Source organism: Nocardioides ferulae (assembly GCF_003660455.1).
Lineage (GTDB): Bacteria > Actinomycetota > Actinomycetes > Propionibacteriales > Nocardioidaceae > Nocardioides > Nocardioides ferulae.
Genome location: NZ_QZVR01000005.1, coordinates 1 through 57,671, shown reverse-complemented (window position 1 = coordinate 57,671; position 57,671 = coordinate 1). Strand labels below are relative to the sequence as shown.

The following is a 57,671-nucleotide window of genomic DNA, read 5'->3' as shown; positions in this document are numbered from 1 at the left end:
GCGGAGGGGTGTAGGGCTCGTGCCCGGCCTCAGGAGCCTCGCCGTCGACGAAGACCGGCTCGGGGAACTCCTCCTCGGGCAGGCCCTCGAGGGCCTTGGCCATCGCGGCGGTCCAGGTCTCCGCCGGGTAGGCCCCGCCGAAGTAGGAGGGCAGCCAGTCGTCGAGCTTGCCGACGCCGTCACCCCGCACGTAGACCACCGAGGTGCTCAACTGGGGGGTGAAGCCGGTGAACCACGCCGACACCACGTCACCGGGCCCGTTCGTGGAGGTGCCGGTCTTGCCGGCGGCCTCGCGACCCAGGGACAGCGCGGCGGTGCCGGAGCCGGTGTTGACCACCTGCTGCATCGCGTAGGTGACGTCGGCCGCGATGTCGGCGTCGACGGTCTGCTCGCTGGTGTCGCGGTGGACGTACTCGGTCTCGCCGCTCTGGGTGTCGACCACCTTCTCGATGATGTAGGCCTCGGCGGCCCGGCCCTCGGCGGCGAGCGTGCCGTAGGCGTTGGCCATGTTGATCGGGCTCACCGTCGCACTGCCCAGCGCGACCCCGAGCACCGGCTCGAGCCCCGGAGTGCGGTTCGGGAAACCGGGGGCCTTCTTGAACCGTGGCTCCTCCGGCGGCAGGCCCATGTCGGTCGCGGCCTGGATGATCTTCTCCGGGCCGTTCTCCATGCTCATGGTCATGTCGATGAAGGCGGTGTTCACCGAGTTCTCCGTGGCGGCGATCATGTCGATCGCCTCGCCGTAGGGCGTGTTGCCCTGGTTCTCGATGTCGGTACCGTCGGGCAGCTCGATCGGCGAGTTGCCGTAGAAGGTGTCCTTGAGCGAGAACCCGTCGCGGATCGCGGCGACCAGCGCGAACGGCTTCAGGATCGACCCACCCTGACCACCCGAGACGGCCCAGTTGATCTGCGAGTCGAGGTAGTCCTGGCCGGCGTAGAAGCCCCGGACCGCCCCGGTGCCGGGCTCCACGCTCGCGACCGCGGTGTGCAGCTCCTTGTCGCCGAATCCCTCGGGACGCTGCTCGATCGCGGCCTCCTGGGCCGCGGCCATCACCTTGGGGTCGAACGTCGTGGTGACCCGCAGGCCGCCGCCGTCGATCTCGTCCTCGCTGAAGCCGAGCCGCACCAGCTCCTTGCGGACCATGGTCAGCATGTGGCCCTTCTGGCCGCCGTAGCGGCTCTCGGCCGCGATCTCGGGGAACTTCGGCAGCCGCCGCTGGGCCTTCTCGGCCTGCTCGGGGCTGATCGTGTCCATCTCGGCCATGCCGCCGAGGATCCACTCGTAGCGGTCCCGGAGCTCGAGGCGAGCGTCCTTGCCGTTGTCGGGGTCGAACCGGGTCGGGTTGTTGAGCACCGCCGCGAGCACCGCCGACTCACGCAGGCTCAGCTTGGCAGCGGGCTTGTCGAAGTAGGCGTGGGCGGCCGCCTCCACGCCGTAGGCGCCCCGACCGAAGTAGATGGTGTTGAGGTAGCCCTCGAGGATCTGCGACTTGGTCTGCTGCCGGTGGATCTTCAGCGACAGGATCGCCTCTTTGGCCTTGCGCTCCCAGGTGCGCTCCTGGGTGAGGTAGAGGATCTTGACGTACTGCTGGGTGATCGTCGACGCGCCCTGGGTGGTGCCGCCCTGCGCGTTGTTGAACGCCGCGCGCAGGATGCCCCGGGGGTCGATGCCGCTGTCGGTCCAGAACGACCGGTTCTCGGCGGCGACCACCGCGTCCTGCAGGGTCTGCGGCATCTCGTCGAGGTCGATCGAGACCCGGTTCTGGGTGGCGAAGCTGCCCAGCTCGGTCTTGCCGTCGGCGTAGTAGACGAAGGTCGTCTGGGTCTGGAAGTCCTCGTTGGGGTCGGGCACCTCGATGGTCTGGTAGAGGTAGACGAAGCCGGCAGCGGCCAGCAGCGCCCCCACCAGCCCGACGATGCCGAACCACATCAGGACCCGCAGCGCCTTCTGCTTGCGGCTGCGGGGAGGCTTGCCGCCCCGCCCGGGCTTCGCCGGTCGGCCCTGGGGGGAGGAGGCCTTGACGGACGGGCCGTCGGCCCTGCGCTTGCCACTCACGTGATGGTTCTCCGGGTCGGGGGCTCTCGTGCTCTGCCTGGTGCTCGGTCCTGCTGCACAGGCGCACGGGATCGGCGCGCGGGGGGTCGCGCGCCTACCCAGGGTACGCACTCGCCGTAGGCCGCTTCGAGACGTCCGCTCGGCGCCACCGCATGCCGGCGATACCTCGTTGGTTCGCAACCGGCGGATATATCGCTACGATAGGTCGCGTGGCACGTCGTGGAGAGACCATCGAGCTCGCAGTCCTCGGACTGCTGCACGAGGGACCCATGCACGGCTACGAGCTGCGCAAGCGGTTGAACCTGATGCTCGGCTGGGGGCGGGTGCTGTCCTACGGCTCCCTCTACCCGACGTTGAAGAAGATGCTCCGGGCCTCGCTCATCGAGGAGACCATGACGACCAAGACGCCGGGCACACCGGTGTCCAAGCGCCCCCGGATCACCTACCAGGTCACCCCCGCGGGGACCCGGGAGTTCCAGCGACTGATGTCGGAGGTCGGTCCCACCGCGTGGGAGGACGACAACTTCGACATCCGGTTCGCCTTCTTCTCCTCCACCGACATGGAGATCCGGCTCCGGGTGCTCGAGGGACGGCGTACCCGTCTCCAGGAGCGCCTCGACCGGGTCCAGCAGCAGCTCTCGATGACCCAGAAGGAGGTCAACCGGTACGCCGCGGAGCTCCAGCGCCACGGCGTCGAATCGGTCGAGCGTGAGGTGCGGTGGCTCTCCGACCTCATCAACGCCGAACGCAGCGGAGGGGCCGTCAGCCCCGACGCCGCCAACGAGGGTCACCCGGTCCGCGAGACCGCCGCCGAGCCGAGCCGGCCGGCGACGATCCCGCCCACCGAGTGACCCACCCCCCACCGCCCACCGGCGGCCAGTCCAGACGCCTCACCGGCAGACCGCACAGAGGAAGGAAGACCCTGATGGGTTCGGTTCGAGTAGCAATCGTGGGGGTGGGCAACTGCGCCAGCTCCCTCGTCCAGGGAGTCACCTACTACAAGGATGCTGACCCCTCGGGTTCGGTCCCCGGCCTGATGCACGTCGCCTTCGGCGACTACCACGTCAAGGACGTCGAGTTCGTCGCCGCCTTCGACGTCGACGACATCAAGGTCGGCAAGGACCTCTCCGAGGCGATCAACTCCTCGCAGAACAACACGATCAAGATCGCCGACGTCCCGACCCTCGGCGTGGAGGTCCAGCGCGGCCCGACCCTCGACGGTCTCGGCAAGTACTACCGCCAGACGATCAACGAGTCCGCGGCCGAGCCGGTCGACGTCGTCCAGGTCCTCAAGGACCGTCAGGTCGACGTGATGGTGTCCTACCTGCCGGTGGGCTCCGAGGAGGCCGACAAGTTCTACGCCCAGTGCGCCATCGACGCCGGTGTGGCGTTCGTGAACGCGCTGCCGGTCTTCATCGCCTCCGACCCCGTGTGGGCCAAGAAGTTCACCGACGCCGGCGTCCCGATCGTCGGCGACGACATCAAGAGCCAGGTCGGCGCGACCATCACCCACCGGGTGATGGCCAAGCTGTTCGAGGACCGCGGCGTGGTGCTCGACCGCACCTACCAGCTCAACGTCGGCGGCAACATGGACTTCAAGAACATGCTCGAGCGGGAGCGCCTGGAGTCGAAGAAGGTCTCCAAGACCCAGGCCGTGACCTCGAACCTCAACGGTGAGCTGGCCGGCAAGGTGCACGACCGCAACGTGCACATCGGGCCCTCGGACTACGTCGAGTGGCTCGACGACCGCAAGTGGGCCTACGTGCGCCTCGAGGGCCGCGCGTTCGGAGACGCCCCGCTCAACCTGGAGTACAAGCTCGAGGTCTGGGACTCCCCGAACTCCGCCGGCATCATCATCGACGCGATCCGCGCCGCGAAGATCGCCAAGGACCGCGGCATCGGTGGCCCGATCATCTCCGCCTCGTCCTACCTGATGAAGTCCCCGCCGGTGCAGCTGCCCGACGAGGAGGGACGCCGCCGCGTGGAGGCGTTCATCAAGGGCGAAGAGTGAGGGTGAGGAACGAACCCTCACTCGTCTCGCCCGCAGGTTGAGCGAGCGCCGCGGCTGAGGAACGAAGCCGCGATGCGCGTGTCGAAACCAGGCGAAGAGTGACCTCTCCAGCTTCGAGCTGAACACGTACAACGGCCCGCCCGGGTGATCCGGGCGGGCCGTTGGCGTTCGACCGCCGGCGGCCAGCTCAGCGCTCGGCCTCGGCCTTCACCCGCGCCAGCGTCTGCTGCATCCCCTCGGCCAGCTCACCGGTGAAGGTCTCCTGGCCGCCGAAGGCGACCTTGGTGAGGCCCTTCGAGACGCCCGAGATGCCGCGCGGCGTCTCGCGGCGCTGCACGACCCGGGTGCCGCCCGAGGCGGTCGGCTCGAGCTGGAAGGACCACACGGTCCAGTTCTCGGCGACCCGGAAGGCGAAGTCCTGGTGCGGGGTGAACCGCACCACCTTGGCCCGGGTCGGCCAGAACAGCGGCCCCCGGCGGTTGAGGTTCACGAACGTCGTGCCCTGCCGGACCGGGCCGCCCAGCACGAACGAGCGCACGACCTGAGGGCTCCACTCCGACATCCGGCGGACGTCGGTGACCAGCGCCCATACCGCTGCAGGCGGGGCGTCGATCTCGATCTCGGCGGTCAGCTCGGTGGTCGTCGTCTCCGTCATGCGCGCCACCGTACCGGCGGTATGCCCCGAGGGGAACGCCCACGCGAGGACGTCTCAGGGTTATCGGCCGGCATCGTGGTTTGCGGGTGCGCCGATCGGGGTAGGCCGAGATCGCCGGGGCCGGCCCGGGCGACCGCAGGAGGGGAGCGGCCGGGTGAGCGATCCTGAGGCCATGTACGCGGCGATGACGTCGGGCAGTGCCGCGACCATCGCCGCCGTCGACGACGACGTCGTCCGCACCATGCGCCGGGTCTCCGACAGCATCGCGCTGATCCGGTATGCCGAGGACAAGCCGATCTGGGAGAGCCCCACCGCCCGCACCCGCTTCAACATGCGCGCCTGGGCGACCAAGGCCGCCGCCGAGGTCGGCTTCATCCGGCTCAACCGGGCCGCGCTGGCGCTACAGCGGGCCGAGGCCGACTACCGGGCCATGGTCGACGCCGCCGACACGATCATCGCGGCCTGGCGGCGACACCAGGCCACCGTCACCTCTCCGATGATGCTGCTGCTCTTCCGGGCCGCGGTCATCGTCGCGCTGCAGAGCGCCCGCGCCGACTACGGGGCCCGGCTCGCGGAGTCGCTCGACTTCGTGGTGTCGGACCCGCTCACCGACGAGCAGGAGGACTGGTACGAGCAGGGCCTGGCCAAGTCGATGGTCGACGACCTCGCCAACCCCGGCTCCCAGGGGCCGCTCATCCCAGAGACGCTGGCGACGGGCAACGACGACGACGGATGGAAGGCACAAGGACTGGCCTACGCCCCGTCCGACTCTCAACACAGCGGTCCGGGACGACCGGACGAGCGACCTCCGTTGTTGGTGCAGACCTCCTATGCGGGGGGCAGCTCGCAGCTCTCGCTCATCGACCCCGGCACCGGCCAGCTGATCCAGACCGTCGAGCTCGGCAACATCGCGGAGATGGACCATCCGCCCGACCACGCCGGCGGGGTCGTCGTCCACAACGGCACCGTGTGGGTGACGTCGTCCGACAAGGACGATCCCCGCATGGTCCCGTACTCCCTCGACGACATCCGCTCCGCCAGCCCCGGTGCCGCTGTCCCCACCGCGGGGCCGTCCGCCCCGGTCGCGGCCGGGTCCTATGCGACCGTGCACGGTGACACGATGTACGTCGGTGACTTCGGGTCCTCGCAGATGTACACCCACACCTGGAATCACCGCACCGAGTCCTGGGGGGCTCCTCAGGGCCCGTTCCCCACCCCTCCGCAGACCCAGGGCGTGGCCGTGCACGAGGGCGAGATCGTCTTCAGCACCTCGTACGGTCGCGGCAACGGCAGTCAGTTGCAGAGCTACCCGCTCGACCAGGTGACCGGCGGCGGGGCGCTGGGCGAACCCATCCGCTCGGTCGACCTGCCCAACATGTCCGAGGGCGTCGCGGCTCTCCCGTCCGGCCTGCTGACGACCTACGAGTCCGGTGCCGCCGAGTACTCCGAGCCCACGAAGGACGCCCCGCTCGAGTCCCTGTGGGCGGCGATGCACATGACAGTGACTCCCTACTCCGAGCTCGGGCTCGACGGCAACGTCGCGGTCGAGCCCACCACGCTCGCCGACGCCAGCAAGTACTTCGCCGAGGTGCAGGACGACCTCGACGAGGCCGAGGGCCGGATCGCCGGCATCACGCTGCCGGCCGGCGCTCTCGGCGACGTACCGACCGCAGCGCTCTTCGCCACCGGCGTCAACCAGCACCTGCGCACGACGGCCACGTGGCTCGACAAGGGCAAGCTGTCCGCGGGCGTCACGGTGTCGGGCCTGGTCACCAGCGCAGAGGAGTACCTCGAGAGTGACGACCAGTCCGGGGGGCTCTTCGACCGGCTCCTCTCCTGGCTGTGGTGAACATGTCCGAGGGTCCGCCACATCGGGGGAGCCGACGAACCCGGCAGGAGCCGACACGGATGCACCGCCTTCTCTCTCCGTCCAGACGTGGGGCACTGCTCATCGCGTGCGTAGCCCTGGCCCTGAGCGCCTGCGGCGACGACGACCCCGCCGGCGACGACTCCCGGTGGCCCACCAGCGACGACCCGGTCGACCGCACCGGCCTGGTCTGGGCCCAGGGCGACACCGTCCACCTCGGCGACGGCACCACCATCGCCACCGACGAACCGATCGCCGGCTACGTCGTCGCCGGCGACGGCATCGTCTACGTGCCCGAGGACTCCACGCAGGTCAAGATCGCCACCCCCGAGGGTGTCGAGGCCACCGGCGCCCACGCCGACCCCACGTCCCTGAGCGCCTCGCCCGACGGGAGCCACGTCGGCTTCATGGACCTCACCACCGGAGAGCGCGACGGCTACGACACCCCCCTGGCCACCGTCGTCGTGGTCGACCTCACCACCGGCGAGGAGATCGTGCGCAGCACCACCGGGATGGGCGACCCCGACACCGACGACCTCGCCGACCTGTACGAGGACGCCGATCCCGGCCTCATCGGCCTCACCGACAGCGCCGCCTACGTCAGCGCCACCACCGGCGAGTACCACGTCTACGACCTCGACACCGGTGAGCACAGCGTTGTCCCCAAGGTCGGCTCCATCCGCGACCTCGACTGGTACCGCGACCTGGACCTGCCCGACGCCGACACCAACCCCTCCGGCACCTGGACGGTCGTCAACCCCTCCGACGGCGGCCCGCCGCGGTTCGTGCCCACCACCGGTCGTCCCGTCGTGACCCACCCGCCCCTCGATGGGCTGTACCTCAACTCCTGGCTCGACGACGACACGGCGGTCGGCACCCGCACGACCCCCGAGGGAGTGTTCACGCTGCTGACCTGCTCCCTTCCCAGCGGCCGCTGTGAGACCGTGCCCGGCACCGAGAGCGGGGCCCTCCTGCCCGAGCGGGGTGCCGGGCCCATCGTCTTCCCGGAGGGATCGGCGCAGCCGTAGCCCCGAGCCACCGACGTGCGCCCTTCGCGAGCCTTGCCAGAAGGGTGGACTGGCCAGGCGACCCGCGCGCCCGGTGGCGGCAGGCTCAGCCTGACGCCCGGGACGTCCCGGAGCGAGCGGCCCACCACTCCAGGAGCGCCTCGCGGGCGGCGTCCTCACCGAGCGGTCCGCGGTCCATCCGCAGGTCGAGCAGGAACTTGTAGGCCTCGCCGACCTCACGGCCGGGGCCGATCTCGAGCGCCGCCATGATCTGGTTGCCGTCGAGGTCGGGCCGCATCGAGGCCAGCTCCTCCTCCTCCGACAGCTTCGCGATCCGCTCCTCGAGCTCGTCGTAGGTGCGCCGCAGCCGCTCGGCCTTGCGCCGGTTGCGGGTGGTGCAGTCGGCGCGGGTCAGCACGTGCAGGCGCTCCAACTGGTCGCCGGCGTCGCGGACGTAGCGGCGCACCGCGGAGTCGGTCCACTCCCCGGAGCCGTAGCCGTGGAAGCGCAGGTGCTGCTCGACCAGCTGGCACACGGCGTCGGTCTCGTCGTTGGAGAACCGCAGCGCCTTCATCCGCTTGCGGGTCATCTTGGCGCCGACGACGTCGTGGTGGTGGAAGGTCACCGTGCCGTCGCCGAGGAACTTGCGGGTGCGCGGCTTGCCGACGTCGTGCATCAGCGCCGCGAACCGCGAGACGAAGTCGGGACCGCCGCCGGGCAGCCGCCCCTCCAGCTCGATCGCCTGGTCGAGCACGATCAGGGTGTGCTCGTAGACGTCCTTGTGCCGGTGGTGCTCGTCGCGCTCCAGGGCCAGCGCGGGCAGCTCGGGGAGCACCCGGTCGGCGAGGCCGGTCTCGACCAGCAGGGTGAGCCCCAGCCGCGGGAAGGGCGCGCAGACGAGCTTGACCAGCTCGTCGCGGACCCGTTCGGCGGAGATGATCTCGATCCGGTCCGCCATCGCGGTCATCGCGGCCACCACCGCCGGATCCACGCTGAACCCGAGCTGGGCGGCGAACCGCGCGGCGCGCATCATCCGCAGCGGGTCGTCGGAGAAGGAGTCCTCGGGCCGGCCCGGCGTGCGCAGCAGCCGGTGCGCCAGGTCGACGACGCCGCCGTAGGGGTCCTCGAAGCGGCGGTCGGGCACCATCACCGCCATCGCGTTCACGGTGAAGTCCCGACGGCCCAGGTCGCCGGCCAGGCTGTCACCGAAGTCGACGTCGGGCTTGCGCGACGTCGGGTCGTAGGACTCCGAGCGGTACGTCGTGATCTCGACCTGCCACTCGCCCTTGCGGCAGCCGATGGTGCCGAACGCGCGGCCGACGTCCCACACCGCCTCCGCCCAGCCGGCGACCAGCCGCTCGGTCTGCTCCGGGCGCGCGGAGGTCGCGAAGTCGAGGTCGTTGTGTTGGCGACCGAGCATCGCGTCGCGCACCGGGCCGCCCACCAGCGCCAGCTCGTGCCCTGCGTCGCGGAACCGGCGGCCGAGCTCGTCGATCAGCGGCGCGATCCGGTCCAGCTCGTCGGCGACCGACCGCTGGACGTCGGTCATGCGGAGGGGCGGGAGAGGGGCGTCGGGCACGAGGAGCCAGTCTAGAAGAAGGCCACGCAAATGGCCCGTCGCCCGGCGCATGGGCCACGCCTCGTCCCGACCTCCCGGCGTCCCCGCGGCGGCGTCCGGGGGCGGGCCCGCCGACGGATAGAGTCGAGCACGTGGTCACCCCGACGGCGCTCCGGCCTGCCCTCCCGGCCGTGCGCGACTCGCCGCGGTGGCCGCCGACCGTACGCCGGGTGCTCGCCGCGGGCCTGACGCTCGCCGCCCTCCTGGTGCTCGGTGCGGCCCTCGCGCCGGCGCCGGCCGTGGCCGTCGGGTCGGCGTCGCCGGCCGCGTCGCGGGCGGTCGAGGGGGAGGAGACCCCGCTCACGGTGCGGATCTCGACCCTCACGCCCGCGTCGATGCCGCGTTCGGGACCGATCCGGGTCACCGGCACGGTCACCAACGACGACGACGAGGAGTGGACCGATGTCCAGGTCTTCGCGTTCGTGTCCTCGACGCCGATCACCTCGCCCGGCGAGCTCGAGCGGGCGGTCCGGACGCCGCCGGAGCAGTACGTCGGCGACCGGATCACCGTCAACGACACCTACGACACCATCGAGCAGATCGCGCCCGGGCAGACGGTCCGCTACGCCATCCGGGTGCCGCGCTCGGAGCTGCCGGACGCCGGCCCGGGCGTCTACTGGTTCGGCGTGCACGCGCTCGGCACGAGCTCGGTGGGCCGCGTCGACGGCGCCGACGGCCGGGCCCGCACCTTCCTGCCGCTCGTCCCGGACAAGGCGACCCCGGTCGAGACGGCGGTGGTGCTGCCGCTGCGCCACTCGGTGGTGCACGCCGTCGACGGTGCCCTGGCCGACGTCGAGGACTGGACCCGCGCGCTGCGGCGGAAGGGCCGGCTCGGTTCCCTGCTGGCGGTGGCCGAGGCCGCCGGTTCCCGGACCGTGAGCTGGCTGGTCGACCCGGCGGTGCTCGACGCGCTGGCGCAGCTGGCCGCCGGCAACCCGGCGCGGTCACTGGCGCCCACCGTTGAGGAGCCGGGGGGCGAGGACGACGCGGACAGCGAGACCGGCGGGCCCTCGGACTCCGACGAGCCCAGCCCCAGCGGGTCGGTACCCCCCGACGAGCTCGACGAGAGCGAGACGGGGGAGGAGAGCGAGGAGCTCGACCCGACGACCGCGGCGGCGGCCGACGCCGCCCGGTCCTGGCTCGACCGGTTCCGGGCCGTCGTCGAGGACGACGAGGTCCTGGCACTGCCCTACGGCGACATCGACGTCGCCGCCGCCGCCGAGCACGACCCCAGCCTCTACCGCGCGGCGAGGGAGCGCAGCGAGCGCGCGATGACCGGCTGGAAGCTGGACGCGACACCGGCCGCCTCCCCGGCGGAGGGCTACTTCGACCTCGACGCGCTGCTGCTGCTGGAGAGCGATGCCACGGTGCTGGTGAGCGACCAGATGGTGCCGGGGCTCTCGGCGGTCGTCACGATCGGCGGCCAGTCGTTGGTCACCACCTCCACCGGCGCGGCCGCCGGCGGCCCGGGACCCGACGACGGCCGCTCGGCGCTGGCGCTGCGCCAACGCATCCTCGCCGAGGCGGCCGTGCGCAGCGGGGGTCTCGGGGCCGCGCTCGTCGTCTCCTACCCCGCGGACGGCCCGCGGGGACGCCTCGCGTCGCTCTTCGCCGGCCTGGACGCCCCGTTCGTGGAGCTCACCGACGTCGTCGACGTGAACAGCGAGCCGCCGCGTCCGCTCACCAACCAGGACCTGCGCTACCCGGAGGCCCAGGAGGAGCGCGAGGTCGGCCCCGAGAACTTCGCGGCGGCCCGGGCGCTGACCCGCGTGGGTGACTCGCTGCAGAACCTGCTGCTGCGCAACGACCGGGTCGGTGGCGTGATCGCCGACCAGGCGCTCAGCGCCGTCTCCTACGCGGCCCGCGACGACCGCGACGCCGCGCGGCTGGCGCTGGACGGCTCCCGCGAGTGGGTCGAGGAGCGGCTCTCCTCCATCCAGATCACCGCCCCGCGCGGGGTGACCCTGTCCAGCTCCGACGGCCGCTTCTCCGTCACGCTCAGCAACGGGCTCGAGGAGCCGGTCGTCGTGCAGGTCGAAGCGCTGGCCGACGCCCCGCTGGAGATGGCGTCCCCCGACCCGGTGACGATCGCGCCCGGGGGGCGCACCTCGGTGCTGCTCAACGCGCACGTCTCCCGGGTCGGCGTCTACAACGTGACGCTGCTGGTCACCGACAGCGACGGCACGCCGTTGGGCTCGACCGACCGGCTGCCGGTGCGCTCGGCCCAGGTGAGCGGCGTCATCTGGGTGATCATCGCCGCCGGCGGCGGCCTGTTGCTCGGCACCGTGGCGATCCGGCTGGTACGCCGGGTGCGGGCGCACCGCCGCAGCTCGCGGGCTGCGGGGGCACCGGAGCGGGAGCCCGAGCCGGAGCAGGGGGCAGCCTCGTGACCGAGGGCCGTCGCGACGACCCCGCCCCCCGCCCCGGCCAGGAGCCCGGCCCCGACCCGGCCCAGGAGAGCGAGCAGGCCGGCGTCCTCGGCTCCAGCGCGGTGATGGCCGCCGGCACCATCGTCTCCCGGCTCAGCGGCTACGTGCGGTCGATCCTGCTGGCCCTGGCGCTGGGCAACCTGCTGCACGCGGACGTGTTCAACCTCGCGAACACCGTGCCGAACATGCTCTACATCCTGCTCGCCGGCGGGGTGTTCAACGCGGTGCTGGTGCCGCAGCTGGTCCGGGCGATGCGACACGACCCCGACGGCGGGGAGGCCTACACCAACCGGATCGTCACCGCGGCCGGCCTGTTCCTCGCCGCCGTCACGGTGCTGCTGGTGCTCGCGGCACCATGGGTGATGTCGCTCTACCTCGACGGCAAGTGGTCCGAGCCGTCGCGCGCGGCACAGCGCGAGTCGGTGATCGACTTCGCCCGCTACTGCCTGCCCCAGGTGTTCTTCTACGGCATGTTCGTGCTGGTCGGCCAGGTGCTCAACGCCCGCGGCCGGTTCGGCCCGATGATGTGGGCGCCGATCGCGAACAACGTGATCTCGGTGGCGGTGCTGCTGGTCTACCTGTTCTGGTTCGGCCCCGCGGAGGGCGCGGAGCGGTTCGGCGGCTACGACAGCTCCCAGGAGCTGGTGCTCGGCCTCGGTTCCACGCTCGGCATCGTCGCCCAGTTCCTGATCCTCGTGCCCTACCTGCGCGCGGCGGGCTTCCGCTATCGGCCGCGGTTCGACTTCCGCGGCACCGGCCTGGGCCACACGCTGCGCCTGGGCACCTGGACGGTGCTGTTCGTGATCGTCAACCAGATCGCCTACACCGTCGTGGTCCGGCTCGCCTCCAGCGGCACCGCCGGGGGCGGCGAGGACGGCACCGGCTACTCGGTCTACTCCGCGGCGTTCCTGATCGTGATGGTGCCGCACTCGGTGATCACGGTGTCGCTGACCACCGCGATCCTGCCGCGGCTCTCGGCGCGCGCCGCGGACGGCGACCTGTCGGGGCTGGGGCGCTCGCTGACGTCCACCCTGCGCACCGCGCTCGCGGTGGTCGTGCCGTTCGCGGCGCTGCTGCCACTGATCGCCTCCGACCTGGCCAAGGTGATCTGGGGCTACGGGGCGGCCGCCGCGACCTACGAGAACTACGTGCCTTCGCTGGCCCTGTTCGGTCCCGGACTCGTGCTGTTCACCGTCCACTACCTGATGCTGCGGGGCTTCTACGCCGTCGAGCGCACCCGCACGGTGTTCTGGATCCAGTGCGGCGTGGCCGCCACCAACATCGTCATGGCAATGGCGCTGGTGCTGCGCGCCGACGACGCGGGCACCTCGCCGGCGCTGGTGCTCGCCTACACCGCCTCGTACGCCGTGGGGGCGGTCGCCTCCTACCTGGTCCTGCAGCGGGCCCTCGGCTCGCTCGACACCGCCGTCCTGGTGCGCTTCGGGGTCCGGCTGGCGCTCGCCGTGCTCGTGTCGACCGCGGTTGCGTGGGCGGCGCTGCAGGCGCTCGACGGTCCGCTCGGCGGTCTGCTCGATGCCGAGGGCGGCGTCTGGCCGTGGGTGATGGCGGGCGTTCGGGCCGCACTGGTGGCGCTCGTCGACGTCGTCGTGTTCCTGGTCTGTGCCCGGCTGCTGCACCTGCGCGAGGTCACCAGGGTGCTCGACCTGGTCCTGCGGCGGCGTCCGCCCGCGCACCGGCGCTGACTCGGCCTACGATGACCAGCACACCCGCCAGCACACCAAACGTGTCCACCAGCCGGTCGACGAAAGGGAGCGCAGTGCCGCAGTCCATCCGGCCCGGCGACGTGCTCGCCGGTCGGTACCGACTGGTCGACCTCCTCGTCGAGAGCAGGGGCGGCCGGTTCTACCGGGCGCACGATCGCGTGCTCGAGCGGCAGGTGGCCGTGCACGTGCTCGCCGCCGACGACCCCAGGGCCACCCAGCTCGTGGAGGCCGCCCGGCGGTCGGCCACCGTGCCCGACCGGCGCCTGCTGCGCGTGCTCGACGCCGACCGGGTCGACGGGGTGTGCTTCGTGGTCAACGAGTGGGGCTCGGGCACCTCGCTGGACCGGTGGCTGGCCGCCGAGGGACCGCTCGCGCCACGCGAGGCGGCCTGGCTGGTCGGCGAGGTGGCCGACACCATTGCCACCGCCCACCTGCGCCGGGTCGGACACGGCCGGCTGGCGCCCGAGAACGTGCTGGTGGACCGCAACGGTGGCGTGCGGATCATCGGATTCTGCGTGGAGGCCGCGTTGCACGGCATCCACGAGGACCACGACTCCGTGGTCGAGACCGACGTCGCCGACCTCGCCGGCCTGCTGTACGCCGCGCTGACCGGCCGGTGGGCGGGTCGGTCGACGTCGTCGGTGCCGGCGGCGCCCCGCGAGCACGACCGGGTGCTGCGCCCGCGACAGGTGCGCGCCGGTGTGCCCCGGCCGCTCGACACCGTGTGCGACGAGGTGCTCAACCCGGTGACCCGCGGCCGGCTGCCCAGCGCGCCCTCGGCGCAGTCGATCGCCGACACCCTCCTCGAGTTCGTCGGCGACCCCACCGGGCTGAGCGACGGACTGGCCGCGCGCAACCCGTCGGGCCGATCCCCCGACCTGGTGACGCTGGCGGCGCTGCCGGACCCGCCGGTCCGGGAGCGGGACGCCGCGGCTCCGCCCGCCGACGGCTCCGCGGTCGAGCAGGTCGCAGGGTCCGGCGACGAGGGCACCCTGGCCTGGGAGCCGCAGGGCGACCTCCCCGCCGACCCCGAGCCCGAGTCCGACTCCGCACCCGACTCGGGTCCGGAGTCCGGGGACGGCGCGGACAGCGAGACCGGCCCGCTGCCACCGGTCCCACCGGTGCCGGCCGACGCCACAACCGCGCCCCCAGCCGGCCCGTCGTCGGGGGACCAGCCGACGGAGGCCGGCATGCCGGTCTTCGGCGACGGATCCGACGACGTGTCGTGGCTGCGGGCCCGCTCGACACCGCCGCCGCCCCCGCCGCCGCTGGAGGAGCCCCCGGCGAAACCGCTGTTCGCCCCCGAGCCGGAGGGCGGCTGGCCGTCGCGCCCCCCGCGGCCCGCGATGCCGACCCACACCGGCACCGGTGCGGGCTTCTGGCCGTGGGACACCGGCACCGGGCGCGGCACCGGCACCGGCCTGCGCGCGGTGGTCGGCGAGCCCGACGAGGTCCCGGGCCGGCGGTGGCTGCTGCTCGCGAGCGGCCTGGCCATCGGGCTGGTCGTGCTGCTGGCGGTCGTGATCGCCTACAACCTCGGTCGGGGGCGCACCCCGCTCGGCGCGGAGCCGCAGGACGAGGCATCGCCCACCCCCTCCCCGTCGCCGTCCGCCACGCCGACCCCGATCACCGGCCTGGTGGCCACCGACCTCGACCCGCAGGGTGAGGACGGCGGCGAGTACGCCGACCTGACCGCGCTGGCCGTCGACGGCGACCCGGGCACCGCCTGGCGCACCTCGACGTACCTGCAGAACTTCGGTCCCGCCGGGCTCAAGACCGGCGTGGGTCTGGTCGTCGACCTCGGCGCGGCGGTGCCGGTGTCCGAGGTCGACCTCACGCTGGTCGGCGAGGGCACCGGGGTCTCGCTCTACGTCACCGAGGAGGCCCCCAGCGGCGTGGCGGAGCTCGAGCCGGTCGCCGAGGTGGTCGCCGCGGCGAAGGAGCAGGTGACGCTGGAGGAGCCGGCGACCGGGCGCTACCTGACGCTCTGGCTGACCTCGCTGCCGGCCGTCCCCGACGGGTTCCGTGGCGAGGTGGCCGAGGTGGTGGTCCGCGGATGACCCGCGCGACGCGGGAGACCCCCCTCCCCGAGCTCACCGACGCCGAGCTGATGCGCGCGCACGTCGACGGCGACCCGGAGGCGTTCGGGGTCCTCTTCGCCCGGCACCGAGACCGCCTGTGGGCCGTCGCGATGCGCACGATGGGCAACGCCGAGGACGCTGCCGACGGTCTCCAGGACGGTCTGATCGCGGCGTTCCGGCGGGCCGGCTCGTTCCGCGGCGACGCCGCGGTGACCACCTGGCTGCACCGGGTCGTGGTCAACGCCTGCCTGGACCGGCTGCGGGCGGCGAAGGTCCGTCGGGCCGAGGCGCTGCCCGACGACCTCGACGACTACGGCGACCGCGGCTCCCTGGTCTCGGCCAGCGACGCCGGCGACCCGTCCGATCTGTCCGTCCGCGCCGAGCAGCGCCGCCTCGTGCTCGGTGCGCTGGCCCAGCTCGCCCCCGAGCAGCGCGCCGCGTTGGTGCTGGTCGACATCGAGGGCTACTCCGTGGCCGAGGCGGCCGACGTCCTCGACTGCGCCGTGGGCACGGTCAAGTCGCGCTGCTCGCGCGGGCGTGCCCGGCTCGCCGTGCTCCTCGGCGTGCTCGCGCCGTCCTCGGGTGATGCGCTCCACGCCGACCCGGGGAACCACGTCTCCACCCCGGTCGTCGGAACTACGCGGGCGCCTCGGGCACCGCCCGAGCAGCACCGGCCGTGACGGGGGGGCGTCGGCCGTGCCAGGCACGACCTACCACGACCCAGGAACCACCATGCGCGCACACGGAGGGAGGAGGATCCCGTGAACCGTCCCCACGACCCGTCGGATCCCACCCCCTCGACCCACCCTGCCCGGCCGCCCGGCCGGCCGGGCGACCTCCCCCTGGGGCCGGGGGAGGAGACCGAGGTACGCCGCCTGCTCGCCGCAGCCCGGCACACCGAGCCGATGCCGGAGACCGTCGTCGACCGGCTCGACGGGGTGCTCGCCCGGCTGACCGCGGGCGACGATCCGGATCTCGAGACGCCAGGGGGGATCGGCTCCTCCGGTCGGAGCGGCACCGTGGTCCAGCTCGCGTCACGCCGTCGGCGTGCCCGCCGGCTGCTGCTGGTGGCCGCCGCGGCCGTGGTCGCGGGCGTCGGCGCGGGCCAGCTGGTCTCGGAGGTGCCTTCCGCAGACAACGACGACTCCGCGGCGAGCGCGGAGGCCGAGCCCCTCAGCTCCGGCGACACCTTCCCCCTCGAGGACCAGGCCGGTGGGCGCAGCCGGGCCCAACGGGACGCGACCGCCTTCAAGGGGATGGCACCAGCCCCGATCGGCTCGGAGACCTTCGCCGACGACGTAGCAGCCCTGCAACTGCCCCCGGTCGAGACGTCGGCGGGCATGGCCGGCTCGTCGACCGACTCCGAAGGCGGTGGTCGCGGCCAGTACGACAGCCAGCGCAGCGACGGCGGTCCGGCCGCCGACCTGTCCACGGACGCCGCGTGGTTCGAGTGCACGCCCGCCGACTGGGGTGCCGGCCGCCTGGTGCCGGTGCTCTACGACGGGGATCCCGCGGTGCTCGCGTTCCGGCCGCGCACCGGAGACAGCCGGGTCGTCGAACTGCTCCAGTGCGGCAGCGGCGACGTACTGCGCTCGCTGACCGTGCCGACGAGGTAGTCCCCCGGACGCCGGGGTCCGCTGCGCGGAATGCCGCTCCCCTACGATCGGTTGTGCTTGTTGAGCCCGGCGCGGGCAGCTCGCCCGCCGACCAGGAACGACGCGCGCCCGTGCCCGTCGACCCCGAGGAGAGAGCGACTCCATGCCCGAGACCCGCAACGTCATCGTCATCGGCTCCGGCCCGTCCGGCTACACCGCGGCCGTCTACGCCGCCCGCGCCGCCCTCCAGCCGCTCGTCTTCGAGGGGTCGGTCACCGCGGGCGGCGCGCTGATGAACACCACCGAGGTGGAGAACTTCCCCGGCTTCCGCGACGGCATCATGGGCCCGGCACTGATGGACGAGATGCGCGCGCAGGCCGAGCGGTTCGGCGCCGAGCTGGTGGCCGACGACGTCGTCGAGGTCGACCTGACCGCCGAGCCGAAGGTGGTCAAGACCGCCACCGAGACCTACACCGCCCGGGCGGTGATCCTCGCGATGGGGTCCGGCTACCGCAAGCTCGGGCTCCCCCGCGAGGACGAGCTCTCCGGCCGCGGGGTGTCGTGGTGCGCCACGTGTGACGGCTTCTTCTTCCGCGACCAGCACATCGCGGTCGTGGGCGGCGGCGACTCGGCGATCGAGGAGGCCACGTTCCTCACCCGGTTCGGCTCCAAGGTCTCGCTGATCGTGCGCCGCGACGAGCTCCGCGCCTCCAAGATCATGCAGGAGCGCGCCTTCGCCGACCCCAAGCTCGAGATCCTGTGGAACTCCGCGGTCGCGGAGATCAACGGCGCCGACCGCGTCGAGTCGCTGACCCTGCGCGACACGGTCTCCGGTGAGACCCGAGAGCTGCCCGCCACCGGGCTGTTCATCGCGATCGGTCACGACCCGCGGTCCGAGCTGCTGACCGGCCAGGTCGACCTGGACGACAACGGCTACGTCGTGGCCAGTCACCCCTCGACCGGCACCAACCTGCCCGGGGTCTTCGCCGCCGGTGACCTGGTCGACCACATCTACCGGCAGGCGATCACCGCCGCCGGCACCGGCTGCGCCGCCGCCCTCGACGCCGAGCGCTACCTCGCCGAGCTCGACCACGCTGCGTCCGGCCCGGCCGACGCGCAGGCCCGCGCCGACGCCGAGGCGCTCAGCCCGACGCTCTGATCCCCTGCCCGGCGCGCGGAACAACCGACGCCCGGGCGGTGTTGACCCCCACGGCGGAGCCCTCCGCCCTGGCGTTTCCAGCCCCCGCACGTTCACAGAAGGGAAAGTCCGTGGCGAACATCAGCTCCGTGACCGACGCCGACTTCGAGGCCCAGGTTCTGAAGTCCGACAAGCCGGTCCTGGTGGACTTCTGGGCCGAGTGGTGCGGGCCGTGCCGCCAGGTGGCCCCGATCCTCGACGAGATCGCCAACGCCCACGGCGACAAGATCACGTTCTTGAAGATGAACGTCGACGAGAACCCGGTCACCCCCTCGTCCTACCGCGTCACCGGCATCCCGACGATCAACGTCTACCAGGGCGGCGAGGTCGTGAAGAGCATCGTCGGCGCCCGCCCCAAGGCGACGCTGCTCGGCGAGCTCTCCGAGTTCATCAGCTGATCGGCCCCGACTCCCAGGCCCCCGGCGCTCACCGCGTCGGGGGCCTCGTCGTCCTCCGGGTGGGGCGCGGGGTCGGCCGCTGGGCCGCCCTCGCGTCCGGCACGGGTGCGGGGGCGGCCTTGGATGCCGGTCGGACCGCCCCCACCAGCCGCTCCAGGGCGGCCTCGACCTCGTCGCGCCAGGTCAGCGCCGAGCGCAGGTCCATCCGCATGCGGGGGGTGAGGGCGTGCGGCCGGTGGGTCTTGAAACCCACCCCTCCGAGGAAGTCGACCGGCAGCAGGCAGCCCATCGCGCCGCCGGGTCTCGGCAGCCGCTGGGGGCGGGCGTCGCCGAAGGCCTCGACCGCGCGGATGCCGCCGCGTGAGATGAGGTCGCGGGCCATGCCCTGCACCAGCATCCGGCCCAGACCGCCGGCCGCGTGCGCGGGATCGACGTACGCCGAGGCGAGCAGCACGGCGTCCGGCGAGACCGGGGCCGTGGCGATGCCGGCCGATCCCGGCAGGAACGCCTGCGGCGCATAGATCAGGTGACCCACCGGGCGGTCGTCGACCAGCACCACCCGGCCGCAGGAGCCCCATTCGCGCAGCAGGTGGGAGAGCCAGGCCTCCTTCTCGGCGCGGGGATCCTCCACCCGCTGCCGGCGCACCGGGTCCAGCTGCCAGAACAGGCAGCTGGCGCACGGGTCGGGGAGAGCGTCGAGGTGGTCCAGGGTGAGCCGGACGACCTTGCGTGAGGCTGAGAGCACAGCCCCTCCCCGGGCGGTTGGTGGCGATCGGACGTGTGCGGCGCCACCGACCGGGGCCCGGTGGGCGGTCCCCCTGTGCGCCGAGGCGCGTCATCGTCCATGCTAGACGGGTCATGGAGAGCACTCCCGCGTCCGAATCGTCCCCCCGGGGCAGCACCCGCCTCGACTCCTACGTCGACCGGTACGCCGCGCGCACCGCCGGCATGACCGCCTCCGAGATCCGAGCTCTGTTCTCGGTGGCCTCCCGCCCCGAGGTGGTCTCGTTGGCCGGCGGCATGCCGAACATCTCGGGCCTGCCGCTCGACGTGGTCGGCGGGGCCATCGGCGAGCTGGTGGCCGAGCACGGTGCCGTCGCGATGCAGTACGGCTCGGGGCAGGGGGTTCCCCGGCTGCGCGAGCAGATCTGCGAGGTGATGCGGCTCGAGGGCATCGATGCGCACCCCGACGACGTCGTGGTGACGGTCGGCTCACAGCAGGCGGTCGACCTGGTCACCCGCATCTTCTGCGACCCCGGCGACGTGGTCATCTGCGAGGCGCCGTCCTACGTCGGTGCCCTCGGCGTCTTCAAGGCCTACCAGTGCGACGTGGTGCACGCCGAGATGGACGCCGACGGGCTCCGTCCCGACGCGTTGGAGCAGGCGATCAGGGCGGTCAAGGCGTCCGGTCGCCGGATCAAGTTCCTCTACACGATCCCGAACTACCACAACCCCGCCGGCATCTCGCTCTCCGCCGAGCGCCGGCCCGAGATCCTGCGCGTCTGCCGCGAACACGACATCCTGGTGCTCGAGGACAATCCCTACGGGCTGCTCGGCTTCGACCGCGAGCCACACCGGGCGCTGCGCGCCGACGAGGCCGAGGGCGTGATCTACCTCGGGTCGTTCTCCAAGACCTTCGCTCCCGGGTTCCGGGTGGGCTGGGCGCTGGCTCCGCACGCGGTCCGGGAGAAGCTGGTGCTCGCCCAGGAGTCGGCGACGCTGTGCCCGCCCCAGTTCTCGCAGATGGCCGTCTCCGCCTACCTCGACAATCACGACTGGCAGGGGCAGATCAAGCAGTTCCGTGAGATGTATCGCGAGCGGCGGGACGCGATGGTCGAGTCGCTGCGCGACCTGATGCCGGCGGCGTGCCGCTGGAACGTGCCCGACGGCGGCTTCTACGTCTGGCTCACCCTGCCCCCCGGCATCGACGCCAAGGCGATGCTCCCGCGCGCGGTGACGGCGCGGGTGGCCTATGTGCCCGGCACGGCGTTCTTCGCCGACGGCTTCGGGTCCGGGTCGATGCGCCTGTCCTACTGCTACCCGACCCCCGAACGCATCCGCGAGGGGGTCCGCCGGCTCGCCGGCGTGCTCGAGGACGAGCTCGAGCTGCGCGAGACCTTCGGCGCCGTGCCCCCGACGCCGCACCTGCCGTCGTCCTCGCCCCGCAGCGGCTACGACGGCCCGGCCAGCGACCTCACCTGACCCCAGACCACTCCCGACCGTCTGGCCCCCACCAGACGCCCCAGCCCCGGAGGAGACTCGTGGCAGCCAGCAGCCAGCAGAACACAGGCGGAGCCCGGCCGGCCCCGGTCTTGGTCCTCGCCGGAGGCCTCTCCCACGAGCGAGACGTCTCGCTGCGTTCGGGGCGCCGCGTCGCCGAGGCGATGCGCGGCGCCGGGCTCGAGGTGGTCGAGCGCGACGCCGACACCGCCCTGCTCGCCCTGTTGCGCGAGGAGCGCCCCTCCTGCGTCGTGCCGATGCTGCACGGCGAGACCGGAGAGGACGGCGCCATCCGCGAAGTGCTCGAGCTCTTCGACGTGCCCTACGTCGGCGCCCGGCCGGCTGCGTGCCGGGTGGCCTTCGACAAGCCGGTGGCGAAGACCGTCGCCACGCGGGCGGGGCTGCTCACGCCCGAGTCGGTCTGTCTGCCGGCGCAGACCTTCCGCGAGCTCGGCGCCTCGGAGGTGATGGCCGCTCTGGTCGCTCGCCTGGGGCTGCCGCTGATGGTCAAGCCCACGCAGAGCGGGTCGGCGCTGGGTGCCGCCGTCGTCCGCACCGCCGAGGAGCTGCCTGCGGCCATGGTCGGCGCCTTCGCCTACGGGGATGTCGCGCTGATCGAGCAGTTCGTGGTGGGCCGCGAGGTGGCGGTCCCGGTGATCGACGACGGGTCCGGCCCGCGCGCCCTGCCCGCGGTGCTGATCTCCCCCGACGGGGGTGTCTACGACTACACCGCCCGCTACACCGCAGGTGCCACCGAGTTCACCGTGCCGGCGCCGTTGTCCCCGGAGCTGACCGAGGAGGTCGCCCGGGTGGCCCTCACCGCGCACACCGCCCTGGGGCTGCGCGACGTCTCCCGTTCGGACCTCATCATCGACGGGGACGGCCGGGTCTGGTTCCTCGAGGTCAACTCCGCTCCCGGGTTCACCGAGACCTCCACCGTGCCGCTCGCGATCTCGGCTGCCGGTCTCGACCTCGGCAAGGTGTGTGCCTCGCTGGTGCAGGCGGCGCTCGCCCGGCCGACCTCGCCGGAGGCCGCGCCCGGCCCCGTGGCAGGCTGAGCCAATGCGCGACATCACCTATCCGCCGATCATCGGCACCTGCAAGCTGACCTTCCGGATGCTGGGCCAGCGCTTCAAGATGACCGGCACCGAGAACGTGCCGCGGCACGGCGGCGTGCTGATCGCGTGCAACCACATCGGCTACGCCGACTTCGTCTACGGCGGCCTGGGCGCCAACCCCTCCGGGCGCCTGGTGCGGTTCATGGCCAAGCGTGAGATCTTCGACCACCCGGTCGGCGGACCGGTGATGCGCTCCATGCACCACATCGAGGTCGATCGCGGCGAGGGGCTCGCGTCGTACCGCAAGGCGGTCGACTATCTGCGTGCCGGTGAGGCCGTGGGCATCTTCCCCGAGGCCACGATCTCGCGCGCGATGGAGCTCAAGGAGTTCAAGACCGGCGCGGTGCGGATCGCGGCCGAGGCCGGGGTCCCGATCGTGCCGATCGTGCTCTGGGGCACGCAGCGGATGCTCACCAAGGACCACCCCAAGGACTTCAGCCGCGGCCGCACGATCTCGATCACCGTCGGCACCCCGATGCGGCCCTCCGGCGAGGACCCCGTCGCCGAGACCGCCGAGCTGCACCGGGTGATGTCGTCGATGCTCGACGAGACGATCCGCAGCCACCCGCCCGAGGAGCAGCCGCCGGGCTCGTGGTGGCTCCCGGCCCGCTACGGCGGCTCCGCCCCCACGCTGGAGGAGGCGGCCCGGCTCGACGCCGAGGAGCGCGAGGAGCGCGCCCGGCGCCGGGCTGCCAAGCAGCGCGGCTGAGTCGGGGTTCACGCGAGGGTTTCACCGCCTGGGCGGGGTAACCCTCGCTCGCTCGTGCCATGCTTCAGCGCCGAGCGAGGGTTCGGCCCTCCGGTGTGACTGGTGTGGCAGGCATGACGTCGATACGTCGCTTCCTCGCCATAGCAATAAGTCGACAAAGCGCCCTATCGCTACCCGCGGCTCCCTCAGATGGGTCGATCGGACCGGTTGCGCGGATCCATGATCTCGATGATTCGCTGCAGGTCGTCCAGCGTGGCGAACTCGACGGTGATCTTGCCTTTGCTGCGGCCCAGGTCGACCTTGACCCGCGTCTCGAACCTGTCCGAGAGCCGGTCGGCGATCTCGACCAGACCCGGCGCGCTCGGCCGTCGCCGAGGCGGCTTCGGTCTGCCCTCCGGCTCCTCGCCGACCGCGACGATCTCCTCGAGACCACGCACGCTGATGCCCTCCGACACGACCCGCTGCGCCAACCGGTCCTGCTGCTGCGGGTCGGCGACCGCCAACAGGGCGCGCGCATGACCGGCCGACAGCACGCCGGCCGCGACCCTGCGCTGCACCGCCGGTCCGAGCTTGAGTAGCCGCAGGGTGTTGCTGATCTGGGGCCGGGAGCGGCCGATGCGGGATGCCAGCTCGTCGTGGGTGCAGCCGAAGTCCTCCAGCAGCTGCGCGTAGGCGGATGCCTCCTCCAACGGGTTCAGCTGCGAGCGGTGCAGGTTCTCCAGCAGTGCGTCACGGAGCATGTCCGTGTCGTCGGTCTCCCGGACGATGGCCGGGATCCGCGTCAGCTCCGCCTGTCGGGAGGCGCGCCACCGGCGCTCTCCCATCACCAGCTCGTAGGCGTCCGGCCCGGTACGGCGCACCACCACGGGCTGCAACAGGCCCACCTCGCGGATCGAGTGCACCAGCTCGGCCATCGCCTCCTCGTCGAAGACCTGCCGGGGCTGCACCCGGTTCGGCGTGATCTGCTCGACGGGGATCTCGGCGAAGTAGGCGCCTTCGACGACAGCGAGCTCCGGGCCGGCCGTCGGCGCCGAGGGTGGGTCACCGGCCGTTCCCTCCGCCCGGCCCACCGACGCGACGTCACGGTCGCTCTCGAGCTCGGGACCAGAAGCCGGCCCGTCGATCGGCGCCGCGGCCGGTGGCGCCGTCGGGATCAGCGAGCCGAGGCCGCGGCCGAGGCCGCGGCGCTGCTGCGGGCGGGGGCTGCTCACGCGCGTACTCCCTTCAGGGCGATCTCGCGGGCGGCCTCCAGATAGCTCAGCGCCCCCGGGGAGCCCGGATCGTAGGTCATCACGGTCTGCCCGTAGGAAGGGGCCTCCGAGACCCGGACCGAGCGCGGGATCGACGTCTTCAACACGCGCTCCCCGAAGTGCTCACGCACCTCCTCGGCGACTCCGGCGGCCAGCCGGGTGCGTGCGTCGTACATCGTGACCAGGATGGTGGAGACCTCCAGATCCGGGTTGAGGTGGGCGCGAACCATCTCGACGGTCTCGAGCAGCTGCCCGAGCCCCTCGAGCGCGTAGTACTCGGCCTGGATCGGGATCAGCATCTCGTCTCCGGCCACCAGGGCGTTCAGCGTCAGCAGCCCCAGAGACGGCGGACAGTCGACGAGCACGTAGTCGTAGCGCTCCTCGCCGGCTCGCTCCGCGCTGCCGACCAGGGGATGACCGGCGATCGCCTTCTGGAGGCGGCTCTCGCGTGCCACCACGCTCACCAACTCGATCTCCGCTCCCGCCAGGTCGATGGTGGCCGGCACCACGAACAGGCCGTCGATCTCCGGCGAGGGGGCAACCACCTCGGCCAGCGGGACGCCCTCGACCAGGGCGTCGTAGGTCGACGGGGTCCCCCGGTGGTGCTCGACGCTCAGCGCCGTCGAGGCGTTGCCCTGGGGGTCGAGGTCGATGACCAGCACCCGCTGTCCCAGCTGGGCCAGAGCAGCGGCGACGTTGACCGTCGAGGTGGTCTTGCCGACGCCGCCCTTCTGGTTGGCCACGACGAAGACCCTGGTGGCGTCGGGCCGGGGAAGACCGGATCGCCGGGCACCCTGGGTTCGGGCGAGGATGCTGTGCTCGGCCGCTCGAGCCAGTGGGGTCGTCTCGTCATCGAGCGGGGTGGCGAACTCTGCGACGTCTGCCGCCGTCCGGACCCGGAATCCGGCGGAGGCCACCGGCCCCCCGGTCGCCTGCGACGGATCCCCGGTTTCACGTGAAACATCGAGGTCAGCCTTCGTCGTTTCACGTGAAACGTCAGGCTCTGGCACGTCGCCTCCTGTGGAGAACTTGATCGGATCTGTGGACGAGCACGCTCACGGGGCCGCCGACTATCGGTGGATAACTCTGGGGATGGTCCGGGGCGAGACGACCCTGACTCCTTCGGACCGACTCATCGCCGACGCCGCGAACGCTCACGCCCCGGCCGGCCGGAGCGGCCTCGCTGACCGCCGTCATCACCGCGCCCTGCGGCAGCCTGCCAAGATACTCGCTCGGGGTCGGCCCAGGAAACCACCACCGCCAGCGTCGGTGGGTCGAGCACCTCCGCGCCGCAGCGACGCACGATCGGGGTGTGGCACCCGAGCGCCGTCAGCGTCGCCGCAGCGTCCTGGATCTCGCCCTCCACCGAGGAGCCCTTCATCGCAACCAGCGAGCCACCCGCGGAGACCAGGGGCATCGACCATTCGAGCAGTCGACCCAACGGGGCCACCGCCCGGGAGGTGACGACGTCGAAGGAGCGCTCGCCGTGCAGGGCCTCGGCGCGCGCACGCACCAACTCGACGTTGGGAAGCGTGAGCTCGTCCACGACCTCTTCCAGGAAGGTCGTGCGCCGCAGCAGTGGCTCGACCAGGGTGATCCGCAGATCCGGCCGGGCGATGGCGAGCACGAGGCCGGGCAGACCAGCCCCCGATCCCACGTCGGCGACCGTCGCGTTCTCGGGTAGCAGTTCCCCCAAAGCTGCGCAGTTGAGCAGGTGTCGCTCCCACAGCCGACCGACCTCGCGGGGACCGATCAGGCCCCGAACCACCCCTGGGCCGGCCAATGCCTCGGCGTACCGCTGCGCCAGCTGCAGCCGCTCCTCCCGGAAGAGCGAGGTTGCCGCAGCCGGCGGCGACGGTAATGCGGTTTCACGTGAAACATCGCAGCCGCCGTCGGCGTCAGCGCCGGACATCGTCAGTCCGGCAGGATCACGACGTGGCGGCGCGGCTCGACGCCCTCGGACTCCGAGGTGAGACCGGCCTCGGCCACGGCATCGTGCACCACCTTGCGCTCGAAGGGCGTCATCGCGTCGAGCGCCAGCGGAGCCCCGGCCTCCTTGACCTTCGCCACGCATTCGGCGGCCAGAGCCTCCAGGCGACGCCGCCGCTCGGCCCGGTGGCCGGAGACGTCGAGCATCAGCCGGGAGCGCACGCCGGTCTCGCGGTAGACCGCCAGTCGGGTCAGCTCTTGCAGCGCGTCGAGGACCTCCCCACGCTCGCCGACCAACTGGCTGAGGTCCGCGCCCACGATCGAGACTGCGGCCCGGTCGCCCTCGACGTCCATGTCCAGGTCACCGTCGAGGTCGGCGATGTCCAGCAGCTCCTCGAGGTAGTCCGCCGCGATGTCGCCCTCCCGCTCGAGCTCCCGCACCCGGTCCGCTCGCGAGCCTGCGGTGCTGGGCTCGTCCTCGGCCGGTGCCGATGACGTGGTCTCGAGATCAGCGGACGTGTCGGACTGCACGTTGTCGTCGCTCACTTCTTCTTCCCCTTGTTGCCGGGCTTGCTGCTGGGCGGCTTCGGTGTACGCGGCGCGGCGGCGGTCGGCCGACCGCCGCCCTGCTTGCGTTGGGATCGGGTCTGCTTCTTGGGCTGCTGGCGCGGCGCCGGCCGGGCGGGACCCTCCGGCTCCGAGGCAGGCGCGGGCTGGTCCGTGACGACGGCGATCCCCTTGCGCTCCGCGCGGTGCCGGTCGCGCTCCTCCTTGGCCTTCGCCGCCGGGGTCCCGGGCGCCGGGTTGTTCCGGATGACGTAGAACTGCTGGCCCATGGTCCACAGGTTCGACGTGGTCCAGTAGAGGAGCACACCAATCGGGAACGCGATGCCGCCGACCGCGAAGACCACGGGGAGCACGTAGAGCAGCAGCTTCTGCTGCTGGGCGTAGGGACCACTCAGCGCATCGGCCGGCATGTTCTTGGCCATCAACTGGCGCTGGGTGGTGAACGTCGTGATCGTCATCGCGACCACCAGCAGCGCGGCGAAGGACATCACCGTGCCGGAGCCGTCCGCCTTGAGGAAGGTCGCCGCCAGCGGGATCGCGCCGCCCAGCTCCGAGGAGCCGAAGCTCTTGGCCAGCGAGGTGGTGAGCACACCGTGGCCCTTGCCGTCGGCCGCCTGATCGAGCAGCCGGAACAGGGCCAGGAAGATGGGCATCTGCAGCAGGATCGGCAGGCACGAGGCGAACGGGTTGGTGCCCGTCTCCTTGTAGAGCTTCATCGTCTCCTGAGCGAGACGCTCCCGGTCGTGCCCGTACTTCTTCTGCAGCTCCTTAACCTTGGGCTGGATCAGCTGCATGTTGCGACTGGACTTGATCTGCTTGACGAACAGCGGGATCAGCGCGGCCCGGATGACCAAGGTCAGGCCGACGATCGACAGCGCCCAGGCAAGACCGCCGTCCTTGTCGAGGAAGAGGCTGAACAGCTTGTGCCACCCGACCAGGACCGCCGAGATCGCGTAGTACAGCGGCGTCATGATCAGGTTGCCGATGTCGCCGAAGATGCCCACGGATCAGGCTCCTTGCCGGGTGTTGGGGGAGGAATGGCCCGCGCTCACACGCGGGGGGACAGGGTCGTAGCCGCCCTCGGCCCAGGGGTGGCACCGCGCGACCCGCCGCGCCGCGAGCCAGCTGCCCCGCGCGCTGCCGTGCTCCCGTACGGCGTCCAGCGCGTAGGCGGAGCACGACGGGTGGTAGCGGCACACCTGGCCGTAAAGCGGGCTGATCAGCGTCCGGTAGGCACGCAGGAAGCCGATCAGGAGGTACTTCATCGAGCGCACCGCGAGCGAGGGGCCGCCGAGTCTGCCGAGGGGGAGAGGACCCGGTCCAGGCAGTGCCCGAGGTCGGCCCCGAGGCGTTCGTAGCTGGCCGTCGCCGACGCAGGCAACGCCCGGACCACGAGCACAGCAGAGCCCGGGAGCGACGAGACGTGCTCCCGGGCCAGGTGGCGGAGGCGGCGCTTCACACGATTCCGGACGACTGCGTTGCCGACGGCACGGCTGACCACGAACCCGACCTGCGGCGGAGCGGCCCCGGGCGTGGGAGCGACCAGGTGCACCACCAGGGTCCGTGACCCGGAGCGGCGACCCTGCCGAACCGCCTCCCGAAACGACGCGGAGTCGACCAGACGGGAGGACGCGGGCAGCACGCCGGCTCCGGTCAGCGAGCCGTGGCTCAGACCGTCAGGCTCTTGCGGCCCTTGCGGCGGCGCGAGTTCAAGATCGCGCGACCGGCACGGGTGCGCATGCGCAGACGGAAACCGTGCACCTTGTGGCGACGACGGTTGTTCGGCTGGTACGTACGCTTGCTCACAGCTCTGTTTCCTTCGGTGGTGGGTCGGGTCCGGTGGATCGGCGGCGCCAGCCCCGTGGCGCTGGCTGCGCTGGGGCGAAAAACAGGCAGTTCAACTGGCACCGCCCACCCGCGGGCTTCCCGTGGGCATGCGGCACCGGTCGACACCGGGGACCGGCCAACGGTACGCGGTGGTATTCCACAGGGTCAAACCGGACGAGAGCACCGGATGCACTCCGATGACCCGCTGCATGCGACGATACCTGCGACCTGTGGAGAACTGCTTGCAGGAGGGTCCGGACCGGACTACGTTCAGGTCTCCGAGGTTCCCCGCCACCGCCCGGCAGAACCTGGTCTGTCGCTCCCTCGGCAGTCGACGCACACCGGCCAACACGTGCTGCCTGACCTGCGAGGACGGCACGCCGAGGCGCCAGGCGGATGGACTCGGCAACGAGTTCTCCACAAGATCCGACACGTGTTCACACCCTGTGGACAAACCTGTGGAGACAACCACTCACCGGTTCGGCCGGTGCGCCGGACGACGAAGGGAATCGGAACCCGTGGAGCACACCATCGACCTGCACGAGGCCTGGCGAGGGGTGGTGGCCGACCTCCAGGCCCACCAGCGTGCCTGGCTCCGAGCCAGCGATCCGGTCACCCTCCACGAGTCGACGGCGATCATCGCGGTCCCCAACGACTTCACCCGGGGTCAGCTCGAAGGGCGGCTGCGCGGCCAACTCGAAGACGCGCTCACCGTGGCCTTCGGTCGAGAGATCCGGATCGCGGTGACGGTCAACCCCGCGCTCGAGCACAGCGCCGACACCGACGGCGTGTCGACAAATCCACACGACGACATGTCGACACATCAACCAGTCGACATCGATCTGGTCCGCGACGACCGGCCGGAACCGGGCACCCACCCCACCGAGCACCACGGCGACGGCCTCCGGACCGCCGGTGACAGCGGGTCGCCGAACGCGCCGGTGCTGCCCATGGCCGGGCGCGCCGAGAGCCGGCCCACCGCCCTCGAGGCGCGGCTGAACCCGAAGTACACCTTCGAGACCTTCGTCATCGGGTCCTCCAACCGCTTCCCGCACGCGGCAGCGGTCGCGGTCGCCGAGGCCCCGGGCAAGGCCTACAACCCGCTCCTCGTCTACGGCGACTCCGGCTTGGGCAAGACCCACCTGCTGCACGCCATCGGCCACTACGTCCGCAGCCTCTACACCGGCGCGAAGGTGCGCTACGTGTCGAGCGAGGAGTTCACCAACGAGTTCATCAACGCGATCCGCGACGACCGCCAGGACCGCTTCAAGCGCCGCTACCGCGACGTCGACGTGCTGTTGATCGACGACATCCAGTTCCTGGAGGGCAAGACCCAGACCCAGGAGGAGTTCTTCCACACCTTCAACACGCTGCACAACGCCAACAAGCAGATCGTGCTGACCTCCGACCGGGCCCCCAAACGTCTCGAGGCCCTCGAGGACCGCTTGCGCAACCGCTTCGAGTGGGGACTCATCACCGACGTCCAGCCCCCCGACCTCGAGACCCGGATCGCCATCCTGCGCAAGAAGGCCGCGATGGACCGGCTCACCGCACCCCCGGACGTGCTGGAGTTCATCGCCTCCAAGATCCAGACCAACATCCGTGAGCTCGAGGGAGCACTGATCCGGGTCACCGCGTTCGCGAACCTCAACCGCCAGGAGGTCGACATGACCCTGGCGGAGATCGTGCTCAAGGACCTGATTCCCGAGGGCGGCGAGCCCGAGATCACCGCCGCGCTCATCATCGCCCAGACCGCCGCCTACTTCGGGCTCTCCATCGAGGAGCTCACCGGGCCCAGCCGCGGCCGGCACCTGGTCATGGCCCGCCAGATCGCGATGTACCTCTGCCGGGAGCTCACCGATCTGTCGCTGCCCAAGATCGGCGCGCAGTTCGGCAACCGCGACCACACGACCGTGATGTACGCCGACCGGAAGATCAACCAGCTCCTCGCCGAGAGGCGCGCGGTGTTCAACCAGGTGAGCGAGCTGACCAACCGGGTCAAGATGCAGGCCCGCCAGGGCTGAGGGTCTCGGCAGGTCGACCACCGAGCCCACCCGGCTCGACCGCCGGGAGGGCTCGCAAGCCCCTTCGGCCAGCGTGCTCAGCCCAGCGCGGTCCGGAGCCGGTCCAGCAACTGGCGGAGCTGGACCAGCTCCGCCACGTCCAGCCCCATCCCCTCGACCAGTCGCTGCGGCACGTCGGCCACTCGCTCGCGCAGCGCCCAGCCCTCAGCAGTGGGCTCCACCAGGACCCGACGCTCGTCCTCGGGGTCGCGCCTCCTGCTCACCCAGCCCGCCCCCTCGAGCCGCTTCAGGACCGGCGTCAGGGTCCCCGAGTCCAGCGACAGCCGGGCCCCCAGCTCGCCGACGGTCAGCGGCGCGGACGCCGACCAGAGCCCCAGCAGCGCGAGGTACTGGGGATAGGTGAGCCCCACCTCGCCGAGCAGGTCGGCGTAGCGCCGGGTGACCGCGCGAGAGGCCGCATAGAGCGGGAAGCACAGCTGCGAGTCGAGCTCGAGTTGGGGGTATCGCTCCGGCGCCACGGCTCCAGCCTACGCACTCATCTGTTGCCTCTTTTAATTGTGCACAATATGATTGCGTGCATGACACCTCTCTACACCGCCTCCGCCGTCGCCACCGGCGACGGACGCAACGGCCACGTCCGCAGCACCGACGGCTTCGTCGACACCGAGGTCCGCACCCCGCCCGAGCTGGGCGGCCCCGGCGGCGCGACCAACCCCGAGCAGCTCTTCGCCGCCGGCTACGCGGCCTGCTTCCACTCCGCGCTGCGGCTCGTCGCCGGCAAGGCCGGCGCCGACGTCACCGACTCCGAGGTGGTCGCCGACGTGTCCATCGGCTCGGTCGACGGGGGCGGCTTCGGTCTCGCCGTGCAGCTCGAGGTCGCCCTGCCCGCGCTCGACCACGCCACCGCCCTCGACCTGGTCCACCAGGCACACCAGGTGTGCCCCTACTCCAACGCCACGCGCGGCAACATCGAGGTCACGCTGACGGTCGCCTGACCCCCCTCGACGGCGCGCTCGCGCCCGCTGCACCAGACCACTTCGGGGCCAGGGACCACACGGTCCCGGGCCCCGTCGTCGGCTGCTCGGCGTACCCGACCCCCTGTGGAACCGGTGGGGAGCACCTCGCCCCCGACGTGGAGCACCTGTGGACAGACCGCGCCGCCCGCCCACCGGCCGACCCCGCCTCCACAACCACCGGCGATTCCTCGGATCGACCGTCCACAGCCCCTGTGCGACCCGACACGCGGCGCGAGCAGGCCAGATCCAGGTTCTCCACAGTTTCCACCGACGCTATGACTACCTCGGACCTACCCACTGGACGATCCTCGGTGGACTTCCTCCCGACCCTCGACCTGGGGATAACCCTGCGAGCCCTGGGTGCCACCCGAGCCCCGCCGGCCGGCGAACACGGACCCGGATCCACCCCGAAACCACACTCCTGATGCCCCGGAGCCCGAGGCGTGGCAGGATTCCGATCCCGGAGACGTGTGCAGCACCTGCCCGACACGTCCCTGCCCCCGAATCGCAGAAGGACCCCATCGTGAAGTTCCGCGTCGACCGCGACGTGCTCGCGGATGCCGTCGCCTGGGCTGCTCGCAGCCTTCCGGTCCGCCCGAGCGCTCCCGTCCTGGCAGGTCTGCTCATCGACGCCTCCGACGAGGGCCTGGTCCTCTCGAGCTTCGACTACGAGACCTCGGCCCGAGCCACGCTGAACGCCGAGGTCAGCGACGAAGGCCGGGCGCTGGTCAGCGGCCGGCTCCTCGCCGACATCTGCCGCAGCCTGCCGGCCAAGCCCGTCGAGATGGTCCTCGACGGCGCCCGGGTCTCGCTCACCTGCGGCTCCGCCAGATTCAGCCTGCAGACCATGCCGGTCGAGGACTACCCCACGCTGCCCCAGATGCCCGCGGCCACCGGCACCGTGCGCAGCGACGACTTCGCCCACGCGGTGGCCCAGGCGGTCACGGCCGCCGGGCGTGACGACATGCTGCCGGTGCTCACCGGCGTCCGCATCGAGATCGACGGCTCCACGATCTCGCTGCTCGCGACGGACCGGTTCCGGCTCTCCCACCGCGAGCTGCAGTGGGACCCGCGCACCCCCGACGAGAGCATCGCCGCCCTCGTCCCGGCGAAGGTGCTCGCCGACACGGCCAAGTCGCTCACCGCCGGCGAGCAGGTCACCATCGCCCTGTCCGCCAGCGGATCGGGCGAAGGGATCATCGGCTTCGAGGGCACCGCTCCCGGCGGCCTGCGGCGCACCACCACCCGGCTCCTCGACGGCGAGTTCCCCAAGGTCCGGAGCCTGTTCCCCGCCGAGCACCTGACGCGCGCGCTCGTCGACAAGGCCGCCCTCGTCGAGTCGGTCAAGCGCGTCTCCCTCGTGGCCGAGCGCAACACCGCGGTCCAGCTCGCGTTCAGCCAGGGCGTGCTCACCCTCGACGCGGGCTCCGGCGACGAGGCCCAGGCCTCGGAGTCCATCGAGGCCTCGGTCGACGGCGACGACATCACCACCGGGTTCAACCCCCAGTTCCTCCTCGACGGCCTCACCGCCATCGACCAGCCCGTGGTCGAGCTCGCGTTCACCCAAGCCTCCAAGCCGGTCGTGATCAGTGGATCGGTCGACGACACCTCGGTCGACCCCGGATTCCGCTACCTGCTGATGCCGCGCCGGCTCCTGGGCTGACCGGCACCGGGCGGCCTCTCGCCCTCCGATCGCCAGGAGACGCGGGCCCATCCGGCGGCTGACTACGGTGGAGGTCCACGACGCGGACGAGGTTGGGAGCAGGCATGCAGATCGGGCTGGTCGGACTCGGCAAGATGGGCGGGAACATGCGCACCCGCCTGCGCGAGGCGGGGCACACCGTCGTCGGCTACGACCGCAACCAGGACGTCGCCGACGTCTCCTCGCTCGCCGAGCTGGTCGAGCGACTGCCGAGTCCGCGCGCGGTCTGGGTGATGGTCCCGTCCGGCGAACCGACGCGAGCGGTGATCCGCGAGCTCTGCGACCTGCTGGCCGAGGGTGACGTCGTGGTCGACGGAGGCAACTCCCGGTGGACCGACGACGAGGTGCACGCCGAGCTGCTCGGAGCCCGCGGGATCGGATTCGTCGACTGCGGCGTCTCCGGCGGCGTCTGGGGCCTGAAGAACGGCTACGCGTTGATGTGCGGCGGCCCCGCGGATGCCGTCGCCGTGGTGCAGCCGGCGCTCGACGCCCTCAAGCCCGCCGGCGAGTCCGGCTTCGTGCACGCCGGCACCCGCCCCGGAGCCGGCCACTTCGCCAAGATGGTCCACAACGGCATCGAGTACGCGATCATGCAGGCCTACGCCGAGGGGTTCGAGCTGCTCGAGAAGGTCGACCTGGTCGACAACGTCGTCGACGTCTTCGACTCCTGGCGCGAGGGCACCGTGATCCGCTCCTGGCTGCTCGACCTGCTGGTGGCGGCCCTGCGCGACGACCAGCACCTCGACCAGGTCGCCGGCTACGCCGAGGACTCCGGTGAGGGCCGCTGGACCGTCGAGGCCGCCATCGACAACGCCGTCCCCCTCAACGTGATCGCGTCCTCGCTGTTCGCCCGATTCGCCTCCCGCCAGGACGAGAGCCCCGCGATGAAGGCCATCGCCGCGATGCGCAACCAGTTCGGCGGCCACGCCGTGCGGACGGCACCACCCGTCGGCGGTGACGTCAACCCCGTGGAGGGCGCCGGCGAGCGGCCCGCCGAGCCGGCGGAGCAGCCGGCCCGTCCACCGCAGGAGTAGCGGTCGTGCCATGTACGTCGCTCACCTGACCCTGCACGACTTCCGCTCCTACGCGGGTGTCGACGTCGCCCTCGAGCCCGGTGTGACCGCGTTCGTCGGCCGCAACGGCCAGGGCAAGACCAACCTGGTGGAGGCGGTCGACTACCTCTCGCGCCTGGCGTCGCACCGGGTGGCGGGTGACGCGGCGCTGGTGCGTGCCGGCGCCGAGCAGGCGGTGGTCCGGGCGGCCGTCGTGCGGGACGGGCGGACCGCGGTCCTCGAGGTCGAGGTCAACCCCGGGCGCTCGAACCGCGCCCGCGTCAACAAGTCACCCCTGCCGCGCGCCCGCGAGCTGGTCGGGCTGGTGCGCACCGTGCTCTTCTCCCCCGAGGACCTCGCACTGGTCAAGGGCGACCCCTCGGACCGTCGCCGGTTCCTCGACGACCTGCTCGTGCTCCGCGCGCCCCGGATCGCCGGCGTACGCGCCGACTACGACCGGGTGCTGCGGCAGCGCAACTCGCTGCTGAAGACCGCGGGGGCCGCCCGTCGAGGCAGCTCCTCCCGGGAGGGGGCGCTGGCCACCCTGGAGGTCTGGGACGACCACCTGGCGCGCACCGGCGGCGAGCTGCTGGCGCAGCGGCTCGCGCTGGTGGACGCACTGGCCCCCTACGTCGGCAAGGCCTACGAGACCGTGGCGCGCGGCGCGACCCGCGAGGACGCCGAGATCGTCTACCGCCCCTCCTTCGACCTGCCCGGTGAGCTGATGGCCGAGGCCGACGCCGAGGAGCTGCGTCGGGCCCTGCTCGCCGAGGTCGAGCGCAGGCGCGGTGACGAGCTCGACCGGGGGGTCTCGCTCGTCGGGCCGCACCGCGACGAGTTGGTGCTGACCCTCGGCGGTGGGCCCGACTCCCCGCGGCTGCCGGTGAAGGGGTACGCCTCGCACGGCGAGTCGTGGTCCTTCGCCCTGGCGCTGCGCCTCGCGTCCTACGACCTCCTCCGTGCCGACGGCGACGACCCGATCCTGATCCTCGACGACGTCTTCGCCGAGCTGGACGGCGAGCGCCGCGACCAGCTGGCCGCCCTCGTGGCCGACGCCGAGCAGGTGCTGGTCACCGCGGCCGTGCCCGAGGACGTCCCGGCGGTCCTGGCCGGCTCCAGGTTCCGGGTCGGGGGCGGCGAGGTGGTCCGTGAACCCTGACGGCGAGCCCCCGCTCCCCCTCCCTGCTTCCGGTGCCGAGCCGGCACCGGACCCGGGAGATGCCGAGCCCCCCCACGCCGACGACGGCTTGGATCTGGCCCGGGCGCTGACCAGGGCCACCGCGCGCATCGGTGGCCGTCCGGCCCGGCGCCGGCGCCGGACCGAGAGTCGCGAGCAGAGCGGCAGGGTCACCGGATCGCACCCCGACGACCGGGATCCGCAGCTGGTCGACGCCACGCTCGGACGGCTCGTGGCCGAGCGTGGCTGGGCGCTGGACCTCAAGGTGCACGGCGTCTTCGCCCGCTGGGACGCGTTAGTCGGTCCGGAGGTGGCCGAGCACTCGACGCCCGAGTCGTTCGCCGACGGTCGGCTGGTCGTGCGCACCGACTCCACCGCCTGGGCGACCCAGCTGCGCCTGCTGGCGCCGACCGTCGTACGCCGTCTCAACGACGAGCTGGGCGCGGGCGCGGTCACCGCACTCGACGTCGTCGGCCCGCACCTGCCCACGTGGAAGAAGGGCCCTCGATCGGTGCGCGACGGGCGCGGACCTCGCGACACCTACGGCTGACGGGCTTCGGCGGGCGAGGTCGGCATCCGGTCGCCGGATCTGCCGTGGTGGCGGACCGGCCGTCGTATGGGGACCCATCCGACCCCCTGGTCGTCGCTCTGAACCGGCTGCGAAGGGCGCTCCCGGCGACTTCTCCTCCACAGACACCCCCCTCCACGGCCGGCAGAACGTGTCTGCGGCCCGTGCGGCCGGTATGCTGGCCCTCGGGTCGCCGGCTCCTCGTCGCGGCGGCCCGTGTCGTGTCTGCCGGTCCGGGCTCCCTCCGGTCCGGGCTGTCCGCGCCGCCCAGGGCGGCCCGTCGCGAAGAGGTGTGTGTGACCGAGCCCCAGGACGCCCAGGCGGTCGACCGGCCAGACGACGAGGCGGCAGTGCCCCCGGAGTCGGCGGCGGAGGTCTCCGTCGAGTACGACGCCTCCGCCATCCAGGTGCTCGAGGGCCTCGAGGCGGTCCGCAAGCGACCCGGCATGTACATCGGCTCGACCGGCGAGCGCGGTCTGCACCACCTGATCTGGGAGATCGTCGACAACGCCGTCGACGAGGCCCTCGCCGGACACTGCGATCGCATCGTGGTGCGGCTCACCGAGGACGGCGCGATCAGCGTCGAGGACAACGGTCGCGGCATCCCGACCGACACCGCGCCCGGTCAGGACATGCCGGCGGTGACCATGGCGCTGACCATGCTGCACGCCGGCGGCAAGTTCGGCGGCGGCGGCTACAAGGTCTCCGGCGGTCTGCACGGCGTGGGCGTCTCGGTGGTCAACGCGCTGTCGACCCACCTGATCGTCGAGGTGCGCAACCGCGGTCACCTGTGGCGGCAGAGCTTCAGCCTCGGCGTGCCCGACGGCGACCTCGAGCAGGTGCGGCCGATGGAGCCCGGCGAGCGCACCGGCACCACCGTGACCTACTGGGCCTCGCCCGAGATCTTCGAGACCACCACCTACTCGCTCGAGACGATCACGAGCCGGATCCGCGAGATGGCCTTCCTCAACAAGGGTCTCGAGATCGTGGTCCGCGACGAGCGGCCGCAGGCCGACGACATCGCCGACGCGGTCGAGGACGACACGGTCGCGGCCGAGGTCGACAGCACCGGCGAGGACGCCATCCGGCGGGCGCAGGGCGGCGGCCTGGAGCAGGTGTTCAAGTACGACCGCGGCCTGGTCGACTACGTCGAGCACCTCAACCGCCGCAAGCAGGCGGCGAACCCGACCGTGATCTCGTTCGAGGCCGAGACGCCGGCCGGCGTCGAGAACCACATGAGCCTCGAGGTCGCGATGCAGTGGAACACGACCTTCTCCGAGTCGGTGCACACCTTCGCCAACACGATCAACACCCACGAGGGCGGCACCCACGAGGAGGGCTTCCGCGCGGCGCTCACCTCCCTGGTCAACAACTGGGGCGAGGAGTGGGGCCTGATCAAGAAGCCCGAGGACCGGGTCAAGGGCGACGACATCCGCGAGGGCCTGACCGCGATCATCTCGATCAAGATGGGCGAGCCGCAGTTCGAGGGTCAGACCAAGACCAAGCTCGGCAACACCGAGGCCAAGGGCTTCGTGCAGCGGGTGGTCAACGACCAGCTCGGCGCCTGGTTCGAGCAGAACCCCGCCGAGGGGCGCGACATCGTGCGCAAGGCGCAGGCGGCGGCGTCGGCACGCATCGCGGCTCGCAAGGCGCGCGACCTGGCCCGCAACCGCAAGGGCCTGCTGGGCGGCGGCGGGCTGCCCGGCAAGCTGTCGGACTGCCAGTCGACCAACCCTGCCGAGTGCGAGGTCTTCATCGTCGAGGGCGACTCGGCGGGCGGCTCGGCGCGGCAGGGCCGCGACCCGCGCATCCAGGCGATCCTGCCGATCCGCGGCAAGATCCTCAACGTCGAGAAGGCGCGCATCGACAAGGTCCTCGGCAACGCCGAGGTGCAGGCCATCATCTCGGCGCTCGGCACCGGCATCCAGGACGAGTTCACCCTCGACAAGCTGCGCTACCACAAGGTGGTGCTGATGGCCGACGCCGACGTCGACGGCCACCACATCAACACGCTGCTGCTGACCCTGCTGTTCCGGTTCATGCGGCCGCTGATCGAGCACGGTCACGTCTACATGGCCCAGCCGCCGCTGTACCGGCTGCGCTGGAACAAGCCGCACGAGCACGAGTTCGTCTACTCCGACGCCGAGCGCGACGCGCTGATGGCCGACGGGCTCGCGGCCGGCAAGAAGCTGCCCAAGGAGAACCCGGTCCAACGCTACAAGGGTCTGGGCGAGATGAACGCCAAGGAGCTGTGGGAGACCACGATGGACCCCGACCAGCGGCTGATGCTGCAGGTCACGCTCGACGACGCCGCCCACGCCGACGAGATCTTCTCGATCCTGATGGGCGAGGACGTCGAGCAGCGGCGCTCGTTCATCCAGCGCAACGCCAAGGACGTCCGGTTCCTGGACATCTAGCCGGCTGAGGCGGTCCTCAGCACGCGGTCGCCCCATCCAGGCAGAACGCTAGACACCGGCAGAACAGACGAGAGAGAGCAATCGTGACCGAGACGCCCACCGACGGCGGCGCTCCCACCTCCGGCCCCGGCGGCCGGATCGAGCCGGTCGAGCTGCAGACCTCCATGCAGCGGGCCTACATCGACTACGCGATGGCGGTCATCGTCGGCCGTGCGCTGCCCGACGTCCGCGACGGCTTGAAGCCGGTGCACCGGCGGGTGCTCTACGCGATGTTCGACGGCGGCTACCGCCCCGACCGCGGCTTCTCCAAGTGCTCGCGCGTGGTCGGCGACGTGATGGGTCAGTACCACCCCCACGGCGACACCGCCATCTACGACACCTTGGTGCGGCTCGCCCAGCCCTGGGTGATGCGGGCGCCGATGATCCAGGGGCAGGGCAACTTCGGCTCGCCGGGCAACGACTCCGCCGCGGCCATGCGTTACACCGAGTGCCGGATGGCGCCGCTGGCCATGGAGATGGTCCGCGACATCGACAAGGACACCGTCGACTTCCAGCCGAACTACGACGGTCGGTCCCAGGAGCCGATCGTCCTCCCCTCGCGCATCCCGAACCTGCTCGTGAACGGCTCGGCCGGCATCGCGGTCGGCATGGCCACCAACATTCCGCCGCACAACCTGCGCGAGGTCGCCGACGGCGCGATCTGGTCGCTCGAGCACCCCGACGCCACGCGCGAGGAGCTCCAGGACGCCCTCATCGAGCGGATCAAGGGCCCCGACTTCCCCAACGGGGCCCTGATCGTCGGCCACCAGGGCATCGAGCAGGCCTACCGCACCGGTCGCGGGTCGATCACCCAGCGGGCGGTGATCGAGGTCGACGAGGACGCGCGCGGCCGCACCTGCCTGGTGATCACCGAGCTGCCCTACATGGTCAACCCCGACAACCTCGCGCTGAAGATCGCCGAGCTGGCCGACTCCGGCAAGGTGCAGGGCATCTCGGACGTCCGCGACGACACCTCCGACCGCACCGGCCAGCGGCTGGTGATCGTGCTCAAGCGCGACGCGGTGGCGCGGGTGGTGCTGAACAACCTGCTCAAGCACACCGAGCTGCAGACCAACTTCAGCGCGAACATGCTGGCGCTGGTCGACGGGGTCCCCCGCACGCTGAGCATCGACCAGTTCATCAGCAACTGGGTCACCCACCAGGTCGACGTGATCCGCCGGCGCACCGAGTACCTCCTGCGCGAGGCCCAGGAGCGGGCCCACATCCTGCGCGGCCTGGTGAAGGCGCTGGACCTCCTCGACGAGGTGATCGCGCTGATCCGCCGCTCCCCGGAGGTCGACGACGCCCGGGACGGGCTGATCGCGCTGCTGGCGATCGACGAGATCCAGGCGATGGCGATCCTGAACCTCCAGCTGCGCCGCCTGGCCGCGCTGGAGCGTCAGAAGATCATCGACGAGCTGGCCGAGATCGAGCGCACGATCGCCGACCTCGAGGACATCCTGGCCAACGTCACCCGGCAGCGGCGGATCGTGGCCGAGGAGCTGCGCGAGATCGTCGAGAAGTACGGCAACGAGCGGCGTACTCAGATCATCGCCGCCGACGGCGACCTGTCGATGGAGGACCTGATCCCCGACGAGGACCTCGTCGTGTCGATCACCCGCGGCGGCTACGCCAAGCGCACCCGCGCCGACCAGTACCGCACCCAGAAGCGCGGCGGCAAGGGCGTGCGTGGCGCGACGTTGCGCGGCGACGACGTCGTCGAGCACTTCATCGCGACCACCAACCACCACTGGCTGCTGTTCTTCACCAGCGCCGGACGCGTCTACCGCACCAAGGCCTACAACCTCCCCGAGGCCCAGCGGGACGCGAAGGGCGGGCACGTCGCCGGGCTGCTCAGCTTCCAGCCCGACGAGCAGATCGCCCAGGTGCTCGCGATCCGCGACTACGACCAGGCGCCCTACCTGGTGCTCGCCACCCGCAGCGGTCTGGTGAAGAAGACCCGGCTCGCCGACTACAACAGCCCGCGGCAGGCCGGCGTGATCGCGATCAACTTCCGCGAGGACGACGACGAGCTGATCGGCGCCGAGCTGGTCTCCGCCGAGGACGACATCCTGCTGGTCTCGCGCAAGGGCCAGGCGATCCGGTTCCGCGCCGACGACGCCCAGCTGCGGCCGATGGGTCGGGCCACCTCGGGCGTCACCGGCATGAAGTTCAAGAGCAGCGACGACTCGGTGCTGTCGATGTCGGTCATCCGCGCCACGCAGGTCGCCGCGGAGGCGGCGGCCGGACTGGCCGAGGAGAGCGCCGACTCCGCCGACGTCGAGGCGACCAGCGAGCAGGTCGCGGAGGTGAAGCCGAAGTACGTCTTCTCGATCACCGACGGCGGCTTCGCCAAGCGCACGCGCATCAGCGAGTACCGCATCACCGGCCGCGGCGGTCTCGGGGTGAAGGCGATGACGCTGGCCAACGAGGAGCGCGGCCACCTGGTCGGCGCGTTCATCGTCGAGGACGGTGACGAGATCCTGTCCATCACGCAGGGCGGACAGGTCGTACGCAGCCCGATCAACGACGACTTCCGGCCGACCGGTCGCTCCACCCAGGGCGTGAAGTTCGTGACCCCGAAGGCGGGCGACGCGGTGGCCGTCGTGGCCCGCTCGGTCGAGGCACAGGTGGAGCAGGAGGTCGAGGAGGCCAGCGCCGAGGCGGCGTCCGAGGTCGCCGAGGCGGTCGCCACCGACCCGGTGGTCCAGGCCGCCGACGAGGTGGACGCTGACGCTTCCGGATCGTCTGATGTGGAGGCGGATGCAACAATCGACCCGACCGCGCCCGACACGACAGGCGAGAGTGAGGGCTGATGACGGATCGCTCCGCCCCTCCCACCTCCACCCCAGCCCCACGTTCAGCGGGCTCCCGAGGCCCCGGACGCACCGAGCCGGCCAGTGACGAGACCGCGGTCCGGCCGCCGCTCACCGAGCGGATCGCCGCTCGGATGAGTCGGGCCAGCGAAGAGCATCGGGCCAATGCGGCGGCACCGTCGCCGACGAAGACCCAGGCCACGAAGGCGGTGGCGGGCGACAAGCGGCCTCCGCGCCGGGCTCGGCTGCGGCTGACCCGGGTGGACCCGTGGTCGGTGATGAAGACCGCGTTCCTGCTCTCGATCGCGCTGGGCATCGTCACCGTCGTCTCGGTGCTGATGGTGTGGTCGGTGCTCGACGCCGCGGGCGTGTGGGAGTCGATCAACAAGACGGTCACCGACATCGTCGGCGACGACGCCTCCAGCTTCGACGTCGAGGACTACATCGGCACCTCCCGGGTGCTGGGCTTCACCGTGCTGGTCTCGGTGATCGACGTGGTGCTGTTGACCGCGATCGCGACGCTCGGTGCCTTCCTCTACAACATGGCCGCGGCCCTGCTGGGTGGCATCGAGGTCACCCTCGCCGAGGACAACTGAGGTCCCGACGCGCACCTCGGCGTCGAGGCGTGGCGGGGTCGCCCCCGTTTTGTCCGGCTCCGAGCCCGTGCGGTAACGTTCCCCCTCGGTCGCTGGTCGACCCTGGCAGCAGCCAGTTCGGGCCTATAGCTCAGACGGTTAGAGCGCTTCCCTGATAAGGAAGAGGTCACAGGTTCAAGTCCTGTTAGGCCCACGCACCCACGAGGGCGCCGCCCCCGTGATCCCCGATGGGGCCCCGCCCCGCCGAGCCCCAGGGAGCCCGACGTGAAGAAGATCCTGCTCCTCCTCCTGGCCGCTGCCGGTGCCGTCGTCGCGAAGAAGAAGCTCGACGAGAGCAAGGCCGAGCAGGCCCTCTGGGCCGAGGCCACCGACCCGGTGCGGCCCGCCTGAGCCCACCCTCTCGGGGCCTTGGCGCAATTGGTAGCGCACCTGCTTTGCAAGCAGGGGGTTAGGGGTTCGAGTCCCCTAGGCTCCACCCGGAGAAACCGCAGGTCAGCCTGCGGTTTCTGTCATTTCGAGGCCTATGGAACGTTCCCCTGATCGGCTCCTGTGGGGGACTGGCGGGGGAAAGACTCAACGGGGATTCCCGGGTCCCGTGATTTCCGCCGGAGCCATGGCCGAAGATGGGGATCATGCCCATCCCGGACGACGTGTGGAACGAACTGATCGAGATGCAACCGGGGGAGCTGAAGAACCGAGGGCCACTGGCCTCGAGGCTGGGCGAGGAGAACCTCGAGCTCTTGGTCGAGAGCGGTCATCTAGTGGTCGAGGGCGGGCGGGTCAGCCGGACCAAGGTCTCCCTCGATGCCGAGGCGCTGTGGGAAGTCCTCCCGGACGACGGCTCGACCATGGGCAACCAACGCGCCCGCACCGAGCTCGGATGGAGCAGCGAGAAACGGTACGACGCCGCGAAGGCGCTCCTGCTCGCGACGGATGAGATCGCAGTCGGGCGCGGGCGGGGTGGCTCGCTGCGTCGGAAGATCGGCGCGGACGAGGCGGTGGCTCTGTCCCAGCCGAAGGCAGCACCCGCCGGAGCCGCTCCCTCGGCCGCCAAGCCGAAGCCGGCGGCGAAGGCCAAACCGGCAAAGCCGACCAAGTCCCTGGAGCAACGGCTCTGGGATGCGGCCGACGCGCTGCGTGGCAACCAGGAGCCCAGTGAGTACAAGCACGTCGTCCTTGGCCTGGTCTTCCTGAAGTACATCTCTGACCGGTTCGAGGCCCGCCGCCGTGAGCTCGAAGCAGAGCTCGTCGCAGACGGAATGCCGGAGAACCGCATCTCGGACTTCCTTGAGGTGCGCGACGAGTACAAGTCCAAGAACGTCTTCTGGGTGCCCGAAGAGGCCCGCTGGAAAGCGATCCAGGACCGGGCGAAGCTGCCGACGATAGGCACCGATATCGACGCGGCCATGGACCTGATCGAGAAGGAGAACCCCGTCATCCGCGGCGTCCTCCCGCGCAACTACGGACGCGAGGGCCTCGACAAGCGACGCCTCGGCCAGCTCGTCGACCTGATCGGATCCATCGGGTTCACCGAGACCGACGACCACGGCTCCGACGACGTCCTGGGCCGGGTCTACGAGTACTTCCTCGGCCAGTTCGCCGGGAAGGAGTCGGGCAAGGACGCCGGCGCGTTCTACACCCCCCGCAGCGTGGTCAAGACGCTCGTGGAGATGCTCGAGCCGTTCGAGGGCCGCGTCTACGACCCCGCCTGCGGGTCAGGAGGCATGTTCGTCCAGTCGGCCGAGTTCGTGAAGGCCCACGGCGGCAGCACCGACAAGATCTCGGTCTACGGCCAGGAGTACACCGACGCCACCTGGCGGCTGGCCAAGATGAACCTCGCCCTGCGCGGCATCGAGGCCGACCTCGGCGAACGCTCCGCCGACACCTTCACCGCCGACCTCCACCCCGACCTGCGCGCCGACTTCATCCTCGCCAACCCACCGTTCAACGTCTCCAACTGGTGGGACGCCAAGCTCGCCGACGACCCCCGCTGGAAGTACGGCACGCCGCCGGCCGGTAACGCGAACTTCGCCTGGGTCCAGCACTTCGTCCACCACCTCTCCCCCAAGGGCACCGCCGGGTTCGTCCTCGCCAACGGGTCCCTGTCGTCGAAGTCGGGGGGTGAGGGGGAGATCCGCCGCAAGCTGGTCGAGGCCGACCTGGTCGACTGCATCGTCGCCATGCCCGACCGGCTCTTCTTCAACACCGGCATCCCGGTCAGCCTGTGGTTCGTCTCCAAGGAGCGCCACGGCAACGGCCACCGCGACCGCCACGGCGAGGTCCTCTTCATCGACGCCCGCAAGCTCGGCCGCATGGAAACCCGACGGCTGCGCGTCCTCGACGACACCGACATCGCACGGATCGCCGACACTTACCACCGCTGGCGCAACAAGCCCTCCTCCCCGGTGGTCGAGCCCGTCGAGACCTACGAGGACGTCCCGGGTTTCGCAAAGGCCGCCAGCCTGGAGGAGATCAAGGCCCACGACTTCGTCCTCACCCCCGGGCGGTATGTCGGCGCCGAGGACACCGCCGCCGACGACGAGCCGATCGCCGACAAGATCGCCCGGCTCACCAAGGAGCTGTACGCGGAGTTCGACCGCGGGCGGGACCTGGAGGAAGAGATCCGCCGTGGCATGTCGAACCTTGGAGTTGAGTGACGTGGCCGTTCTCGGCGACTACGTCGATCTGATCCGCGGCAAGACCTACAAGGGTGCGCTCGTCGGTCAACCCGGACCCGCTCTGCTCGGGTTGGGCTCCATCGTTCCAGGCGGCGGGTTTCGCAATGACTTCAAGACCTATGGCGGCGAGTGCCCGCCGGATCTGATGCTCGCGCCGGGAGATCTGTTCGTCTCGCTGAAAGGGGCAACGAAGGACGGGGAGATGATCGGCTCGATCGCTCGCCTGCCCGAGTCCGTGCCAGCGGGACGGCTAACCCAGGACACCGTGCGCCTAGTGTTTCGCGAGCGCGACCTTCCCTTTGAGCGGTACATCTACTGGTTGCTCAGGACGCCTGCGTATCGCGCCTACTGCGCCGGCCGCGCGACGGGCAGCGCGGTCGTAGCGCTGAGTCGCGCGGACTTCCTCTCCTATCCAGTGCCGACGCTGACCCCCGAGCGAAACATGATCGTCAACGTTCTCGAAGCGATCGACGACAAGATCGATTCCAACCGCCGCGCAATCAAGCTGTCCGAGGAAGTGGTCCGAGCTCACTTTGAGCGATCCTTCGACATTGCCGACGTGTCGGACGGCGTTCCGATCTCCGAGCTCGTTGAGATCAACCCGCGCCGGCACCTCTCGGCTGGTGCGGACGCGACGTATGTAGGTATGAGCTCTCTCCCCGAGTTCTCAGCTGAGATCTACGACTGGGCATCGCGGCCAGCAGGATCCGGCCAGCGGTTTAAGAACGGGGACGTGCTGATGGCTCGAATCACCCCGTGCCTAGAGAACGGGAAGACCGCGGTGGTTGACATGCTTGAGGAGGGCACCGTCGGCTGGGGCTCAACTGAGTATGTGGTCTTGTCCCCGAAAGACAACTTCTCCACCCCTTGGATTTATTGCTTGGTGCGTAGCGAAGAGATCCGATCGTTCACGATCCGAAGCATGACCGGTACATCTGGCCGCCAGAGGTTCCAGGCTGACCGCTTCAATCAGTACAGAATCGCGAGGCCGAGCTCCGGATCGGTAACGAGTTTCAACTCGTTCGCCATCCCCCTCTTTCGCCGAATGACGCAGTTGCGAGATGAGAGCAGGCGACTTGCCGCGGTTCGCGGCGTCCTTTGCCCCGAGCTGCTCTCTGGCCGCATTCGTGTGCCGGAGGCCGCTGCTGTCGTACAGGATGGGACCGAGTAGAGGGAGGCAGCGTGGGCAAGTCGGACTACCCGGTCAGGGAACTGGTCGCCAAGATCGAACGCGGCGAGCTGCAGCTGCCAGAGATGCAGCGCAAGTACGTCTGGACGTCCACCAAGGTGCGCGACCTGCTCGACTCGCTCTACCGCGAGTACCCGTCCGGCGTGATCCTGACCTGGCAGCCGGCGGCGACGGTGGAGACCCGCGCCTTCGCCGTCGCGACGAACAGCGAGCCGGTGACGGCACCGCTGTTGCTGCTCGACGGTCAGCAGCGCCTCACCTCGCTGTCTGCGGTCCTGCGTGGTGAGCCTGTCACGGTCAAGAACCGCAAGCGTCCCGTCGAGATCCTCTTCAACCTCGACCACCCCGACGAGCTGACCTTCATCACCGAGGTGGCCGAGGACAACGACAGCCATGAGGACGCCGACGACGCCGACGACGTCGACTCCGACCTGATCACGCGCGTCAACCGCCGGGCGTTCGTCGTCGCCAGCAACCAGGTCGCCGCCCTGCCCAACTGGGTCAAGGTCACCGACGTGTTCAAGAAGTCCGACTCCGAGCTGCTCAAGGCGGCCGGCGTCACCGGCTTCGACGACCCCAACTACGAGCGCTACTCGGCCCGGCTCAAGCAGCTCCGCTCGATCGCCGACTACTCCTACCGCGTCGACATCCTCGAACCGTCGAAGTCCTATGAGGAAGTGACCGAGATCTTCGTACGGGTCAACTCCCTCGGTGCCAAGCTCCGCAGCTCCGACCTGGCCCTCGCCCAGATCACCGCGAAGTGGAACGGCTCTCTGGCGCTCTTCAACGCCTACCAGGCAGAGGTCGCGCAGAGGGGCTTCGACCTGGACCTCGGTGTCCACCTCAAGACCCTCATCGCGATCATCACCGGACAGTCTCGATTCCTCACCGTCGCCTCCATGACCCAACCGACTCTGGAGGACGGCTGGAAGCGCACCAAGCGCGCGATGGACTTCGCCGTCAACTTCGCCCAGCAGAACATCGGTGTCGACAGCCCGACCCTCCTCTCGTCGCCGTTCCTGATGATCGCCACGGCCTACTGGGGCGCCCAGATGGACTACAAGATCACCGACAGCGACGCGGCTGCCTTCCGGAAGTGGTTCCTGCTGGCCAACGCGAAGGGCCGCTACTCACGCGGGTCGACCGAGACCCTGCTCGACCAGGACCTCGCCGCCCTGCGCTCGGACGACAAGATCGGAGGGCTCAACCAGCGTCTGGTCCAGCAGGTCGGGCGCCTCGACTTCACCGCCGCAGACCTGGTCGGTCGCACCGCACGCAGCGGAGCCTTCAAGACCATGTTCCTCGCATTCCGCGCCGACGGCGCGAAGGACTGGGCGACCAACCTGCTCATCAGCCCCAAGCTCGCCGGGCACGCTGACAAGATCGAGTTCCACCACGTCTTCCCCAAGGCGTACATGAAGAAGGCCCGGCCCGACGTCGACGGCCGCGACGTCGACGACATCGCCAACCTCGCATTCATCAGCTCCAAGACCAATAAGGACATCAGCGCCAAGGCTCCGGCCGACTACGCCCCGAAGTACTCCAAGGAGCAGCTGGCAAAGCAGCTCGTGGTCTTCGATGACACGAACGCCGTGCCCGAGGGCTTCGAGAAGTTCGTCACCCAACGCCGTGAGCTGATCGCCGCCCGACTCAACGAGTTCCTCGGCGCCGCGGAGAGCCAGTGAATGGCTTCGACGCGTCGGTGTCGCTGCCGCCTCTTCGGACTTGTTTCGAATAGCTTGGCAGCGAAATCGCGTCCTGAGCGCTTTCAACGCCCAAGTTCGAGTAATCTTGGCACATGAAGGTGGTGCCCAGACTCTCCGACCTCCCGCAGCCGACCACGCTCGCCGAGCTGCTCGACCTGGTCGGAGACCTCGAGGGGACGCGCCTCGACTTCAAACGTGAGCCTGCCAAGCTCACTGACCTCATCCCAGCCATGGCCATGACCGACGGCGGTCTCATCATTCTCGGCATCGCCAATGACCGAAGCCTGTACGGCTGCGAGCTCACCCAGAAGGTGCACGACCACATCGCTCGGGCAGGCCACAGCGTCGGGGTGGAGGTCCAACTGAAAGAGCTGGCCGTCGGGGACGACAAGGTCGTCGTGATCGCCGTCCCGGAGGTGCGGGGACGCATCGTCACCACACCCGATGGTCGACTTCTCCGCCGCATCGGCTCGGACAACCAGCCGCTTATCGGGGACCAACTCGCCAGATTCGTGCGGGAACGCTCGGAGACCTCGGCGGAGGAGGAGCCGATCCTTGGGCCCGCCGAATTCGACCTCGACGCCGTCAACAGAGCCCTAGCGGCTGACGGCAAGGGCCCATGCGTCTCCGAGGACCTCGTCTCCGCACTCGTTGACCTCGGGGTAGCCGTCCCCCAAGCGCCGCCGCTCGATCCTCGCATCACCGTCGCGGCGGCGGTGCTCTTCGCCCGTGACCCCCGCGCACTGACCTCCGGCGCATCGGTGCAGTTGGTGCGCCGGACCGGAGTAGGTCCCGGGCCCGGACCCACCGAGGAGCGCGTCGAGCTGTCAGCACCGATCGATCAACTGGTCGACCAGGTCCTGGATTTCGTCGCGCGGCACACGAAGCGCTATCAGGTCGTCATCGGCGCGCGGCGCGAAGTGTGGCCCGAGTACCCGACAAGGGTCGTGCGTGAGGCGGTGCTGAACGCTCTCGCGCACCGCGACTACGGACGGTCCGGGTCCACCGTCGACATCACGATCTGGGACGACCGAATCGAGATCCGAAGCCCTGGCGGGCTGCCAGGCCCGATCACGCTCGACAACATCCGCGACGAGCACTACTCCCGCAACCGACGCATCATGAGGGTCCTCAAGCAGCTCAACCTCGTGGAGGAGTACGGCGAGGGCATCGACCTCATGTTCAGCGAGATGGAGGCCCGCCTCATGGATCCCCCGCTGATCGTGCCCACCCCTGACTCGGTGACGGTCACGCTGCGGAACCGCTTCCTCGTCTCGATCGAGGATCAGGCCTGGCTGGCACTGCTGGGCAGTCTCCGGCTGACCACAGCCGAGCGGCGCATCCTGGTCGTCGCACGTCGGGAGGGCACCATCACCCGCCGGCGCGCCGTACAGCTGCTGCCCGATCTCGATGTCGATGCAGTACTGCGCGCAGCGGTCGCGAAGGGCCTTCTATTGCGCCAAGGGGAGAGAGGTGGCGCGCATTACGAGTTGTCCGACGAGGTCGTCATGCGTGCCGGCGCAGGTGGGGTGGAAGCCAGATCCCGAGCGCGACAGCTGCTCATCGACGAGATTCAGCGAAGAGGGAGCCTCTCGACTGCTGAGGCTGCAGACTTGGTCGGAGAAGAGCCGGCAATCGTCCGTCACTTGCTCAACGATCTCGCCCTCGCGGGAGTGGTCGAAGCCCGAGGAAACACGAGGGCTCGCCGGTACTTCGCCACCGGATCCCAGGACGAGTGAGGTCAGCGGGTGTCGCAGTTCGACGAGGCGGTGATCGAGGCCGCCGCCCTCGATTACCTCCGCGAGGTCGGATACGCCACCGAGTTCGGCCCCAACATCGGGCCTGGCGGCATGGCCGAGGAGCGGGCCTCGTGGGACGAGGTCTACCTGCTCGACCGGCTCCGTGCCGCGGGGCGACGGCTCAACCCCAACCACGCGGACCTGGTCGACGAGGCCATCAAGCGCCTGCGCCGGGCCGAGTCGCAGTCCGAGCTTGCCGAGAACCTCCGCGTCCACCGGCTGCTCGTCGACGGTGTGCCGGTCGAGCACCGCGGCGCAGACGGTCAGGTGCGCACGGCGCACGTGCGTCTCATCGACTTCGACCAGCCTGACCAGAATGACTGGCTCGCGGTCAACCAGGTGACCATCGTCGGCAACAGGAACCGCCGACCCGACGTCCTCGTCTACGTCAACGGGATCCCGCTGGGCTTGCTCGAGCTGAAGAGCTCCGTCGCCGAGCACGCGACGCTCCGCACCGCGTGGAACCAGGTGCAGACCTACCGCACCGACATTCCGGCCCTGTTCACGCCCAACGCGGTTACGGTCATCTCCGACGGGACCTCGGCCGCGATGAGCTCCTTCACCGGTGCCTTCGAGCACTACGCACCGTGGAAGACCATCGACGGCCGCGACGTCGTCACCGACAAGCCCGCCTTGGAGGTCTTGCTCAAGGGTGTGTTCGAGCCGGCCAGGTTCCTCGACCTGCTGAAGAGCTTCGTCGTGTTCTCCGACGAGGCCGGCGGACTGGTGAAGCGGGTCGCGAAGTATCACCAGTACTGGGCCGTCAATGCTGCCGTCGAGTCCACCGTCGAGGCCGCCGGGCCGACCGGCGATCGGCGCGGCGGCGTCGTCTGGCACACGCAGGGCTCCGGCAAGAGCATCGAGATGCTCCTCTATGCCGCGAAGGTGATGCGAGACCCGCGGATGGGCAACCCGACCCTGGTGTTCCTCACCGACCGGAACGACCTGGACGACCAGCTGTTCGGCGAGGTCTTCGCGCCCGCAGCGATCCTGCCTGAGAAGCCGGTCCAGGCCGCGTCGCGAGCAGACCTGCGCTCGCTGCTGCAACGCGCCTCGGGCGGCATCGTCTTCACGACGCTGCAGAAGTTCGCGCCACTGGTCGGCGGTGACGTCAACCCCGTGCTCACCGACCGGCGCAACGTCGTGGTTGTCGCCGACGAGGCCCACCGCTCGCAGTACGGCTTCGGCGAGACCCTGGCGGCCGACGGCACCCTCAAGGCCGGGCTCGCCAAGCACATGCGCGACGCGCTCCCGGGAGCGACCTTCCTCGGGTTCACCGGCACGCCCATCGAGTCCGGGGACAAGTCCACACGCTCGGTCTTCGGCGACTACATCGACGTCTACGACCTCACGCGCGCCGTCGAGGACGGCGCCACGGTCAAGATCTACTACGAGTCCAGGCTCGCGAAGGTCGGCCTGTCAGAGGCCGACATGGGCGCACTCGACGAGCTCGCCGACGAGATCACCAGCGAGGTCGAGGAGGACGAGGCCCGGAAGGCAAAGTCCAGATGGGCCCGGCTCGAGGCCATCGTCGGCGCCGAGGACCGGCTCGACCTCATCGCCGCCGACATCGTGCAGCACTGGGAGAAGCGCCGCGAGGCGATGCTCGGCAAGGCGATGATCGTGACCATGTCGCGTCGCATCGCCGTACGCCTCTACGAGAAGATCGTGGCCCTGCGTCCCGACTGGCACTCCGAGGACCCGATGGCCGGCCGGATCAAGGTCGTCATGACCGGGTCGGCCGCCGACCCGCCGGCATTCCAGCCGCACCTGCACTCCAAGGACGTTCGCCGCGACATCAAGGCACGCGCGAAGGACCCGGACGATCCACTCGAGATCGTCATCGTCCGCGACATGTGGCTCACCGGCTTCGACGCCCCGTCGATGCACACCATGTACGTCGACAAGACCATGCAGGGCGCCGGACTGATGCAGGCGATCGCCCGCGTCAACCGCACCTTCCGCGACAAGCCCGGCGGTCTGATCGTCGACTACATCGGCGTGTTCGCCAACCTCCAGAAGGCGCTCGTCGAGTACTCGCCCTCCGACCGCGACCAGGCCGGCGTACCGATCGACGAGCTCGTGGACGCGATGCTTGAGAAGCACGACATCGTGCGCGAGCTGCTGCATGGGTGCGACTACGACTCCTCACCCGACCTCTCCGCAGGCCAGCGGCTCGCCGAGCACGCTAAAGTGCTCGACTTTGTCATGGCCGACCAGGACCGACAGAGCCGCTTCCTCGATCAGGTGCTTGCTCTGGCGAAGGCGTACGCCTTGGCCGGCGCGAGGGAGGAAGCAGCGGGGATCCGGAACGACGTACGACTCTTCACCGACGTGCGGGCCGCGATCCTGAAGATCCTCAACCCCGACTCGGGTCGCGGCGGCTCCGGCGCCGTCGAGGTGGACACCGCCATCGGCCAGCTCGTGAACGAGGCAGTCGCCGCCGACGAGGTCGTCGACATCTACAAGCTCGCCGGAGTAGAGACACCCGAGATCTCGATCCTCTCCGACGAGTTCCTCGACTCCCTGGCTCACAAGGACAAGCCCAACCTCCAGCTCGGACTGCTGCGGAGAATCCTCAACGACCGGATCAAGACCGTCGCCCGGTCCAACCTCGTCCAGTCGCGCAAGTTCTCCGAGCAGTTGGAGGAGGCGATCAACAAGTACACCAACCGCTCGCTCACGACGGCCGAGATCATCGCGGAGCTGGTCAAGCTCGCCAAGGAGATGCGCGATCAGTCCAACCGACACGAGCAGCTCGGCCTGAGCGAGGCCGAAGCCGCGTTCTACGACGCCATCGTCCAGAACGAGGCGGCTGTCCTCGAGCTCGGCGACGAGAAGCTCAAGAAGATCTCGGTCGACCTCGTCTGGTCGGTGCGCAACTCGGTCACGATCGACTGGAACTACAAGGAGTCGGTCAAGGCTGGGATGCGGTCGAAGGTCCGCCGTCTGCTCGCGATCAACGGCTATCCGCCCGACCTGGAGGAGAAGGCGATCGAGCTCGTCCTCGAGCAGGCAGAGCTCTTCGCTGGAGTCGGGTCTGGCAGCGGCTGATGGACGTGGTCTGGGACCAGTTCGAGCCAGAGGAGCCGCTCACAGCTGGTGAGTACGCGGTGCGACGAACGCTTGGCCGGTTCATCACGAGCAGAGCCTTCCCGTTGAAGTACGGCCGCGCGAGCGAAGTTGGGCAGCCGACCAAGACGGCATGGCAGGTGGTTGCCGATGATCTGGGTGAAGGTGATCTTGATGGGCCGACGAGCATGACAGAGGATCTCTACCGGTCCCCCAAGGGGCGCGTCCAAGTCCAGGCGCGGGTCGTGGGCGATGTCGGCGGCGTCTCCGAGATCCGCATCCAGCGCGTCGAGGGTGCCGGCGGCCCCAACCCTCAAGTCGTGGATGCCATCCGACTTGATGCCGAGGGCGCCCGGAGGCTGTTCGACTTCTGCGCGCTTCTTAGCGGCGTTGACCCCCGGGAACCGCATGGCGTCCGCGTCGACGAGGCCATGATCCGACAGGTCGTGGCGGATCCGGAGCGGCTCAAAGCGATCTACGCCGAGGATCCAAGCGCTCTGCGTGCGCTCATCGAAGGCGACGTCGACGCCACGGATGTGCTCGCTCTGCGGGCACGGCAGGAAGTCGTGGAGAGGTTCAGCCGCATGCTTTCCGACGCCGACTTTTTCGCAGAGGTGGCCGGGGGTCGAGGCCCAGAGGTCGTTTGGCAGCGCTTCTTCGAGGCCAATCCCTGGCTGCTGGGAGTTGGTCTGTCTGCCCACCTCTTCACCTCGTGGGATCCGCAGCGCCTGGAGAGGTACGTCGCAGGTTCGAGCGTCGCTGGGCCAGGCAAGGAAGCCGACGCTCTCATGGAGACGGCCGGTGCGATCAAGGCCCTCGTCTACGCCGAGATCAAGAGGCACGATGTCCCTCTCTTGGAAGCGAGCCAATTCCGCTCGGGCGCTTGGCCGGTATCAACTCATGTCACCCGAGGTGTTGCTCAGGCACACGCCACCGTGCGCCGGGCGCAGGATGACATCGGCCGCCAACTCGAGCGAAAGGTCGATGGCTACGTCACGGGCGAGCGCGCCTACAACCTCAAGCCTCGCAGCTATCTGGTGGTCGGCACGCTCGAGGACCTGACGGACGACGGCCGCATCCACGAGGAGAAGTTTCTGGCCTTCGAAGGGTTTCGGCGGTCGCTCACCGAACCCGAAATCCTGACGTATGACGAGGTACTGGCGAGAGCCAAGGCCTTCCTCGAGCTGGCGAAGGTGTCGCCAGGCTCCGCGGATGAGATCGCAGGCGATGGGGAGCCGCCGTTCTGATTGCACGGGGGTCGCCGCCGTTTCGGGGCGGCTATGGACGTCGCGGTCTCGCTTCCGCCGCCGCATCCCCAGGCGCCGGCGACACGGGTGCTGCTGTCGCACTTCCCCTACGCCGGCGACTCCCATGACGAGGACCGCTACGCGCAGTTCGGGCTGCGCGACGAGGGCATCCCGCTGCTCCGCGGCCATGCGCACGAGGCGTTCCGCGAGCGTCCTACCAAGCGGGACGTGGGACATCAACGTCGGCGTCGACTGGTGGGACTACGCGCCCGTGTCAGCTGAGACGCTCTCTCAGCACCTCGAGGACCTTCAGAGAGGCCGCGCCCAGCCGGTCACCGCGTAGAGATCGCGGCCCGCTCGGGATGAGCGAAGAAGGCCTTGTGGCCAGGTCGGACACGGCACGTCTCTCCGATCCCGGAGCCGCACCGCGGGCACGGGACGTCCGTCCCGTCCCATGGCGACGCGAAGCCGGGGATCACGTCGGCTGGGATCTCGTGCTTATGCGGCGGCTCCATGACGCTCCGATCAGGTAGTGCACTTTAGAACACTGTGCACCGTAGTGCACCACGCGAGATTGAGGCGTGCCCTCGCCGTACCGTGCCCCGAAGCTCCACGCCTTGGGCATCAAGGTCGCGCAGATCCGGCACGAGAAGGGCTGGAGCATCGACCGTCTCGCGGAGGAGTCCGGGGTCGGTCGCCGCACGATCATCAACCTCGAGGGCGCGACCAAGACGCCACGGATCGACACGCTCTACGCCGTCGCGGTCGCCCTCGACGTACCGCTGTCGGAGCTCGTCGACGTCCTCTGAAGGTAGGTATCGAGCGACCCGATACCTCGCGTCGACGTCCTATAGCCGCCGATAACTCCCGGCTCCTGGTGCCGAAGTTATAGGGCCGTATCAGTCCGTGCGGGCTCGCGGAGGCGGCCGACTTCAACTCACAGCGCGCCCGTTGACGGCAGTTCTCCACAGAATCGTTGCTGCTGAGGGCGAGGGTTCCTCTCCCGCCACGACGGTGCCGGCATGACACAAGAACCCACGTGGTGGCACGACCCGGACGAGCTCTACTCCATCCTGAGCGACCTCCTGCAGCACCTGCGAGACGCGCATCGACCTTCGACACCCGCAGCGAGACGTGGCTCTACCTCTCCGGCATGCACCTCGCCGCCGGGCCTTGGAGCTACGTCCCAGAGGTCGACGCCGTCCGGCGAGATCCCCTTCGAGACGGGCCTCGTGATCGTCAACCAGATGCTCGCGCGGCTCCAGGAGTTGAGCTGGGACCAGCCGGCGCGAGACGTGATCGCGAACGTCCACCACCGGCTCAACGAGATCACCGATCCTCTCGAGCTCGAGTGGTAAACGCCCCAGGAGCCCGCGCCCGATGACGAGGAGTGACGAGTCCTGACGAGGCCGGAAACCGGCGCCCCGCCAAGCCGCTTCAAGCGTTCAAACCGAGCGGCACGCATGCTACGAAAGTCCGTAGATCGGTCCGCCCACTCGGGCGGGCCGAGCGTCATTTCAGGAGCCTTTGACGAGTAGTGACGGGCGGTGACGAGCGGCCAATGCACGGCGGCGTGAAGTTCTACCGAGGATCCGCAGCGGCTGCGCGCAGCTACGTCGAGGCCGACCACGCGCGTGCCGACGACTACTACCTCGCCGAGGGCAGCGGCATCGCCGAGCGGATCTCCGCGTCGTTACACACGCAGGGATGTGTAACGAAGTGTAAATCCCAGCGCTCCACCGTCATGGACGGCGAGACCTATGAGCGGTGGGTCGCGGGCTACGACGTTGAGAGCGGTCAGGCGAAGGGCCGGCTGCGCAACGACGACCACGCTCTCAGGTTCGTCGAGGTCGTCGTCAACGGCCTCAAGACCTGGTCGCTCGCCGCCGCGCTCCATCCCGAGATCGCCGCCGCGTACGACGCTGCGCAGACGCGCGCTGCCGAGGAGATCATCGACTGGGTCGCGCAGCACGCAACGACGCGCGTCGGGCCGCGCGGTCGACAGGTCCAGGTTCCCGTCGAGAACCTCGAGGCTGCGGTCATCCGGCACTACACCTCGCGCGCCGGCGACCCGCACCGCCATCTCCACCTTCAGATCAACGCACGGGTGTTCGCCGCCGGCGCCTGGCGCGGCCTCCACTCGGTCGGGGTCGTCGACTCCATCGAGGCGCTCAACGGGATCGGTCACGCCGCGGTCCTGTGCGATCCCGAGTTCCGCACCGCCCTGGCCGGGCACGGCTACACACTCGACGACGCCGGCGAGGTCGCCGAGCTTGCGCCGTACGCCGGCCGGTTCAGCGAGCGCTCGAGCCAGATCGCGCGCAACATCGACCGCTACGAGGCGGAGTGGCGAGCCGACCATCCGGGACAGGAGCCGGGGCCGAAGTTGCGGCGGTCATGGGACCGACGTGCGTGGGCGGACGCGCGACCGGACAAGGTCGTGCCGGAGAACGGCAGCGAGCTCGTGACGCGGTGGCACGAGGAGCTGGTCGAGCTCGGGTTCCGCGCGCCGGCGCCGCCTGCGGGCGGCCCATGTTTAAAGGAATTAAAGACGTTGAAAGGGCGCGCGCCGGCGATCGGCGCGATCAACCGTGACGTCGCGGTCGAGCTCATCCTCCTTCGACTCGGAGCCAAGCGGTCGGCGTGGAACGCCGCCGACATCCGAGGGGAGGCCGAAAAGGTGATCGCCTCGGTGGGGGTGGTGGCCGAACGGGGCGTCCGCACCGAGTTGGCAGAGGACCTCACCATGCGCGCCGTGAGTGCCTGCCGAGCGCTGCGTGTGCGGTCCGACGTACCCGAGCACGTCCGGAGCCTGACGTCCGACCTTGTGCTCGCTGTCGAAGACGAACTGCTGAACACCATCGCCGCCCGATCCTTGCGGCCTGTCGCGCCGGCGCCTCGCGTCCGTGGGACCGGCCACCTCGATCGCGCCCAGCAGGCGGTTGTGGCGGCCCTCGCCGGTGACGCCTCCCTGCTCGTCATCGAGGGCGCTGCTGGTGCTGGCAAGACCACGACGCTGGCCGCCGCACGTGACACGCTCGAGGCGCAGGACCGACGACTTGTGGTCGTCACACCGACACTCAAGGCCGCGCAAGCCGCGCGCAGCGAGGCCGGCGCCGACGCGTACTCCGCGGCCTGGCTCGCTCACCAGCACGGGTTCCGGTGGGACGACGACGGATACTGGTCGCGCGTCGACGCCACCCCCGAGGCCAGCGCACGTCTGCTGCCCGGCGACGTGCTTCTGGTCGACGAGGCGGGGATGCTCGACCAAGACACGGCTCGTGCACTCTTCGCCATCGCCGACCAGGCCCACGCAACTGTGGCGCTGCTCGGCGACCGCCACCAGCTGCCCGCTGTCGGACGCGGCGGCGTGCTCGATCTCGCTGCACGATGGGTACGGCCCGAGGCACACCTCGAGCTCGAGTCGGTGCACCGCTTCAGCGATCCGGAGTACGCCGCGTTGAGTCTGCGGATGCGCTCCGGCGAGTCGCCTGGCGAGGTCTTCGACGAGTTGCTCGGGCGCGGACGGATCGTCGTACATCCCTCAGAGGTCGAGCGCACCGCCGTACTCGCCGACATCGGCGCCGAGGGAGACGAACTGATCATCGCCGACACCCGCGAGCAGGTCGGGTCCATCAACGCCGCGATTCGCGACCGGCGCCGCCCCACTGGGGAGTCGGATGGTGAGCAGATCACCAGCCGAGGTGAACGCATCGGCCTCGGCGACCGAGTCGCCACCCGACGCAACGACCGCGACCTCGGCGTCGCGAACCGCGACGTCTGGACGGTCTCCGGCATCGGGGACGACGGCAGCCTGGTGGTCACCGGCCGGGCCGGCCAACGCGAGTTGCCCGCCGACTACGTCCGCGACCATGTCGAGCTGGCCTTCGCCTCCACAGTCCACGGCGCGCAGGGGGACACCGTCCACTCCGCGCGTCTCGTTGTCGGCGAGGGAACCGGCGCCGCCGCCGCGTACGTCGGCATGACCCGCGGCCGGCACAGCAACGTCGCGCACCTGGTCGCCGAGTCGGTCGACGAGGCGCGGCGGCAATGGATCGAGGTCTTCAGTCGCGACCGCGCCGACCTCGGGCCGGGCCACGCGGCAACCCGGGTCGACGAGGACATCGAGCGGTACGGAAGTCAGGCTCCGCGGTCGGCTGGCCTGCAGGCCGCCGTACTCGCTCAGCGTCGGCGGCTCGAGAACCGTCCGACGGTGGCCGCTCCGACCCGTGGTCCTGGCATCGGCCGCTGACATTGATGGCGCTCGCCGGAATTCCCCAGTGATGCTCATCGAAAGTCCCCACCCTGGGCGGT

Annotated in this window: 47 protein-coding genes, 2 tRNA genes and 1 pseudogene (1 of these 50 running past the window's edge); 36 read left to right on the top strand and 14 right to left on the bottom strand. The window is 70.3% G+C overall.

The genetic code is table 11. The features are described 5' to 3' along the window. A protein-coding gene (locus D6B71_RS08545; protein ID WP_121254032.1) for a transglycosylase domain-containing protein crosses the window boundary here: on the bottom strand, positions 1–2,056 show its 5' portion. The gene continues 230 nt to the left of window position 1, outside the view; 2,056 of the gene's 2,286 nt are visible here — the first part of the coding sequence; it begins with the start codon at positions 2,054–2,056; the stop codon falls past the left edge of the window. Between the two features lie 209 nt (positions 2,057–2,265). On the opposite strand from D6B71_RS08545, the gene D6B71_RS08540 reads away from it, so the two are divergent. Continuing rightward, positions 2,266–2,907: a PadR family transcriptional regulator gene (locus tag D6B71_RS08540; RefSeq protein ID WP_121254030.1), complete on the top strand. Its 642-nt coding sequence runs from the start codon at positions 2,266–2,268 to the stop codon at positions 2,905–2,907. A gap of 74 nt (positions 2,908–2,981) precedes the next feature. Then, entirely contained in the window at positions 2,982–4,067 is a 1,086-nt protein-coding gene (locus D6B71_RS08535; protein WP_121254028.1) for an inositol-3-phosphate synthase, read from the top strand. Positions 4,068–4,254: 187 nt separating this feature from the next. On the opposite strand, the gene D6B71_RS08530 is transcribed toward D6B71_RS08535, so the two are convergent. After that, positions 4,255–4,722 carry an SRPBCC family protein gene (locus D6B71_RS08530; protein ID WP_121254026.1) on the bottom strand — a complete coding sequence of 156 codons (468 nt, stop codon included), beginning with the start codon at positions 4,720–4,722 and terminating at the stop codon, positions 4,255–4,257. A 154-nt stretch (positions 4,723–4,876) separates the two neighbouring features. Between D6B71_RS08530 and D6B71_RS08525 the strand changes: the two genes are divergently transcribed. After that, complete coding sequence (locus D6B71_RS08525) at positions 4,877–6,571, top strand: hypothetical protein (protein WP_126688212.1); 1,695 nt, start codon at positions 4,877–4,879, stop codon at positions 6,569–6,571. 59 nt (positions 6,572–6,630) lie between these two features. Continuing rightward, a complete protein-coding gene (locus D6B71_RS08520) occupies positions 6,631–7,617 on the top strand; it encodes a hypothetical protein (RefSeq protein ID WP_121254022.1) in 987 nt (328 codons plus the stop codon). A gap of 85 nt (positions 7,618–7,702) precedes the next feature. On the opposite strand, the gene D6B71_RS08515 is transcribed toward D6B71_RS08520, so the two are convergent. Continuing rightward, positions 7,703–9,145, bottom strand: a complete 1,443-nt coding sequence (locus D6B71_RS08515; RefSeq protein ID WP_121254020.1) for a CCA tRNA nucleotidyltransferase — start codon at positions 9,143–9,145, stop codon at positions 7,703–7,705. A 161-nt stretch (positions 9,146–9,306) separates the two neighbouring features. Here D6B71_RS08515 and D6B71_RS08510 point away from each other — a divergent pair, with 161 nt between their 5' ends. The 7 genes from D6B71_RS08510 (at position 9,307) to trxA (ending at position 18,639) form a co-directional block, all read left to right on the top strand. Continuing rightward, the gene (locus D6B71_RS08510; RefSeq protein WP_121254018.1) at positions 9,307–11,604 is read left to right on the top strand and encodes a DUF6049 family protein; all 2,298 of its coding nucleotides are present in this window, start codon (positions 9,307–9,309) and stop codon (positions 11,602–11,604) included. Beyond that, on the top strand, positions 11,601–13,346 hold the full coding sequence (gene murJ, locus D6B71_RS08505) for a murein biosynthesis integral membrane protein MurJ (protein WP_240641219.1): 1,746 nt from the start codon (positions 11,601–11,603) through the stop codon (positions 13,344–13,346). The genes D6B71_RS08510 and murJ overlap by 4 nt, the downstream gene beginning before the upstream one ends. 74 nt (positions 13,347–13,420) lie before the next feature. Continuing rightward, positions 13,421–15,427 (top strand): hypothetical protein, encoded by a 2,007-nt coding sequence (locus D6B71_RS08500; protein ID WP_121254017.1) that lies wholly within the window; start codon positions 13,421–13,423, stop codon positions 15,425–15,427. Beyond that, a complete protein-coding gene (gene sigM, locus D6B71_RS08495) occupies positions 15,424–16,128 on the top strand; it encodes an RNA polymerase sigma factor SigM (protein ID WP_121254014.1) in 705 nt (234 codons plus the stop codon). The genes D6B71_RS08500 and sigM overlap by 4 nt, the downstream gene beginning before the upstream one ends. Positions 16,129–16,209: 81 nt before the next feature. Further along, positions 16,210–17,064, top strand: coding sequence for a hypothetical protein (locus tag D6B71_RS08490; RefSeq protein ID WP_121254012.1), 855 nt, complete (start codon positions 16,210–16,212; stop codon positions 17,062–17,064). A 142-nt stretch (positions 17,065–17,206) separates the two neighbouring features. Continuing rightward, complete coding sequence (gene trxB / locus D6B71_RS08485) at positions 17,207–18,202, top strand: thioredoxin-disulfide reductase (RefSeq protein ID WP_121254010.1); 996 nt, start codon at positions 17,207–17,209, stop codon at positions 18,200–18,202. 110 nt (positions 18,203–18,312) lie between these two features. Continuing rightward, positions 18,313–18,639 (top strand): thioredoxin, encoded by a 327-nt coding sequence (gene trxA, locus D6B71_RS08480; RefSeq protein WP_121254008.1) that lies wholly within the window; start codon positions 18,313–18,315, stop codon positions 18,637–18,639. 28 nt (positions 18,640–18,667) lie between these two features. Here the strand turns inward: trxA and D6B71_RS08475 are convergent, their stop codons facing one another. After that, positions 18,668–19,384, bottom strand: a complete 717-nt coding sequence (locus D6B71_RS08475) for a GNAT family N-acetyltransferase (protein ID WP_121254006.1) — start codon at positions 19,382–19,384, stop codon at positions 18,668–18,670. Between the two features lie 113 nt (positions 19,385–19,497). Between D6B71_RS08475 and D6B71_RS08470 the strand changes: the two genes are divergently transcribed. From D6B71_RS08470 to D6B71_RS08460, 3 genes are read left to right on the top strand one after another with little or no spacing between them, the layout of a single operon-like run. Continuing rightward, on the top strand, positions 19,498–20,841 hold the full coding sequence (locus D6B71_RS08470; protein WP_121254004.1) for an aminotransferase-like domain-containing protein: 1,344 nt from the start codon (positions 19,498–19,500) through the stop codon (positions 20,839–20,841). 59 nt (positions 20,842–20,900) lie between these two features. Then, the gene (locus tag D6B71_RS08465; protein WP_121254002.1) at positions 20,901–21,917 is read left to right on the top strand and encodes a D-alanine--D-alanine ligase family protein; all 1,017 of its coding nucleotides are present in this window, start codon (positions 20,901–20,903) and stop codon (positions 21,915–21,917) included. A 4-nt stretch (positions 21,918–21,921) separates the two neighbouring features. Continuing rightward, positions 21,922–22,686, top strand: coding sequence for a lysophospholipid acyltransferase family protein (locus D6B71_RS08460; protein WP_121254001.1), 765 nt, complete (start codon positions 21,922–21,924; stop codon positions 22,684–22,686). 185 nt (positions 22,687–22,871) lie between these two features. Here the strand turns inward: D6B71_RS08460 and D6B71_RS08455 are convergent, their stop codons facing one another. The 8 genes from D6B71_RS08455 to rpmH form a co-directional block, all read right to left on the bottom strand. Beyond that, positions 22,872–23,897, bottom strand: coding sequence for a ParB/RepB/Spo0J family partition protein (locus D6B71_RS08455; RefSeq protein WP_121253999.1), 1,026 nt, complete (start codon positions 23,895–23,897; stop codon positions 22,872–22,874). Next, a complete protein-coding gene (locus tag D6B71_RS08450; protein ID WP_126688211.1) occupies positions 23,894–24,853 on the bottom strand; it encodes a ParA family protein in 960 nt (319 codons plus the stop codon). The genes D6B71_RS08455 and D6B71_RS08450 overlap by 4 nt, the downstream gene beginning before the upstream one ends. A gap of 215 nt (positions 24,854–25,068) precedes the next feature. Beyond that, on the bottom strand, positions 25,069–25,848 hold the full coding sequence (gene rsmG / locus D6B71_RS08445; protein ID WP_121253995.1) for a 16S rRNA (guanine(527)-N(7))-methyltransferase RsmG: 780 nt from the start codon (positions 25,846–25,848) through the stop codon (positions 25,069–25,071). Positions 25,849–25,850: 2 nt separating this feature from the next. Further along, a complete protein-coding gene (locus D6B71_RS08440) occupies positions 25,851–26,411 on the bottom strand; it encodes a R3H domain-containing nucleic acid-binding protein (RefSeq protein WP_206051637.1) in 561 nt (186 codons plus the stop codon). Continuing rightward, the gene (gene yidC, locus D6B71_RS08435) at positions 26,408–27,436 is read right to left on the bottom strand and encodes a membrane protein insertase YidC (protein ID WP_121253993.1); all 1,029 of its coding nucleotides are present in this window, start codon (positions 27,434–27,436) and stop codon (positions 26,408–26,410) included. Before yidC ends, D6B71_RS08440 begins: the two co-directional genes overlap by 4 nt. 3 nt (positions 27,437–27,439) lie before the next feature. Next, positions 27,440–27,697 (bottom strand): membrane protein insertion efficiency factor YidD, encoded by a 258-nt coding sequence (yidD, locus tag D6B71_RS08430; RefSeq protein ID WP_121253991.1) that lies wholly within the window; start codon positions 27,695–27,697, stop codon positions 27,440–27,442. Next, complete coding sequence (gene rnpA / locus D6B71_RS08425) at positions 27,694–28,074, bottom strand: ribonuclease P protein component (protein ID WP_121253990.1); 381 nt, start codon at positions 28,072–28,074, stop codon at positions 27,694–27,696. Before rnpA ends, yidD begins: the two co-directional genes overlap by 4 nt. 26 nt (positions 28,075–28,100) lie before the next feature. After that, the gene (gene rpmH, locus D6B71_RS08420) at positions 28,101–28,238 is read right to left on the bottom strand and encodes a 50S ribosomal protein L34 (RefSeq protein ID WP_121253988.1); all 138 of its coding nucleotides are present in this window, start codon (positions 28,236–28,238) and stop codon (positions 28,101–28,103) included. Positions 28,239–28,777: 539 nt separating this feature from the next. Between rpmH and dnaA the strand changes: the two genes are divergently transcribed. Continuing rightward, entirely contained in the window at positions 28,778–30,283 is a 1,506-nt protein-coding gene (dnaA, locus tag D6B71_RS08415; protein ID WP_121253987.1) for a chromosomal replication initiator protein DnaA, read from the top strand. A gap of 77 nt (positions 30,284–30,360) precedes the next feature. Here dnaA and D6B71_RS08410 read toward each other — a convergent pair whose 3' ends face one another. After that, positions 30,361–30,801, bottom strand: coding sequence for a MarR family winged helix-turn-helix transcriptional regulator (locus tag D6B71_RS08410; RefSeq protein ID WP_121253985.1), 441 nt, complete (start codon positions 30,799–30,801; stop codon positions 30,361–30,363). A 60-nt stretch (positions 30,802–30,861) separates the two neighbouring features. On the opposite strand from D6B71_RS08410, the gene D6B71_RS08405 reads away from it, so the two are divergent. The 18 genes and pseudogenes from D6B71_RS08405 (at position 30,862) to D6B71_RS08325 (ending at position 53,639) form a co-directional block, all read left to right on the top strand. Continuing rightward, a complete protein-coding gene (locus D6B71_RS08405) occupies positions 30,862–31,278 on the top strand; it encodes an organic hydroperoxide resistance protein (RefSeq protein ID WP_121253983.1) in 417 nt (138 codons plus the stop codon). Positions 31,279–31,822: 544 nt separating this feature from the next. Continuing rightward, positions 31,823–32,962 carry a DNA polymerase III subunit beta gene (gene dnaN, locus D6B71_RS08400; RefSeq protein ID WP_121253981.1) on the top strand — a complete coding sequence of 380 codons (1,140 nt, stop codon included), beginning with the start codon at positions 31,823–31,825 and terminating at the stop codon, positions 32,960–32,962. Between the two features lie 80 nt (positions 32,963–33,042). Further along, positions 33,043–34,035, top strand: a pseudogene (gnd, locus tag D6B71_RS08395) (phosphogluconate dehydrogenase (NAD(+)-dependent, decarboxylating)); the annotation flags it as partial. 10 nt (positions 34,036–34,045) lie between these two features. After that, positions 34,046–35,212 carry a DNA replication/repair protein RecF gene (gene recF, locus D6B71_RS08390; RefSeq protein ID WP_121253977.1) on the top strand — a complete coding sequence of 389 codons (1,167 nt, stop codon included), beginning with the start codon at positions 34,046–34,048 and terminating at the stop codon, positions 35,210–35,212. Then, complete coding sequence (locus D6B71_RS08385) at positions 35,202–35,780, top strand: DciA family protein (RefSeq protein ID WP_121253975.1); 579 nt, start codon at positions 35,202–35,204, stop codon at positions 35,778–35,780. The genes recF and D6B71_RS08385 overlap by 11 nt, the downstream gene beginning before the upstream one ends. 314 nt (positions 35,781–36,094) lie before the next feature. Further along, on the top strand, positions 36,095–38,215 hold the full coding sequence (gene gyrB, locus D6B71_RS08380; RefSeq protein WP_276310992.1) for a DNA topoisomerase (ATP-hydrolyzing) subunit B: 2,121 nt from the start codon (positions 36,095–36,097) through the stop codon (positions 38,213–38,215). 164 nt (positions 38,216–38,379) lie between these two features. Beyond that, complete coding sequence (gyrA, locus tag D6B71_RS08375) at positions 38,380–41,070, top strand: DNA gyrase subunit A (RefSeq protein WP_240641277.1); 2,691 nt, start codon at positions 38,380–38,382, stop codon at positions 41,068–41,070. A gap of 134 nt (positions 41,071–41,204) precedes the next feature. Continuing rightward, complete coding sequence (locus tag D6B71_RS08370) at positions 41,205–41,666, top strand: DUF3566 domain-containing protein (protein WP_240641218.1); 462 nt, start codon at positions 41,205–41,207, stop codon at positions 41,664–41,666. 119 nt (positions 41,667–41,785) lie between these two features. Next, positions 41,786–41,859: transfer RNA gene (locus D6B71_RS08365), tRNA-Ile, on the top strand. Positions 41,860–41,930: 71 nt separating this feature from the next. After that, positions 41,931–42,056: a DLW-39 family protein gene (locus D6B71_RS23425; RefSeq protein ID WP_240641217.1), complete on the top strand. Its 126-nt coding sequence runs from the start codon at positions 41,931–41,933 to the stop codon at positions 42,054–42,056. A gap of 12 nt (positions 42,057–42,068) precedes the next feature. After that, a tRNA-Ala gene (locus D6B71_RS08360) sits at positions 42,069–42,141 on the top strand. Positions 42,142–42,298: 157 nt separating this feature from the next. Beyond that, on the top strand, positions 42,299–44,323 hold the full coding sequence (locus D6B71_RS08355) for a class I SAM-dependent DNA methyltransferase (protein WP_240641216.1): 2,025 nt from the start codon (positions 42,299–42,301) through the stop codon (positions 44,321–44,323). A 1-nt stretch (position 44,324) separates the two neighbouring features. Further along, positions 44,325–45,515, top strand: coding sequence for a restriction endonuclease subunit S (locus D6B71_RS08350; protein WP_121253970.1), 1,191 nt, complete (start codon positions 44,325–44,327; stop codon positions 45,513–45,515). An 11-nt stretch (positions 45,516–45,526) separates the two neighbouring features. Then, a complete protein-coding gene (locus D6B71_RS08345; protein WP_121253968.1) occupies positions 45,527–47,218 on the top strand; it encodes a GmrSD restriction endonuclease domain-containing protein in 1,692 nt (563 codons plus the stop codon). Positions 47,219–47,331: 113 nt separating this feature from the next. Beyond that, on the top strand, positions 47,332–48,978 hold the full coding sequence (locus tag D6B71_RS08340) for an ATP-binding protein (protein ID WP_121253966.1): 1,647 nt from the start codon (positions 47,332–47,334) through the stop codon (positions 48,976–48,978). A 9-nt stretch (positions 48,979–48,987) separates the two neighbouring features. Further along, entirely contained in the window at positions 48,988–52,092 is a 3,105-nt protein-coding gene (locus tag D6B71_RS08335; protein WP_121253964.1) for a type I restriction endonuclease subunit R, read from the top strand. Beyond that, a complete protein-coding gene (locus D6B71_RS08330; RefSeq protein ID WP_121253962.1) occupies positions 52,092–53,357 on the top strand; it encodes a Shedu immune nuclease family protein in 1,266 nt (421 codons plus the stop codon). The genes D6B71_RS08335 and D6B71_RS08330 overlap by 1 nt, the downstream gene beginning before the upstream one ends. A 33-nt stretch (positions 53,358–53,390) precedes the next feature. Further along, on the top strand, positions 53,391–53,639 hold the full coding sequence (locus tag D6B71_RS08325) for a hypothetical protein (RefSeq protein ID WP_121253960.1): 249 nt from the start codon (positions 53,391–53,393) through the stop codon (positions 53,637–53,639). Positions 53,640–53,689: 50 nt separating this feature from the next. On the opposite strand, the gene D6B71_RS23925 is transcribed toward D6B71_RS08325, so the two are convergent. Next, entirely contained in the window at positions 53,690–53,872 is a 183-nt protein-coding gene (locus tag D6B71_RS23925; protein ID WP_420846317.1) for a zinc finger domain-containing protein, read from the bottom strand. A gap of 66 nt (positions 53,873–53,938) precedes the next feature. Between D6B71_RS23925 and D6B71_RS08320 the strand changes: the two genes are divergently transcribed. From D6B71_RS08320 to mobF, 3 genes are all read left to right on the top strand, one after another. Beyond that, positions 53,939–54,166, top strand: coding sequence for a helix-turn-helix domain-containing protein (locus tag D6B71_RS08320; RefSeq protein WP_121253958.1), 228 nt, complete (start codon positions 53,939–53,941; stop codon positions 54,164–54,166). Positions 54,167–54,589: 423 nt separating this feature from the next. Next, the gene (locus tag D6B71_RS23765; RefSeq protein WP_276310991.1) at positions 54,590–54,715 is read left to right on the top strand and encodes a hypothetical protein; all 126 of its coding nucleotides are present in this window, start codon (positions 54,590–54,592) and stop codon (positions 54,713–54,715) included. Positions 54,716–54,918: 203 nt separating this feature from the next. Next, positions 54,919–57,609, top strand: coding sequence for a MobF family relaxase (mobF, locus tag D6B71_RS08315; protein WP_121253956.1), 2,691 nt, complete (start codon positions 54,919–54,921; stop codon positions 57,607–57,609). The last annotated feature ends 62 nt before the right edge of the window (positions 57,610–57,671 follow it).

Bases quoted from the DNA above. Each gene is read 5' to 3' on its own strand.
- D6B71_RS08330 (WP_121253962.1), top strand. From the start codon at position 52,092: ATGGACGTGGTCTGGGACCAGTTCGAGCCAGAGGAGCCGCTCACAGCT.
- recF (WP_121253977.1), top strand. From the start codon at position 34,046: ATGTACGTCGCTCACCTGACCCTGCACGACTTCCGCTCCTACGCGGGT.
- D6B71_RS08355 (WP_240641216.1), top strand. From the start codon at position 42,299: ATGCCCATCCCGGACGACGTGTGGAACGAACTGATCGAGATGCAACCG.
- gyrA (WP_240641277.1), top strand. From the start codon at position 38,380: ATGCAGCGGGCCTACATCGACTACGCGATGGCGGTCATCGTCGGCCGT.
- D6B71_RS08470 (WP_121254004.1), top strand. From the start codon at position 19,498: ATGGAGAGCACTCCCGCGTCCGAATCGTCCCCCCGGGGCAGCACCCGC.
- D6B71_RS08340 (WP_121253966.1), top strand. From the start codon at position 47,332: ATGAAGGTGGTGCCCAGACTCTCCGACCTCCCGCAGCCGACCACGCTC.
- D6B71_RS08325 (WP_121253960.1), top strand. From the start codon at position 53,391: ATGGACGTCGCGGTCTCGCTTCCGCCGCCGCATCCCCAGGCGCCGGCG.
- D6B71_RS08405 (WP_121253983.1), top strand. From the start codon at position 30,862: ATGACACCTCTCTACACCGCCTCCGCCGTCGCCACCGGCGACGGACGC.
- rsmG (WP_121253995.1), bottom strand. From the start codon at position 25,848: ATGTCCGGCGCTGACGCCGACGGCGGCTGCGATGTTTCACGTGAAACC.
- trxB (WP_121254010.1), top strand. From the start codon at position 17,207: ATGCCCGAGACCCGCAACGTCATCGTCATCGGCTCCGGCCCGTCCGGC.
- mobF (WP_121253956.1), top strand. From the start codon at position 54,919: ATGCACGGCGGCGTGAAGTTCTACCGAGGATCCGCAGCGGCTGCGCGC.
- yidD (WP_121253991.1), bottom strand. From the start codon at position 27,697: ATGAAGTACCTCCTGATCGGCTTCCTGCGTGCCTACCGGACGCTGATC.
- D6B71_RS08535 (WP_121254028.1), top strand. From the start codon at position 2,982: ATGGGTTCGGTTCGAGTAGCAATCGTGGGGGTGGGCAACTGCGCCAGC.
- D6B71_RS08530 (WP_121254026.1), bottom strand. From the start codon at position 4,722: ATGACGGAGACGACGACCACCGAGCTGACCGCCGAGATCGAGATCGAC.
- D6B71_RS08460 (WP_121254001.1), top strand. From the start codon at position 21,922: ATGCGCGACATCACCTATCCGCCGATCATCGGCACCTGCAAGCTGACC.
- D6B71_RS23925 (WP_420846317.1), bottom strand. From the start codon at position 53,872: ATGGAGCCGCCGCATAAGCACGAGATCCCAGCCGACGTGATCCCCGGC.
- sigM (WP_121254014.1), top strand. From the start codon at position 15,424: ATGACCCGCGCGACGCGGGAGACCCCCCTCCCCGAGCTCACCGACGCC.
- D6B71_RS08370 (WP_240641218.1), top strand. From the start codon at position 41,205: ATGAGTCGGGCCAGCGAAGAGCATCGGGCCAATGCGGCGGCACCGTCG.
- D6B71_RS08515 (WP_121254020.1), bottom strand. From the start codon at position 9,145: ATGACCGACGTCCAGCGGTCGGTCGCCGACGAGCTGGACCGGATCGCG.
- D6B71_RS08520 (WP_121254022.1), top strand. From the start codon at position 6,631: ATGCACCGCCTTCTCTCTCCGTCCAGACGTGGGGCACTGCTCATCGCG.